At 70.2% G+C, this 54475-nt stretch carries 57 protein-coding genes (2 of these 57 running past the window's edge); 24 read left to right on the forward strand and 33 right to left on the reverse strand.

All coding sequences use genetic code 11. From position 1 onward, the window contains the following. The 4 genes in view from flgE to flgB are tightly spaced (at most 40 nt apart) and all read right to left on the reverse strand, a layout consistent with a single transcriptional unit that may run on beyond the window. On the reverse strand, positions 1–414 hold the 5' portion of the coding sequence (gene flgE, locus AC07RM_RS07475) for a flagellar hook protein FlgE (RefSeq protein ID WP_493208372.1). It extends 804 nt beyond the left edge of the window; 414 of the gene's 1218 nt are visible here — the first part of the coding sequence; it begins with the start codon at positions 412–414; its stop codon lies beyond the left edge, outside the window. Positions 415–452: 38 nt separating this feature from the next. Next, positions 453–1130 carry a flagellar hook assembly protein FlgD gene (locus AC07RM_RS07480; protein WP_093341644.1) on the reverse strand — a complete coding sequence of 226 codons (678 nt, stop codon included), beginning with the start codon at positions 1128–1130 and terminating at the stop codon, positions 453–455. 40 nt (positions 1131–1170) lie between these two features. Further along, positions 1171–1575, reverse strand: coding sequence for a flagellar basal body rod protein FlgC (gene flgC, locus AC07RM_RS07485; RefSeq protein ID WP_057595352.1), 405 nt, complete (start codon positions 1573–1575; stop codon positions 1171–1173). Between the two features lie 3 nt (positions 1576–1578). After that, positions 1579–2016: a flagellar basal body rod protein FlgB gene (flgB, locus tag AC07RM_RS07490; protein WP_495334063.1), complete on the reverse strand. Its 438-nt coding sequence runs from the start codon at positions 2014–2016 to the stop codon at positions 1579–1581. A 211-nt stretch (positions 2017–2227) separates the two neighbouring features. Here flgB and flgA point away from each other — a divergent pair, with 211 nt between their 5' ends. The 3 genes from flgA to AC07RM_RS07505 all read left to right on the forward strand — a co-directional run bounded on the left by flgA (position 2228) and on the right by AC07RM_RS07505 (position 3759). Further along, entirely contained in the window at positions 2228–2968 is a 741-nt protein-coding gene (gene flgA, locus AC07RM_RS07495) for a flagellar basal body P-ring formation chaperone FlgA (protein WP_495334064.1), read from the forward strand. Between the two features lie 97 nt (positions 2969–3065). Then, complete coding sequence (gene flgM / locus AC07RM_RS07500) at positions 3066–3374, forward strand: flagellar biosynthesis anti-sigma factor FlgM (RefSeq protein WP_093341650.1); 309 nt, start codon at positions 3066–3068, stop codon at positions 3372–3374. Positions 3375–3378: 4 nt separating this feature from the next. Then, on the forward strand, positions 3379–3759 hold the full coding sequence (locus AC07RM_RS07505; protein WP_495334065.1) for a hypothetical protein: 381 nt from the start codon (positions 3379–3381) through the stop codon (positions 3757–3759). Between the two features lie 9 nt (positions 3760–3768). Here AC07RM_RS07505 and AC07RM_RS07510 read toward each other — a convergent pair whose 3' ends face one another. After that, the gene (locus AC07RM_RS07510; RefSeq protein WP_093341654.1) at positions 3769–4689 is read right to left on the reverse strand and encodes an SdiA-regulated domain-containing protein; all 921 of its coding nucleotides are present in this window, start codon (positions 4687–4689) and stop codon (positions 3769–3771) included. A gap of 18 nt (positions 4690–4707) precedes the next feature. After that, a complete protein-coding gene (locus tag AC07RM_RS07515) occupies positions 4708–5628 on the reverse strand; it encodes a LysR family transcriptional regulator (protein WP_495334066.1) in 921 nt (306 codons plus the stop codon). Positions 5629–5697: 69 nt separating this feature from the next. On the opposite strand from AC07RM_RS07515, the gene pdxA reads away from it, so the two are divergent. Together pdxA and AC07RM_RS07525 are read left to right on the forward strand one after the other, a co-directional pair. Further along, positions 5698–6735 (forward strand): 4-hydroxythreonine-4-phosphate dehydrogenase PdxA, encoded by a 1038-nt coding sequence (gene pdxA, locus AC07RM_RS07520; protein ID WP_495334067.1) that lies wholly within the window; start codon positions 5698–5700, stop codon positions 6733–6735. Then, entirely contained in the window at positions 6732–7403 is a 672-nt protein-coding gene (locus tag AC07RM_RS07525) for a 4-hydroxythreonine-4-phosphate dehydrogenase (protein ID WP_495334068.1), read from the forward strand. The genes pdxA and AC07RM_RS07525 overlap by 4 nt, the downstream gene beginning before the upstream one ends. 44 nt (positions 7404–7447) lie before the next feature. Here the strand turns inward: AC07RM_RS07525 and AC07RM_RS07530 are convergent, their stop codons facing one another. The 8 genes from AC07RM_RS07530 to flhD all read right to left on the reverse strand — a co-directional run bounded on the left by AC07RM_RS07530 (position 7448) and on the right by flhD (position 15856). Continuing rightward, positions 7448–8170 (reverse strand): RNA polymerase sigma factor FliA, encoded by a 723-nt coding sequence (locus tag AC07RM_RS07530; protein WP_093341659.1) that lies wholly within the window; start codon positions 8168–8170, stop codon positions 7448–7450. 52 nt (positions 8171–8222) lie between these two features. After that, a complete protein-coding gene (flhF, locus tag AC07RM_RS07535) occupies positions 8223–9689 on the reverse strand; it encodes a flagellar biosynthesis GTPase FlhF (protein ID WP_495334069.1) in 1467 nt (488 codons plus the stop codon). Continuing rightward, positions 9686–11758 (reverse strand): flagellar biosynthesis protein FlhA, encoded by a 2073-nt coding sequence (flhA, locus tag AC07RM_RS07540; RefSeq protein ID WP_495334070.1) that lies wholly within the window; start codon positions 11756–11758, stop codon positions 9686–9688. The genes flhF and flhA overlap by 4 nt, the downstream gene beginning before the upstream one ends. Beyond that, positions 11755–12933, reverse strand: a complete 1179-nt coding sequence (locus tag AC07RM_RS07545; protein WP_495334071.1) for an EscU/YscU/HrcU family type III secretion system export apparatus switch protein — start codon at positions 12931–12933, stop codon at positions 11755–11757. Before AC07RM_RS07545 ends, flhA begins: the two co-directional genes overlap by 4 nt. Positions 12934–12948: 15 nt before the next feature. Then, positions 12949–13968 carry a flagellar motor protein MotB gene (gene motB / locus AC07RM_RS07550; protein WP_296787775.1) on the reverse strand — a complete coding sequence of 340 codons (1020 nt, stop codon included), beginning with the start codon at positions 13966–13968 and terminating at the stop codon, positions 12949–12951. 25 nt (positions 13969–13993) lie between these two features. Further along, a complete protein-coding gene (motA, locus tag AC07RM_RS07555; RefSeq protein WP_093341666.1) occupies positions 13994–14851 on the reverse strand; it encodes a flagellar motor stator protein MotA in 858 nt (285 codons plus the stop codon). 103 nt (positions 14852–14954) lie between these two features. Continuing rightward, positions 14955–15494 (reverse strand): flagellar transcriptional regulator FlhC, encoded by a 540-nt coding sequence (gene flhC / locus AC07RM_RS07560; RefSeq protein ID WP_093341667.1) that lies wholly within the window; start codon positions 15492–15494, stop codon positions 14955–14957. Between the two features lie 29 nt (positions 15495–15523). Next, on the reverse strand, positions 15524–15856 hold the full coding sequence (gene flhD, locus AC07RM_RS07565; protein ID WP_057591771.1) for a flagellar transcriptional regulator FlhD: 333 nt from the start codon (positions 15854–15856) through the stop codon (positions 15524–15526). Positions 15857–16478: 622 nt separating this feature from the next. On the opposite strand from flhD, the gene AC07RM_RS07570 reads away from it, so the two are divergent. From AC07RM_RS07570 to AC07RM_RS07585, 4 genes are all read left to right on the forward strand, one after another. Then, the gene (locus tag AC07RM_RS07570; protein WP_296787776.1) at positions 16479–17642 is read left to right on the forward strand and encodes a flagellin; all 1164 of its coding nucleotides are present in this window, start codon (positions 16479–16481) and stop codon (positions 17640–17642) included. 127 nt (positions 17643–17769) lie between these two features. Beyond that, positions 17770–19218, forward strand: coding sequence for a flagellar filament capping protein FliD (gene fliD / locus AC07RM_RS07575; RefSeq protein ID WP_495334072.1), 1449 nt, complete (start codon positions 17770–17772; stop codon positions 19216–19218). 98 nt (positions 19219–19316) lie between these two features. Continuing rightward, positions 19317–19733 (forward strand): flagellar export chaperone FliS, encoded by a 417-nt coding sequence (gene fliS / locus AC07RM_RS07580; protein WP_208509020.1) that lies wholly within the window; start codon positions 19317–19319, stop codon positions 19731–19733. A 19-nt stretch (positions 19734–19752) separates the two neighbouring features. Further along, the gene (locus tag AC07RM_RS07585; RefSeq protein WP_093341673.1) at positions 19753–20052 is read left to right on the forward strand and encodes a flagellar protein FliT; all 300 of its coding nucleotides are present in this window, start codon (positions 19753–19755) and stop codon (positions 20050–20052) included. 73 nt (positions 20053–20125) lie between these two features. Here the strand turns inward: AC07RM_RS07585 and fliE are convergent, their stop codons facing one another. Then, entirely contained in the window at positions 20126–20443 is a 318-nt protein-coding gene (gene fliE, locus AC07RM_RS07590) for a flagellar hook-basal body complex protein FliE (protein WP_495334073.1), read from the reverse strand. A gap of 158 nt (positions 20444–20601) precedes the next feature. On the opposite strand from fliE, the gene fliF reads away from it, so the two are divergent. The 13 genes from fliF (at position 20602) to fliR (ending at position 31302) form a co-directional block, all read left to right on the forward strand. Then, positions 20602–22344 (forward strand): flagellar basal-body MS-ring/collar protein FliF, encoded by a 1743-nt coding sequence (gene fliF, locus AC07RM_RS07595; RefSeq protein WP_495334074.1) that lies wholly within the window; start codon positions 20602–20604, stop codon positions 22342–22344. Positions 22345–22359: 15 nt separating this feature from the next. Further along, complete coding sequence (fliG, locus tag AC07RM_RS07600; protein ID WP_057591764.1) at positions 22360–23352, forward strand: flagellar motor switch protein FliG; 993 nt, start codon at positions 22360–22362, stop codon at positions 23350–23352. Between the two features lie 43 nt (positions 23353–23395). Further along, positions 23396–24073: a FliH/SctL family protein gene (locus AC07RM_RS07605; protein ID WP_398500447.1), complete on the forward strand. Its 678-nt coding sequence runs from the start codon at positions 23396–23398 to the stop codon at positions 24071–24073. Next, positions 24060–25466, forward strand: coding sequence for a flagellar protein export ATPase FliI (gene fliI, locus AC07RM_RS07610; protein ID WP_495334075.1), 1407 nt, complete (start codon positions 24060–24062; stop codon positions 25464–25466). The genes AC07RM_RS07605 and fliI overlap by 14 nt, the downstream gene beginning before the upstream one ends. Further along, positions 25463–25912: a flagellar export protein FliJ gene (locus AC07RM_RS07615; RefSeq protein ID WP_398500445.1), complete on the forward strand. Its 450-nt coding sequence runs from the start codon at positions 25463–25465 to the stop codon at positions 25910–25912. The genes fliI and AC07RM_RS07615 overlap by 4 nt, the downstream gene beginning before the upstream one ends. After that, on the forward strand, positions 25909–27162 hold the full coding sequence (locus AC07RM_RS07620) for a flagellar hook-length control protein FliK (protein WP_495334076.1): 1254 nt from the start codon (positions 25909–25911) through the stop codon (positions 27160–27162). The genes AC07RM_RS07615 and AC07RM_RS07620 overlap by 4 nt, the downstream gene beginning before the upstream one ends. A 107-nt stretch (positions 27163–27269) precedes the next feature. After that, the gene (locus AC07RM_RS07625) at positions 27270–27836 is read left to right on the forward strand and encodes a flagellar basal body-associated FliL family protein (RefSeq protein WP_296787787.1); all 567 of its coding nucleotides are present in this window, start codon (positions 27270–27272) and stop codon (positions 27834–27836) included. A gap of 13 nt (positions 27837–27849) precedes the next feature. After that, positions 27850–28839, forward strand: a complete 990-nt coding sequence (fliM, locus tag AC07RM_RS07630; protein WP_093341684.1) for a flagellar motor switch protein FliM — start codon at positions 27850–27852, stop codon at positions 28837–28839. Beyond that, positions 28829–29194, forward strand: a complete 366-nt coding sequence (fliN, locus tag AC07RM_RS07635; RefSeq protein ID WP_093341686.1) for a flagellar motor switch protein FliN — start codon at positions 28829–28831, stop codon at positions 29192–29194. Before fliM ends, fliN begins: the two co-directional genes overlap by 11 nt. A gap of 25 nt (positions 29195–29219) precedes the next feature. Beyond that, positions 29220–29516: a FliO/MopB family protein gene (locus AC07RM_RS07640; protein WP_093341687.1), complete on the forward strand. Its 297-nt coding sequence runs from the start codon at positions 29220–29222 to the stop codon at positions 29514–29516. Next, positions 29497–30246 carry a flagellar type III secretion system pore protein FliP gene (fliP, locus tag AC07RM_RS07645; RefSeq protein ID WP_495334077.1) on the forward strand — a complete coding sequence of 250 codons (750 nt, stop codon included), beginning with the start codon at positions 29497–29499 and terminating at the stop codon, positions 30244–30246. Before AC07RM_RS07640 ends, fliP begins: the two co-directional genes overlap by 20 nt. Beyond that, entirely contained in the window at positions 30243–30512 is a 270-nt protein-coding gene (gene fliQ / locus AC07RM_RS07650) for a flagellar biosynthesis protein FliQ (protein WP_057591754.1), read from the forward strand. Before fliP ends, fliQ begins: the two co-directional genes overlap by 4 nt. 19 nt (positions 30513–30531) lie before the next feature. Further along, positions 30532–31302, forward strand: coding sequence for a flagellar biosynthetic protein FliR (fliR, locus tag AC07RM_RS07655; RefSeq protein ID WP_057591753.1), 771 nt, complete (start codon positions 30532–30534; stop codon positions 31300–31302). A 1-nt stretch (position 31303) separates the two neighbouring features. On the opposite strand, the gene AC07RM_RS07660 is transcribed toward fliR, so the two are convergent. The 3 genes from AC07RM_RS07660 to AC07RM_RS07670 all read right to left on the reverse strand — a co-directional run bounded on the left by AC07RM_RS07660 (position 31304) and on the right by AC07RM_RS07670 (position 34448). Beyond that, entirely contained in the window at positions 31304–31831 is a 528-nt protein-coding gene (locus tag AC07RM_RS07660; RefSeq protein WP_495334078.1) for a nucleoside 2-deoxyribosyltransferase, read from the reverse strand. A 127-nt stretch (positions 31832–31958) separates the two neighbouring features. Then, complete coding sequence (locus AC07RM_RS07665; RefSeq protein ID WP_495334079.1) at positions 31959–33356, reverse strand: alkaline phosphatase PhoX; 1398 nt, start codon at positions 33354–33356, stop codon at positions 31959–31961. Positions 33357–33644: 288 nt separating this feature from the next. Then, complete coding sequence (locus AC07RM_RS07670) at positions 33645–34448, reverse strand: helix-turn-helix domain-containing protein (protein WP_296798459.1); 804 nt, start codon at positions 34446–34448, stop codon at positions 33645–33647. 66 nt (positions 34449–34514) lie between these two features. Here AC07RM_RS07670 and AC07RM_RS07675 point away from each other — a divergent pair, with 66 nt between their 5' ends. After that, the gene (locus AC07RM_RS07675; protein WP_296798461.1) at positions 34515–34916 is read left to right on the forward strand and encodes a helix-turn-helix domain-containing protein; all 402 of its coding nucleotides are present in this window, start codon (positions 34515–34517) and stop codon (positions 34914–34916) included. A 187-nt stretch (positions 34917–35103) separates the two neighbouring features. Here AC07RM_RS07675 and AC07RM_RS07680 read toward each other — a convergent pair whose 3' ends face one another. From AC07RM_RS07680 to AC07RM_RS07725, 10 genes are all read right to left on the reverse strand, one after another. Beyond that, positions 35104–35607, reverse strand: coding sequence for a hypothetical protein (locus AC07RM_RS07680; protein WP_093341697.1), 504 nt, complete (start codon positions 35605–35607; stop codon positions 35104–35106). A gap of 112 nt (positions 35608–35719) precedes the next feature. Continuing rightward, complete coding sequence (locus AC07RM_RS07685; protein ID WP_495334080.1) at positions 35720–37759, reverse strand: ABC-F family ATP-binding cassette domain-containing protein; 2040 nt, start codon at positions 37757–37759, stop codon at positions 35720–35722. A 168-nt stretch (positions 37760–37927) separates the two neighbouring features. Then, positions 37928–38806: a 50S ribosomal protein L3 N(5)-glutamine methyltransferase gene (gene prmB, locus AC07RM_RS07690; RefSeq protein WP_495334081.1), complete on the reverse strand. Its 879-nt coding sequence runs from the start codon at positions 38804–38806 to the stop codon at positions 37928–37930. Beyond that, a complete protein-coding gene (gene dapE, locus AC07RM_RS07695; RefSeq protein ID WP_495334082.1) occupies positions 38803–39981 on the reverse strand; it encodes a succinyl-diaminopimelate desuccinylase in 1179 nt (392 codons plus the stop codon). Before dapE ends, prmB begins: the two co-directional genes overlap by 4 nt. 14 nt (positions 39982–39995) lie before the next feature. Further along, positions 39996–41144, reverse strand: a complete 1149-nt coding sequence (locus tag AC07RM_RS07700) for a PilT/PilU family type 4a pilus ATPase (protein WP_093341704.1) — start codon at positions 41142–41144, stop codon at positions 39996–39998. Positions 41145–41236: 92 nt separating this feature from the next. Continuing rightward, positions 41237–42070, reverse strand: coding sequence for a 2,3,4,5-tetrahydropyridine-2,6-dicarboxylate N-succinyltransferase (gene dapD / locus AC07RM_RS07705; protein WP_495334083.1), 834 nt, complete (start codon positions 42068–42070; stop codon positions 41237–41239). A 50-nt stretch (positions 42071–42120) separates the two neighbouring features. Beyond that, positions 42121–43347 (reverse strand): succinyldiaminopimelate transaminase, encoded by a 1227-nt coding sequence (gene dapC, locus AC07RM_RS07710; RefSeq protein WP_495334084.1) that lies wholly within the window; start codon positions 43345–43347, stop codon positions 42121–42123. 53 nt (positions 43348–43400) lie between these two features. After that, complete coding sequence (locus AC07RM_RS07715; protein ID WP_296787808.1) at positions 43401–44036, reverse strand: LysE family translocator; 636 nt, start codon at positions 44034–44036, stop codon at positions 43401–43403. 31 nt (positions 44037–44067) lie between these two features. Beyond that, a complete protein-coding gene (gene argA, locus AC07RM_RS07720) occupies positions 44068–45414 on the reverse strand; it encodes an amino-acid N-acetyltransferase (protein ID WP_093341712.1) in 1347 nt (448 codons plus the stop codon). 43 nt (positions 45415–45457) lie between these two features. Beyond that, positions 45458–47473 carry an AAA family ATPase gene (locus AC07RM_RS07725; protein ID WP_495334085.1) on the reverse strand — a complete coding sequence of 672 codons (2016 nt, stop codon included), beginning with the start codon at positions 47471–47473 and terminating at the stop codon, positions 45458–45460. A 486-nt stretch (positions 47474–47959) separates the two neighbouring features. Between AC07RM_RS07725 and hrpA the strand changes: the two genes are divergently transcribed. Continuing rightward, entirely contained in the window at positions 47960–51745 is a 3786-nt protein-coding gene (gene hrpA, locus AC07RM_RS07730; protein WP_281077098.1) for an ATP-dependent RNA helicase HrpA, read from the forward strand. A 106-nt stretch (positions 51746–51851) separates the two neighbouring features. Here hrpA and AC07RM_RS07735 read toward each other — a convergent pair whose 3' ends face one another. The 5 genes from AC07RM_RS07735 to AC07RM_RS07755 all read right to left on the reverse strand — a co-directional run. Next, positions 51852–52010, reverse strand: a complete 159-nt coding sequence (locus tag AC07RM_RS07735) for a DUF3309 family protein (protein ID WP_082321553.1) — start codon at positions 52008–52010, stop codon at positions 51852–51854. A gap of 95 nt (positions 52011–52105) precedes the next feature. Further along, on the reverse strand, positions 52106–52573 hold the full coding sequence (locus AC07RM_RS07740) for a DUF3592 domain-containing protein (protein ID WP_495334086.1): 468 nt from the start codon (positions 52571–52573) through the stop codon (positions 52106–52108). 15 nt (positions 52574–52588) lie between these two features. Then, a complete protein-coding gene (locus AC07RM_RS07745; protein WP_208507897.1) occupies positions 52589–52975 on the reverse strand; it encodes a rard protein in 387 nt (128 codons plus the stop codon). A gap of 37 nt (positions 52976–53012) precedes the next feature. Then, positions 53013–54182: a pyridoxal phosphate-dependent aminotransferase gene (locus tag AC07RM_RS07750; RefSeq protein WP_495334087.1), complete on the reverse strand. Its 1170-nt coding sequence runs from the start codon at positions 54180–54182 to the stop codon at positions 53013–53015. A gap of 53 nt (positions 54183–54235) precedes the next feature. Continuing rightward, on the reverse strand, positions 54236–54475 hold the end of the coding sequence (locus tag AC07RM_RS07755; protein ID WP_093341723.1) for a CysB family HTH-type transcriptional regulator. The gene runs 702 nt beyond the window's last position; 240 of the gene's 942 nt are visible here — the last part of the coding sequence; its start codon lies beyond the right edge, outside the window; the stop codon is at positions 54236–54238.

Genomic DNA, 54475 nt, shown 5'->3' on the forward strand with positions numbered 1-54475 from the left:
GTCGTAGCTCTGGCGCACGCCGTTGGCGTCGGTGGCATAGCCCATCACCTGCGCGCCGCTGTTGGTGATGATGTTGCCCTGCTTGTCCTGCTTGAAGTTGCCGGCGCGGGTGTAGGCGGTGGAGCCGTCGGGCGCCTTCACCTGGAAGAAGCCGCCGCCGTTGATGGCCACGTCGAGGTCGTTGCCGGTGATCGACAGCGAGCCCTGCGAGAACTGCTGCGAGACGTCGGCCACGCCCACGCCCAGGCCCACGTTGGTGCCGCCGATGGCGCCGGCCGAGCTGGCGTAGATCTCGGCGAACTCGGCGCGCGAGGACTTCATGCCGGTGGTGCCCGCGTTGGCGATGTTGTGGCCGATCACGTCGAGGCTGCGGCTGGCGGCGTTGAGACCCGAGAGTGCCTGTTGAAAGCTCATGGAGTGGCTCCTGTGTGCTGGATGGGAAGGGGTGTCTGTCAGAGAACGGCGTGCACGTTGGCGTAGGGCGTCTTGCCCGCGGTCAGCAGCGTGAGCGTGAGGCCGCCGCTGGCGTCGCTGCCCACGGCCACCACCTTGTCGCGCATGAGCGCCACGGCATCGACCTTCTCGCTGCCGTTGGTGGCGATGACCTTGAACTGCAGCGGCGTGTCGGCCGGGTAGGTGGAGGAATCGAGCGTGAAGCCGTGCTGGCCCGCCTCGAGCTCGCCGAGCGAGACGGTGTCGATGACCTGGCCGCCGGCCGTGGTGACCTGGATCTTCACGTTGCTGGCCTTGGCCGGCAGCTCGATGGCGCCCACCGCGGTCTTGGCCGTGGTGTCGAAGGCCAGCTGGTTGCCTTCGGTCAGCACGCCATGGCCCACCAGGTTGCCGGCCTGCAGCACCTGCATGGCCGACATCTGGGTGTTCATGTTCTTCATCGTGTCGTTGAGCTGCTGGATGCCCGTGACCGTGTTGATCTGCGCGATCTGCGAGGTCATCTGCGCGTTGTCCATCGGATTCATCGGATCCTGGTTCGCGAGCTGGGCGACCAGCAGCTTGAGGAAGCGGTCCTGGGCCTCGGCGGTGCCGCTGGCGGAGATCGACTTGCTGTCCGCGCTCGAGCTCGGCACGTAGGTGGTGCCGGTGAGGTTGGAGGTGGCGGCGGTGGAGGTCATGCGCGGGCGTCCGGAAGAAGGGTGTGCGGTGGGGTGGCGGTCACTGGCCGATCTGCAGCGTCTTGAGCAGCAGGTTCTTGGCCGTGTTCATCACCTCGACGTTGTTCTGGTAGGAGCGCGAGGCCGAGATCATGTTGACCATCTCCTCCACCGCGTTCACGTTCGAATGGGTCACGTAGCCCTGGGCGTCGGCCATCGGGTTGGCGGGCTCGTGCACCTTGCGGCCGGGCGTCTGGTTCTCGGTCACCGAGTCCACGCGCACGCCGGCGCCGGTCTCGCCGTCGAGCGCCACGGTCTGGAACACCACCTGGCGCGCCTTGTAGGGCTGGCCGTCGGGGCCGGCCACCGCGTCGGCATTGGCCAGGTTGCTGGCCACCACGTTCAGGCGCTGCGACTGCGCGCTGACCGCGCTGCCGGAGATGCCGAAGATCGAGAACATCGACATGGCTTATTGCCCCTGGATGGCCGCGAGCAGCGTCTTGCCCTGGCCGTTGATGAAGCGCAGCGTGGCCTCGTAGCGCACCGCGTTGTCGGCGAAGGCCGCGCGCTCGCGGTCGAGGTCGACGCTATTGCCGTCGAGCGAGGGCTGGGTCTGGACCGCATAGCCGCCACTGGCGCCACTCGCGCCGCTGCCACCGGTTCCGCCGCCCGAAGTCAGCGGGATGTGGCGCGCGTCGGTGCGGCCGTCGGCGCTGGCACCCGAGGCGGCGCGCGGCGTGCCGCCGCCCGTGGCCTCGCGCATCGCGTCGGCGAAGCTGAAGTCGCGCGCCGCGTAGCCGGGCGTGTCGGCGTTGGCGATGTTGCTCGCGATGTCGCGCTGGCGGTCGGCACGCAGCACCAGCGCTTTCGCCTGGAAATCCAGTGAGTTCGTCAGTTTGTCGAGCATGGGCCAGGGTCCTCGCGAAGGGTGTGGGCGTGAGCGCCCGTGCGGAAATTGTGGGAGCCGCGCCGATTTCGGAAGCGCGGATGAAAGGCGGCTTTTTCGGCCTTATCGCGGCTTTGGGGTCGGGCCGGTCTGCCTACAGTGCGGGTCGCGGCGCGGTGGGCCGAGGCGCGCGCGTTCCGCATTTCCGTCCCTGCACATCCCGGAGGAGCCCATGGCCATCCCCGCATTCCATCTCGCCGCCGGCGCGCTGCTGCTCGCGGCCGGCACCGCCTTCAGCGCCTTCGCCCAGCAGGTGCCGTCCGAAGGCGCCGAGGCCGGCGAGGCCTTCGCCGCCAGCACCCGCCAGTGGCTCGACGACGCCGTGGCCCAGGCCCAGTCGGCCAATCCCGCGCCGCTGCGCATGGAGGTCGCCATCGGCGCGCTCGACAACCGGCTGCGCCTCGCGCCCTGCAGCCGCGTCGAGCCCTACATTCCCACCGGCCTGCGCCTGTGGGGCCGCACCCGGCTCGGCCTGCGCTGCGTCGAGGGCGGCGCGCGCTGGAACGTGTTCCTGCCGGTCACCATCAAGGCCTTCGGCCCGGCCTGGGTGCTGCGCGACAACGTGCTGCCCGGCACCGTGCTGAGCGCGGCCGACGCGGTCGAGGCCGAGGCCGACTGGGCCGCCGATCCCTCGCCGGTGATGGCCGAGGCCACCCAGTGGGTGGGGCAGGTCGCCTCGCGCTCGCTGCAGGCCGGCCAGCCGCTGCGCCAGTCGATGGTGAAGCCGGCCCAGGCTTTCGCCGCCGGCACCCAGGTGCGCGTGGTGGCCCAGGGCCAGGGCTTCGAGATCGCCACCGAGGCCCAGGCGCTGACGCCGGGCGTGGTCGGGCAGATGGTGCGCATCCGCATGGAGAATGGCCGCATCACCACCGGGGTGGTGCAGGATCCGCGCACCGTGCGCCTCTCGATGTGAGCGGCGCGGCGCAAAAAACTTCGAAAAAGTCCTCAAGTCCGTCGAACGGCGGCCGAAATCCTGGGGACGAAGCCCCCGCCCGGGGCCAGGAGCCGCCATGAAGATCAACCCGTTGCAAGATCCCGCCGTCGCGGCCGCCACTGGCGTGGCCGCGACCGCGAAGACCGGCCGGGGCGCCACGCCCGCGGTGGCCGATGCCGGCGACGCCACCGGCACGCCGGTCAGCGTGTCGGCCTCGGCCCGCACGCTCGAGGCCGCCGCCACGGCCGGCAACGGCATCGACGCGGCGAAGGTGGCCGCGGTGCGCGCCGCCATCGCCGACGGCAGCTTCAAGGTCGACTCCGGCGCCATCGCCGACAAGCTCCTGGCCAACGCCCAGGAATTCCTGAGCCGCGCAAGGAACTGATGCCATGCCCGATACCCGTGCTTCCGCCGAGATGCTGCTGAGCGAGGTCGAGGACCAGCTCGACCGGGTCGATGCCGGCCTGCGCTGCGACCAACCCTCGGACCTGCTGCAGGCCAGCAGCGAGCTGCGCCGCTGCGCCACCGGTTTCGCGCGCGCCCTCGAGGCCGCGCTGTCGGCCGAGGCGCTCGACGCCGAATTCCGCCGTCGCATCGAGGCCGTGGCCCAGCGGCTGTCGAACCAGCGCGACAGCGTGGCGCGCCGCACCGTCATCGTCGACCGCAGCCTGGCCTCGCTGCTGGGGCCGCGCCCCGACGCCACCTACACCATGCCCGGCGAGCGCAGGGTGTTCGCGGGCCTGCGCTCGGCCTCGATGCCGGCGCACTGACGACCAGGGCTACGAAGGCTTCGGCGCGCGCTCGAAGCGGTAGAACAGGTTGGGTTCCGACAGCAGGTAGAGCCGCCCGTCGGGCCCGACCGCCACGCCCTCAGGCTGCGGCACCTTGCGCTGCAGGCCACCGAAGCCGCGCCACAGCGGCAGCATGCTGATCGGGCGCCCGTCGGGTGCGTACTCCACCACCAGCGCCGACTCGTCGCTCAGCAGCAGCAGGTGGCCGGTCGCATCGTGCAGCGTGACCGACGACAGGTCGCTCATGAACAGCGAGGACGCGCGCGAGGACTGCCATTCGCTGATGTCGATGTTGAAGCCGCTGGAAGTCGTGTCGGGATCGAGCCCGGTGATCACCAGCACGCGCATCGGCAGCTTCTCGCGCACCACGTACAGGCGCTTGTGCACGCCGTCCCAGGAGATGCCCTCGAAGCTGCTGTTGTGCAGCCGGTCGATGCCGATGCCCAGGCTCGGTCGGCCGGCCACCGACACCTGCCGCGTGTCGCGCCCGATCTGCACCCAGTACATGCGGTGGCTGTCCTCGTCGGAGATCACGTAGCGCTCGCCCTGCACGTAGGTGATGCCCTCGGGATCCTTCACCCCCTCGAGCCCGATCACGCGCAGCAGCCGGCCCTCGGTGTCGAGCTCGGCGATCTGCGGCGGGCGGTTGATCACCGTGAACAGGGTGCCGGTCTCGGTGTTGAAGGTCAGGCCCGAGGCATTGCGCGTCAGGCCCTGGATCGGCAGGCCCTCGACCGCCACCCGGTAGTCCGGCAGCCACAGCGCGTTGTTCGCCCATTGCGCCGCGCCCAGCGTGGTGCTGAGCCAGTAGTAGCCGAGCGCGGGCACCTTGAAGTACCAGCCGAAGGCCACGCCGAATGCGAGCACGATGGCCAGGAACAGGGTCTTGCGGGATCTGGCTCGAGTCATGCGGGCGGAGTCTAGCGTTCAGACCACCGAGAGCAGCCAGTCGAGCAACTGGCGCTGCTGACCCGTCGTCGGCTTCTGCGGCGACAGCAGGAAATAGCCCGAACCGTCCGCGACGAAACCCAGCGGCGCGGCCAGCACGCCGCTCGCGAGGTCGTCGCAGACCAGGTGCCAGGGCCCGATCGCCACGCCGAGCCCGGCGACCGCCGCCTGCAGGCTGAAATAGAAATGCTCGAAGACCTGTTCCCTGCCGCCGGCGCCGGCCGATGCGCCTTGCAGCTGCATCCACGACGGCCAGGCCTGCGGCCGCGTGCGCGTGTGCAGCCGCACCGCGTCGCGGCGCAGCGACGCTCCCGCGCCGCTGGTGTCGAAGAAGGCGTCGACCCGGCCCGGGCTGCACACGGGGCCGACCTTCTCCTCGAACAGCGGCTGCGCCTGCACGCTCGCGGGCCACTCGAAATCGTTGCGCCGGATCGCGAGGTCGATGCAGCCGTCGAAGGCGAACGGCCCGCCGCCCGCCACCAGGTGCACGGCCGCCTCGGGATGGCGCGCCTGGAAACTCGGCCAGCGCGGGATCAGCCAGCGCATCAGCAGGGTCGGCTCGCACGAGAGCACCAGCGGCGCCTCGCGCGCCGAGTGCCGCAGCTCGCGCGTGGCTTCCTCGATCAGGCCGAAGCCCTCGTCCACCGCGCGCTGCAGCCGGCGCCCGGCCTCGGTGAGGAAGACGCCGCGGTTGCGCCGTTCGAACAGCGCCAGGCCCAGGTCGTCCTCGAGCATGCGCACGGCGCGGCTGACCGCGCCATGGGTCAGGTGCAGGCTGTCGGCGGCCTGGCTGAAGTTCTGGGTCCGGGCCGCGGCGGCGAAGCAGCGCAGCGCCATCAGCGAGGGCAGGCGCGAGGGGTTTTTCCGTGAGCCAGGCTCACCGTCGGTGTCAGCAATCATCGTTTGTCCTGAGGCGGGTATCTGCATAGATTAGAGCGTCCGGTCCCGCCGTTCCCCGATATCCCCACCATGCAAGAACTGTCAGCCCAGCTCACCCAGCCCGCGCCGCCCGAGCGGCTCGCGCTGACGATGGGCGATCCCTCGGGCATCGGCCCCGAGATCGCGGCCCGCACCTTGCTGAATGCCGAGTGGGCCCGGCGCTGCGTGCTGGTCGGCGATCCGCGCGTGATGCGCCAGGCCTTCGAGGCCCTGGGCGCCGGCGCGAGGCTGCGCGTGGCGGCGTCGATCGACGACATGGTGAACGCGCCCGGCACGGTGAACCTGCTGGCCGCGTCGCGGCTCGAGGCGCTGCCGCCCGTGGGCGTCGTGCATGCGGCCAGCGGCCGGGCCGCCTTCGAGGCGATCGCGGCGGCGATAGCCCTCGCGCAAGCGGGCCGGGTCGCGGGCATCGTCACCGCGCCGATCCACAAGGAGGCCTTGGCCGCCGCCGGCCTGCGCTATCCGGGCCATACCGAGATCCTGGCCGAGCGCACCGGCTGCAAGGTCGCGATGATGCTGGCCAACGACGAACTGCGCACCGTGCTCGTGACGGTACATTGCGCGCTGCGCGAGGCCATCGAGCGCGCGGACTTCGCGGCGCAGATGTCGGCGATCCGGCTCGCGCACCAGGGCGCCCGGACCTTCGGCATCGCCGCGCCGCGCATCGCGGTGGCCGGGCTCAATCCGCATGCGGGCGAGGGCGGTCTGTTCGGCGACGAGGAGCAACGCACCATCGCGCCCGCGATCGCCGCTGCGCGGCGCGAGGGCATCGACGCCAGCGGTCCCTGGCCCGGCGACACGGTGTTCATGCAGGCGCGCCAGGGCCGCTTCGACGTGGTGGTGGCGCAGTACCACGACCAGGGGCTGATCCCGGTCAAGTACCTCGGGCTCGACAAGGGCGTGAACATCACGCTCGGCCTGCCTTTCGTGCGCACCAGCCCCGACCACGGTACCGCCTTCGACATCGCGGGGCGCGGCATCGCCGACGCCGCCAGCCTCGAGGCCGCGCTCGACATGGCCGCGCGCCTGGCGGCCGCCCACCGAACCACGAGAAAGACCCGACCATGAGCGGCTTCGAATTCATCTTCATGCTCACGCGCCACGACCGCACCGTGACCGACGCGGCACGGCACCTGGCGACGGCGCTCGCGGCCGGCGTGCGCCACATCGGCTTCAAGGACATCGGGCTGCCGATGGCCGGGCTCGAGGGCCTGCATCGCACCCTCCGCGCACACGGCGCCTCGAGCTACCTCGAGGTGGTCTCGCTCGACCGCGACAGCGAGATCGCCTCGGTCGAGATGGCCTGCCGGCTCGGTGTCGACCACCTGCTCGGCGGCACGCATGTCGACGAGGTGCTGCCGCTGCTCGAGGGCACCGGCATCCGCTACTACCCGTTCGCGGGCCGGGTCTCGGGGCATCCGAGCGTGCTCGGCGGTTCCATCGAGGAGATCGTGGCCAGCGCCCGCGCCATCGTCAGCCGGCCTGGCGTGGCGGGGCTGGACCTGCTGGCCTACCGCGCCGCGCTCGACGTGCCGCGGCTGATGCGCGCGGTGTGCGAGGCCGCGGGCAAGCCGGTGATCGTGGCCGGGTCGATCGACACGCCGGAACGCATCGCGGCGGTCCGCGCCAGCGGTGCCGCGGGCTTCACGGTGGGCACGGCGGCGCTCGACGGGTGCTTTCCGGCGGCCGGTCGAAGCCTCGAGAGCCAGCTCGCCGCAATCCTCGGCGCGCGATGAAAAAAAGCACCGCGGCGCGGTGCTTCTGGGTCGGCGCTGGTGACTCAATGCGAGCGCATCTTCGCGCGCAACCGCGCGATCGACTGGCTGTGCAGCTGCGAGACGCGCGACTCGGTCACGCCGAGCACGGCCGCGATTTCCTTGAGGTTCATGTCCTGCTCGTAGTACATGCCCATGATGTGGCGCTCGCGCTCGGGCAGGCTGTCGATGGCGCCCACCAGCGCCTGGCGCAGCCGCTGGTCCTTGAGCAGGCTCATCGGGTCGGCGTCGGCATCGGCCAGGTGGCGGTCGAGGAAGCCCGACTCGCCCTCGGCGTCGGTGCCGCCGCCCATGTCCTCCAGGTACACGAGCTGGGTGCCGCGCACGCGGCCCAGCAGGCTCTGGTAGTCGGCCAGCGGCATCTCGAGCGCGTCGGCGATCTCGGACTCGGCCGGCGCGCGGCCCAGCTTCTGCTCGAGCGCGCGCACCGCCTGCTCGATCTGCTTCTGGCTCTTGCGCGAGCCGCGCGAGAGCCAGTCGCCGTCGCGCAGCTCGTCGAGCATGGCACCGCGGATGCGCTGGGTGGCGAAGGTCTCGAACTGCACGCCCTGGCTGGCCTCGTAGCGCGACAGCGCATCGGCCAGGCCGATCATGCCGACCTGGATCAGGTCGTCGAGCTCGACGTTGGGCGGCAGCTTGGCGATCATGTGATGCGCCAGCCGGCGCACCAGCGGCACGTGCTGGCGGATCAGCGCATCGCGGTCGAGCCGGCCCTTGGGCGTGTACATCTGGGAGAGCGGGGAAGCGGCCTGCATGTCGTGTCGTGGGGCGCAACGCTCCTCAGAGTTCGCCCGCGCCCGGCGAGAAGAACAGTTCGAGATCGGCCGGCTGCGGATCGAAGGGCGAGCGCTGTGCCGCGCGCATCGAGTCGCGCACCAGCTCGGCGGCCAGCGCCGGCTTCCAGTCCTGCGAGGTGCGCGGGCCATGGGCCACGCCGCGCAGCACCAACTGGTGGCGGATCAGCGTGTCGAGCGCCGGGCCCAGCTTCACGGCCTCGTCGGTCTTGCTCAGCACGGCCTGGCGCGCGCCGCCGATCTTGAAGCTGGCGGCCATCTCGTCGAGCGTGTCGCCGTGCGCGCCGGCGTTGAGCACCATCAGGCGCGAAATGCCGGGCAGGTCGAGCAGGTCCAGCAGGTCGCGCCGGCGCGGATCGCGCGGCGCCAAGCCGGCGGTGTCGATCAGCACCATGCGCTTGCCGTGGAACAGCGCGAGCAGCTCCTGCAGCGCGGCGCGGTCGTGCGCGAGATGCGCCACCACGCCCATGGCGCGGCCGTGGGCGCGCAACTGCTCGTGCGCGCCCGCGCGGTGCATGTCGAGCGTGATCAGGCCGACGCTGGCCGGGCCGTGCAGCCGCGCGCACTGGGCCGCGATCTTGGCGGCGGTGGTGGTCTTGCCGACACCGGTGGCGCCGACCAGCGCGTAGACGCCGCCTTCCTCGGCCAGCGTGGGCGCGGCGGGGTCGAGGCCGAGCATGCCTTCGAGCGCGCCCATCATGCGGCGCACCGCGCCGGCCGCGTCGTTGTCGAGCGCGATCGATTCGAGCACGCTGCGCGCGAGCGCGGGCGAGTAGCCGGCGCGCAGCAGCTTGAGCATCAGGTTCGAATGCACCGGGTTCTGCCGCGCCGGGCCGAGCCAGGCGAGGGCGTTGAAGCGGCTCTCCATCAGCGTGCGCATGGCCTGCAGCTCGGCCATCAGCGCCTGTTGCGTTTCGCTCGCGGTGTCGATCGCGGGAGCGGGCACGGCGATGGGGGCGGGGCGCGGCGTTTCGACGGTGGCGGGCGCGGCGGTGGGCGCGAAGGCCGCGCGGACCGGCGCGGCCGATGGCGCAGCGGGCGCGGGTGCCGGCGATGCGGCCTCCTGCTGGCGCCGCAGCATGCGTTCGCGTACGTAGTCCTGGAACGACAGCGTGCTCATGCCTAGCTCGGCCACGTCGGCCTCGACGATGGCGCGCGATTCGGCGCTCGCGAGCGGTGCCGGTGCCGGTGCGGCGGGTTGCGGTTGGGCGATGGCGGGCGCGGGCACTGGCTTCGGCGGCGTCCACGCGGGCGCCGACAGCGTGCCTTGCGTGCCCTGCAGGATCGCGCGGCCGGCCTCGAGCGCGCTGAGGCTGTCCTCGGCCGCGGCCACCACTTCCACGCCGTCGTCGAGCTGGCGGTTCGAGAGGATCAGCGTGCCGTCGCCGAAGACATTGCGCGCCAGCGCCATCGCTTCGCGGGCGGTCGGTGCGGTGAAACGTTGGATGTTCATGCGGAGGCTCCTCGCAGGATCGGGCCGATGCGGATCGTGTGGGTTTCAGGGATTTCGCTGTGGCCGAGCACCTGCATGCGCGGCGCGGCGCGGCGCACCATGCGCGCGATGGCGTTGCGGATGGCGTCGGGCACCAGCAGGCAGGCCGGCACGCCTTGCTCTTCCTGCTTGAGCGCCACCTCGGCGGCGGTGCGCGTGAAGATCTCGACCACGCCCGGATCGAGCGCGGGCGCCTGGGCATTGCCCAGCGCCTGCACCAGCAGGCGCTCGAAGGCAGGCTCGATGGCGATCACGTCGAGCTCCTTCACCGGGCCGTAGATCTGCTGCACGATGGCCGGCGCCAGCGCCACGCGCACGCGGCGCGCGAGCTCGGCCGGGTCGGTGGTGCTGCCGGCATGCTCGGCCAGCGTCTCGACAATGGTGCGGATGTCGCGGATGTGCACCGACTCTTCCAGCAGCAGTTGCAGCACCTTCTGGAACGTGGACAGCGGCACCAGCTTGGGCACGACTTCCTCGATCAGCTTGGGCGCCAGTTTGTTCACGTGTTCGACCAGTTGTTGGGTTTCGGTGCGGCTCAGCAGCCGCGCCGCCTGCACCTGCATCAAATGTGACAGGTGGGTGGCCATCACGGTCTCCGAATCAACGACGGTGAAACCGCTCATTTGCGCGGCTTCCCGCTGCCGCTCCTCGATCCAGTGCGCGGGCAGGCCGAAGGCCGGGTCGGTGGTGGGCGTGCCGATCAGCGGGGTGGTGATGCCGCCCGGGTTGATCGCCAGGTACATGCCCGGATGGGCCTCGCCCTCGGCCACCACCACGCCGCGCAGGGTGACGCGGTAGCTGCTGGGCTTGAGCTCGAGGTTGTCGCGCACGTGCACCGCGGGCGGCAGGAAGCCCACCTCCTGCGCGAACTTGCGGCGCACGCCCTTGATGCGCGTGAGCAGGTCGCCCTGGCGGCTCTTGTCGACCAGCGCGATCAGGCGGTAGCCGAGCTCGAGGCCCAGCAGGTCCACCGGCTGCAGGTCGTCCCAGCTGGCCTCGGCATCGGGTGCGGGCGGTGCCGGCGGCGCGGGCGCGGCCGGCGGCGGGCGGCGCGACAGCCGCCAGGCGCCCCAGGCCAGCAGCGACGCGATCGAGAGGAACACCACGTGCGGCATGCCCGGGATCACGCCCAGCAGGCCCAGGATGCCGGCCGTGAGGCCGAGTACGCGCGGCGAGGTCAGCAACTGGTCGACGATCTGGCGGCCCACGTCGTCCTCGCGGCCCACGCGTGAGATCACCATCGCCGCGGCGACCGAGATCAAGAGGCCCGGCACCTGCGCCACCAGCGCGTCGCCGACCGCCAGCAGCACGTAGGTGTCGGCCGCCTTGCCGGCCGACAGGCCGTGCTGCAGCACGCCGATGGCGAAGCCGCCGACGATGCTGATCACCAGGATCAGGATGCCGGCGATCGCATCGCCGCGCACGAACTTGGAGGCACCGTCCATCGAGCCGAAGAAGTTCGCTTCCTCCGACACCTCGGCGCGGCGGCGGCGGGCCTCCTTCTCGTCGATCACGCCGGCGTTGAGGTCGGCGTCGACCGCCATCTGCTTGCCGGGCATGGCGTCGAGCGTGAAGCGCGCCGACACCTCGGCGATGCGCTCGGCGCCCTTGGTCACCACCACGAAGTTGATCACCACCAGGATCGCGAACACGATCAGGCCGACCGCGAAGTTGCCGCCGATCAGGAAGTGGCCGAAGGATTCGATCACCGCGCCCGCGGCGCCGGGGCCGGTGTGGCCCTCGAGCAGCACCACGCGCGTGGAGGCCACGTTGAGCGACAGCCGCATCAGCGTGGTCAAGAGCAGCACCGAGGGAAAGGCCGCGAAGTCGAGCGGGCGCACCATGTAGGCCGCCACCATCATCACCATCAGCGCGACCGCGATGTTGAGCGTGAAGAAGCCGTCGAGCAGCCAGGGCGGGATCGGCAGCACCATCAGCGCGAGGATGGCCACCACCAGCAGCGGCGCGGCCGCGCGCTGGAACATGCCGCCGCGCTCGCCGAGCCACTGGCGCAGGGCGAGCGGGTTCATGGGCGCACTCCGGCGACGGGTTCGGCGGCGGTCGTCGCCGGCAACTTGCGGTGCGGGTCGAGCTCGGGCGCCACGTAGGGATCGGGCACGCCCTGCGGCATCGGGCCCTCGCCGCGCAGCGCGGCCTTCAGGCGGTAGACATAGGCCAGCACCTGGGCCACGGCGGTGAACAGGCTCGAGGGAATGGGCTGGTCGATCTCGGCATGGGCGAACAGCGCGCGCGCGAGCATCGGCGACTGCACCACCGGGATGCCGTTGGCGTTGGCGATCTCGCGGATCTTCATCGCGAGCAGGTCGGCGCCCTTGGCCACCACCTGCGGTGCGTTCATGGTGGCCTCGTCGTAGCGCAGCGCCACCGCGTAGTGGGTCGGGTTCATCAGCACGAAGTCGGCGCGCGGCACGGCCGTGATGCTGGCGCGCTGCGAGATCGCGCGCGCCGCGCTGCGCTGGCGGCCCTTGGTATGCGGGTCGCCGTCGGATTCCTTGTGCTCCTGCTTGAGCTCCTGGTGCGACATCTTGAGCTTCGACAGGTGGAAGAAGCGCTGCAGCGGCACGTCGATCACGGCAGTGGCGAACACCACCAGCAGCAGCAGGCCCACGCCGGTGGCGAGCCAGTCGCCGAGCGCGCGCAGCGCCGAAGGCGAGGGCTGCAGCACCACGCGCACCACCTCGCCGATCGAGCCGGCCACGTAGTACCAGCCGATGGCGCCGAGGATGGCCGACAGCAGCACCAGCTTGGTCACCTGCGCGACCTGCTGGCGGCTGAACAGGTTGCCCAGGCCCTTGAACGGGCTCAGGCGCGAGAGGTCGGGCGTGATCGCCTTGGTGCTCGAGACCCAGCCGCCGACCGCGAGGCTGCCCGCGACCGCCGCGCTCAGCACGATGGCCGCGAACACCACGCAGGCCACCAGGCCCAGGCCGGCGAAGGTCGACAGCCGCGACAGCATGTCGGCCGGGTCCTGCACGCTGGCCGCGTTGAAGACCAGCGCCTGCGCGAGCGTGCCGCGCAGCTGTTCGAAGGCGGTGGGCGCCAGCAGCAGCAGCGCGACCGCGCCGGTGCCCATCACCGCGAGGTGCGACAGGTCCTTCGAGCGCGGCACCTGGCCGTCGCGGCGCGCCTGGTCGATCTTGCGCTGCGAGGCGGGGAGCTGGCGGTCCTGGCTGTTCGATTCCATGGCGGTGGCGCTGGCTCAGGGCTGGGCGCGGCCCGGGGTGGCGGCGGGCGCCGCGCCGGCGGGAGCGGCCGGCGCATCGGCGCCCTCGGGCTTCTTCTGTTCCTTGGCGAGCTCGGTGGCGATGGCCTTCACCGCGTCGTTGCCCTCCAGGCGTGCGTTGCCGAACAGGCGCGACTCGGCATCGCGCGTGAGCACCACGATGCTGATGCGGCGGTTCAGCGGCGCCAGCGCGTTCTTCTTGTCGAGCAGGTCGCTGGCGGCCAGGCCGACCACGCGCACCAGCTTGTCGTCGGGCATGCCGGCGGCCACCAGCTCGCGCCGCGAGGCATTGGCGCGGTCGGCCGACAGCTCCCAGTTGCCGTAGCCGCGGTCGCCGTTGCCGTAGGGCGCGGCGTCGGTGTGGCCGGCCAGGCTCACGCGGTTCTCGATGTCGTTGAGCGCGCTGCCCACCGCGCGCAGGATGTCGTGCATGTAGGGCTTCACGATCGCGCTGCCGGTGTCGAACATCGGGCGGTTCTGCGCGTCGACGATCTGGATCTCGAGGCCGTCGGAGGTCACCTCGAGCTTGATCTGCGAGCGGAACTCGCGCAGCTTGGGGTTGGCGTTGATCATCTCCTCGATGCGCGCGCGCAGGGCGGCCATGCGGCGCGCGTCCTGGCGCGCCTGCTCGAGCTTGAGGCTGTTGTCCTGGCCGATCTTCTTCGGGTCCATGGTGCTGCCGTCGGTGCGGCGCACCTCGCCGGTGGTGCGCGTGAGGTCGCGCCCGCCGCCGGGCACCACGCTCGAGGCGCTGCCCGCGCCCGAGCCGCCGGCCATCTCGACCTTCATCGGCGAGTTGAAGTAGGAGGCGATGCCCTGCAGGTCGCCCTTGGCGGTCGAGCCCAGCAGCCACATCAGGAGGAAGAAGGCCATCATGGCCGTCACGAAGTCGGCGTAGGCGATCTTCCAGGCGCCGCCGTGGTGCGCATGCGTGGTCTTCTTGACCCGCTTGATGATGATCGGCTGGAGCTTGCGGGTCCCGGGCGTGGTGGCCATGGCGTTGCCTCTTGCGCTGGGCGCTCTACTTCTTCTTCACGTGGCTCTCGAGCTCGACGAAGCTCGGCCGGTCGGTCGAGAACAGCACCTTGCGGCCGAACTCGATCGCGGTCGTGGGGTTGTAGCCCTGCATGCTGGCCAGCAGGGTGGTCTTGATGCACTGCAGTTCCTTGGTGCCTTCCTCGGCCTTCTGCTCGAGCAGGCCGCCCAGCGGCTCGACGATGGCGTAGGCCAGCAGGATGCCCAGGAAGGTGCCGACCAGCGCCGAGCCGATCATGGCGCCGAGCACCGCCGGCGGCTGGCCGACCGAGCCCATGGTGTTCACCACGCCGAGCACCGCGGCCACGATGCCGAAGGCCGGCAGGCCGCCGGCCAGCCGCGCGATGGCGGCCACGGGCGCGTGCGATTCCTGGTGGTGGGTCTCGATCTCGCTGTCCATCAGCGACTCGATCTCGTGGCTGTTGAGGTTGCCCGAGGCCATCATGCGCAGGTAGTCGGTGGTGAACTCGACCACGTGGTGGTCCTTCGCCACGTTCGGGTGCTTCTGGAACAGCGGCGAATCCTGCGGCGCCTCGATGTCCTTCTCGATCGACATCAGGCCTTCCTTGCGCGCCTTCTGCAGGATGTCGTAGAGCAGCGCCATCAGCTCGAGGTAGCGCGCCTTGGTGTACTTGGAACCCTTGAGCGCGGTCGGCAGCGCCTTCAGCGTGGCCATCAGCACCTTGCGCTGGTTGTTCACCACGAAGGCGCCGAGCGCGCCGCCGCCGATCACCATCAGCTCGATCGGCAGCGCATGCAGCACCACCCCGATGTTGCCGCCATGGATGATGTAGCCGCCGAAGATGCAGCCCAGCGCGACGAGGTAACCGAGGATGACGGACATGGGGCGATACGAGTTCCTGGAGCCCCTATTGGGCCTCGGAGCCGCCGCCCGCATTCCATGAAAAAAGGGCCCTGCAGGGGCCCTTATCTTCTGTTTGCCGCGCTCACTGCAGCTGGATGCCGCCCGCGCCCGCGCCCTTGCCGGCGCGCGCCGGCGGTTCGCACAGGCCGCAGACGAAGTGCTGCGCGTTCTCGTAGGGCTCGGTCACGAAGTGGCCGCCGCAGCGCGAGCAGGGCGTCATGGCGAGCATCTGGTTCTCCATGAAGCGCACCAGCCGCCAGGCGCGCGTGATCGACAGCTGCGGCTCCAGGCCGCAGGCACCGGTCTGCTCGGTGTACAGGCCGTAGGCCTTGATCAGCGCGTCGACCGGTTCGAGCTCGCTGGTCTTGTGCAGGTAGGTGTAGATGTTGTGGAACAGCGAGGCGTGGATGTTCGGCTGCCAGGTCAGGAACCAGTCGGTCGAGAAGGGCAGCTGGCCCTTCGACGGCGACTTGCCCGCGACTTCCTTGTAGAGGCGCAGCAGCCGCTCGTACGACAGCTCGGTCTCGCTCTCCAGCACCTGCAGGCGGGCGCCCATCTCGATCAGATGGACCGCGCGCTCGATCTGCCGGGACTCGCCCAGCACGCTCTTCGGATTGGCCATGCCTTGTCAGCTCGCGAACGCGCGGCGCCTCAGTACGAGGTTTCCGCGAAGCGGCTCGACATGACGATGTTGGCGTGCAGCTTCAGCGTCTCGTCGTTGGCCGTGCGGGTGCGCACGTTGTGGTTGGTGAGCAGTCCCCAGACCATGTCGTCGGTGGCGCGGAAGCGGCACAGCAGCATGTTGCTGGAGGCCAGCTTCATGATCTGCGCCGGCGACAGCGTGTCGATGAGGTCCGCGGATTCCTCGGAAATGCCCAGCCGGAACAGGGCCTGTGCCTTGTCTTCCCGGATGAGGCTCTGGGCCAGCATCAGGTAGGTGAGGTTGGCTTCCTTGATCTCGGCGAGCAACTGTTCATTGGTCATGAGTGCCTCCTCCTAGGCGGGCAAAAGTGCCCTTGTCGACCGTGTACTTTCAGTTTAATCACAAATGTCAGCTTCAGTAAACATTTGTTAAAAATGTACCTGAGTAGGCGGGTTCCTACAAAAAAACTTCGACCCGAACGCATCCGATGGTAAGCGCTTGCAACCATCGCGCCCCAAGAATGTGATTTTGTTGGCTGAAATGAATACTAAGGGATGCGCGATGAAAGACTTATTTCGACACTACTAGATAAATCTATCGAAAGTCGGACATCCATGGCTTTCGCACTGCGCTTTACAAGCTGTTAACGAGTGTGACCTGTCGTGGTGCACAGACCACGAAATCCCGTGGGGGCGAAGTTGTCTTGCGTGGTGGGGAAGCTACGTGTTTCCGTGGGGGTAACACGCGGAACATGGTGGCCCCGGCAGCGCAATCGCGTGGCACCCGTCTGCATCCGCTCGGAAATCTTGAGGGTGCGATCGCAAAAATAAATCGCTAAAGAGCCGGCCGGGACCCACCGAAAACCAGTGCAACGGGCCTTGCACCAGGGTTCGTCAGGCAGCCAGCGCTTCGCTGGCGCGACTTTGGCAGCGATGCCCGACTTATCAGTTTGAAGGAGCTCTCATGGCCTCGATCATCAACACCAACATCAGTTCGCTCACCGCGCAGCGCAACCTCTCGGGCAGCCAATCCTCGCTGGCCACCTCGATGCAGCGCCTGTCCTCGGGCCTGCGCATCAACAGCGCCAAGGACGACGCCGCCGGCCTCGCGATCTCCGAGCGCATGACGGCCCAGATCCGCGGCCTGACGCAAGCCGGCCGCAACGCCAACGACGGCATCTCGCTGGCGCAGACGGCCGAAGGCGCGCTGAGCACCATCGGCAACAACCTGCAGCGCATCCGCGAACTGGCCGTGCAGTCGCGCAACGCCACCAACTCGACCGAGGATCGCGCCTCGCTGCAGAAGGAAGTCACGCAGCTCAAGAGCGAAATCGACCGCGTCGCCAAGCAGACCTCGTTCAACGGCACCAAGCTGCTCGACGGCAGCTTCAACGCCCAGTCGTTCCAGGTCGGCGCCAACCAGGGCGAGACGATCTCGATCGACTCGATCGCCAACGCCAGCATCAACTCGCTGGGCAGCTGGAACAGCGTGGACACCTACTCGGCCACGGTGGCCGGCACGGCGCCCGCGGGCTTCGGCGGCATCACCGCCAACGCCTTCACGATCAACGGCGTGGGCATCGGCGCGGTCAATGCCGGCACCGACGCGGCCACGCAGGGCGCCAACGTGGCGGCCGCCATCAACAAGAAGTCCAGCGAGACCGGCGTGGTCGCGACGGCCGCCGCCAGCGGCGCCATCACGCTGACCTCGAGCGGCAGCAACGCCATCAACATCGGCGGCACGCTGACCAACACCGGCCTGACCGCCGGCCAGACGGCCGCGACCGTCACCGCCGCGGGCAGCGCGCAGACCGGCTTCAACAACCTGACGGTCGACACGGTGGACGGCGCCGACAACGCGATCCTCGCGATGGACGCCGCGCTGAAGGCGGTGAACTCCTCGCGCGCCGACCTCGGCGCGATCCAGAACCGCTTCGAATCGGTGGTCTCGAACCTCTCGACCTCGGCCGAGAACCTGACCGCTTCGCGCAGCCGCATCCAGGACGCCGACTTCGCGGCCGAAACCGCCAACCTGTCGCGCGCCCAGGTGCTGCAGCAGGCCGGCACGGCGATGGTGGCCCAGGCCAACCAGCTGCCGCAGACGGTGCTGTCGCTGCTGCGCGGCTAAGGCTGGAACAGGGGGCCGAAGGCCGGCCTCCTGCACGCTTCATCGCGGGGCGGCGAACGGACAATTCCGTTAGCCGCCCCGCGCTTTTTTCCGTGGGCGCAGGCGATTCCAGCATCGGAGAAACGACATGGCCACCATCACATCGACCGGCATCGGCAGCCAGCTCGACGTCGAATCCATCATCACGCAGCTGATGGCGATCGAGAAGAAGCCGCTGACCGCGCTGCAGGGCACGGCGTCCACGCTCGACAACAAGATCTCGGCCTTCGGCACGCTGAAGTCGCAACTCTCGGCGCTGTCCGACGCGGCCACCAAGCTGGCGGCCGCCGCGACCTGGAACGCGAAGACCGCCTCGAGCTCGAACGCCACCGCGCTGAGCGCGAGCGTGACCAAGGCCGGCGACGCCGTGGCCAGCAGCTTCACCATGCAGGTGTCGCAGCTCGCGCGCGCCCAGGCCGTGTCCTCGGGCGCGGTGGCCACGGGCACCGGCTTCGGCCTCGGCACGCTGAGCATCCAGCTCGGCGACTGGAACGACACCGACGCGGGCGGCCCGAACTTCGCGGCCGGCGACAAGCCGGCGATCGACATCAGCGTGAACGAGGGCGACAGCCTCTCGGCCATCGCGGCCAAGATCAACGCCGCCGGCGCGGGCGTCAGCGCCACCGTGCTCAAGGACCTCTCGGGCGAGCGGCTGATGCTGCGCTCGGGCGCCACCGGCGAGGCCGCGGGCTTTCGCGTCACCGCGGCGCCCGTGGGCTCGGGCGACGGCGCCGACCTCGGCCTGCTGGCCTTCGACGGCACGGGGCAGGGCATGGGGGCGAACCCGGTGCAGTACGCGCGCAATGCCGAGGCCACCATCAACGGCGTGGCGATCCGCTCGGACAGCAACGTGCTGGCCGACACCGTGCCGGGCCTGAGCCTCACGCTGTCGCAGGTGACGACGGCGCCGGTCGAGGTCGCCGTGACCACCGACACCTCGGGCCTGCGCAGCACGATCCAGGCCTTCGTGACGGCCTACAACACGATGAACCAGACGCTGAACTCGGCCACCGCCTACGACGCGGCGAGCAAGACGGCGGCGCTGCTGCAGGGCGACTCCACCGCCGTGAGCCTGCAGAACGCGCTGCGCAGCTTGGTCGGTTCGCCCTCGGGCGGCGGCACGATCCAGCGCCTGAGCGACCTCGGCATCACGGTCGCCAAGGACGGCGCGGGCAACCTCGCGCTCGACACCGCCAAGCTCGACACGGCGCTGAAGAACCCGGCCGCCGTGCAGCAGTTCTTCGCCGCGCCGCAGAACACCGTGGACTCCAGCGCCACCGGCTTCGCCACGCGGCTGTCGGCCTTCACCCAGGCGGCCGTGGCCACCGACGGCACGCTCGACACCCGCACCCAGTCGCTCAAGGCCCAGCGCAAGGACAACGACAAGAGCCAGGACAACCTCAACGACCGGCTGACCCTGACCGAGAAGCGGCTGCGCGCGCAGTACACGGCGCTGGACACCAAGATGGCCTCGCTGACCGCACTTAACACCTACATCTCCCAGCAGGTGGCGCAGTGGAACAAGTCCACCAGCTGAGGCGCGCAATCGGGCGCGCGCGCCGGGCCCGCGGGCCTCAACTTCCGCACCGGAATGCCGATAAAGAAGGCATAGACACCGGAACAGGAAGCCGCACCATGTACACCTCGCCCGCAGCCCGCGCCGCCAAGGCCTACTCCAGAGTGGGCGCCGAATCGGGCGTGGACGCCTCGACCTCCCCGCACCGGCTCATCGAACTGCTGTTCGACGGCCTGCTGCAGTCGATCCACGCCGCCAGCGGAGCGCTCGCGCGCGGCGACATCGCGCTCAAGGGCCAGCAGATCATGCGGGCGGTGCGATTCCTCGAGGAGGGCCTCAAGGGTGGGCTCGACGAGGCCCGGGGTGGAGAACTCGCGGTTACACTCCGCGCGTTGTACGACTATTGCATCAACCGCCTGACGGTCGCCAACCTCCGCAACGACGGGGCGGCCCTGGCGGAAGTGGCCTCGCTGATCGCACCGGTCGCACAGAGCTGGAAACAGATCGGGCCCTCCCAGCCCGCGCAGGCCGCCTGAGGCGTCCTTGGAGTCCTTCATGCAAGAGCGACTGCTCGACTACTACAAAGCGATCGAAGCCGCGAGCAAGCAGATGCTCGAGGCCGCCCGCATGGAAGACTGGGAAGGCGTGGTGCGCTGCGAAGGCGCCTGCGCCGTGCTGATCGAGCAGTTGCGCTTCAAGGCCACCACCCTCGAGCTGCCGCGCACCGACCGCGCCGAGAAGACCCGCGTGATGCAGCGCATCCTGCGCAACGACGCCGAGATCCGGCTCCTGGCCGAGCCGTGGATCGCCGACCTCGACCACCTGTTCGATTCGCGGCTGCAGCTGATCCACTGAAGAAGAAGGACCGACACCGCCGGCAAGGCGGCGGCACGGTCCGGCAAGACGGACGGGCAGGGCGCCCGTCGCCTCACACCTGCATGTTCATGATGTCGCTGTAGGCCTGCACCATGCGGTTGCGCACGTGCATCGTGGCCTGGAAGCCGATCTGCGCCTTCTGGATCGCGACCATGGTCTGCTCCAGGCTGACGTTCGGGTTCTCGAGCTGAACCTCGCGCTGCAGCGCGCCGGCCTGGTTCTGGGCCGCGCTCACCGACTGCAGCGCACCCGAGAGCGCCCCGGCGAAGCCGCCGCCGCTGCCCTCGGCGGCCGAGGGCGCGGCGCGCGCCGTGCGCGCGAAAGCCTGCGCCGGGGTGGGCGAAGTCAGCGGTGCGAGTCGGAGGTCCATGGGCACCGATGCTACGGGCGCTCGGCCGAGCGCGATCGCGGGGAAATGGGCAGGAAAGCAGCCCTTTATCGGGCTTATGTGGGACGGGGCCGGCCCGAATAATCGCAGCGAGCACGAAGCGCCTTCCGCGCCGTGCGAACACCCGCACCGCCGAGCCCATGTCCACCGCCGTCGCCGAACTTCCCGCCGCCCAGCCCGCGTCCCTTGCCGCCCCGGCCTGGCAGGGCCGCCTCGCGTCGCTCGACCGGCGCCAGCGCCTGCGGCTGGCGATCGGTGCCGCGCTGCTGGTGGCACTGGCCGCGGCCGCCATCGTGATGGGCCGCCAGGCCGACTGGCGCGTGCTCTACGCCAACCTCGGCGACAAGGACGGCGGCGCGATCGTCGCCCAGCTCGCCCAGATGAACGTGCCCTACAAGTACACCGAGGGCGGCGGCGCCGTGATGGTGCCGGCCGACAAGGTGCACGACGTGCGCCTGCGCCTGGCCTCGCTGGGCCTGCCCAAGGGCTCGGTGGCCGGCTTCGAGCTGATGGAGAACAACCGCTTCGGCATGACCCAGTTCCAGGAGAAGCTGAGCTTCCAGCGCGGCCTCGAGGGCGAGCTCACGCGCTCGATCCAGGGCCTGGCCTCGGTGCAGAGCGCGCGCGTGCACCTGGCGCTGCCGAACCAGAACGGCTTCTTCCGCGAGCAGCAGAAGCCCTCGGCCTCGGTGCTGCTGACCTTGCACCCGGGCCGCACGCTCGAGCGCAATCAGATCGCGGGCATCGTGCACCTGGTGGCCTCCAGCGTGCCCGAGCTCGCGCCCTCGGCCGTGAGCGTGGTCGACGACAGCGGCAAGCTGCTGTCGCAGACCGGCGATGGCGCCACCGGCGGCGCGGGCGCCGGCGAGGGCCAGCAGCTGCAGTACGTGCAGCAGATCGAGCAGCAGTACATGCGCCGCATCCTCGACATCCTCGAGCCGGTGGTGGGGCGCCAGAACGTGAAGGCGCAGGTCACGGCCGACGTGGACTTCTCGCAGAGCGAGGCGACCATGGAGGAGCACCGCCCGAACCAGGCGGCCGAGGCCGGTGCCGTGCGCAGCCAGCAGACGGTGGAGACCACCGGCCCCGGCGCGGCCGGCGCCACGCCGCCCGCGGGCGTGCCGGGCGCGACCTCGAACCAGCCGCCCGGCGCCTCGTCGGCCCCGGTCAACGGCCCGGCCGCGGCGCTCGCGCCCACCGGCGCCGCAGCGGGGGCCGCGGCCCAGCGCCCGCCGGGCAAGCGCGAGTCCACCATCAACTACGAGGTCGACAAGACCGTGAAGACCGTGCGCAGCGCCAGCGGCCAGATCCGCCGGCTCAGCGCGGCGGTGGTCGTCAACTACCAGGGCGTGGCCGATGCCGCGGGCAAGGTGGTGCCGACCGCGCTGTCGGCGCAGCAGGTCGAGCAGATGACGGCGCTGGTGCGCGAGAGCATCGGCTTCAACAAGGAGCGCGGCGACTCGGTGAACCTGATGAACACGCCGTTCCTGGTCGACGCGCCGGTGCAGGTCGAGCTGCCGCTGTGGAAGCGCCCCGAAACGCTCGAGCTGGCGCGCAGCTTCGCCTGGCCCGTGGGGCTGGTGCTGATCGGCGCGATCGTGCTCCTGGGCATGGTGCGCCCCGGCCTCAAGGCCATGGCCGCGGCCAAGCCGCTGCCCGGCAGCACCACGCCGGCGCTCGGCGGCCCCGCCGCCGGCAGCCAGCTCAACGCGATGGTGGCCGACACGCCCGAGCGTCCCGCGCTCGGCGCGCCCGAGGCGGTGGCCGTGCCCTCGCCGCAGGAGCAGGTGCCCGAGCAGATGCGGCTGGAGGGCGCGCGCCAGATGGCGCGGCAGAACCCGGTGGCGGTGGCGAACATCGTCAAGACCTGGGTCCACGGCTGACCGGAACGAACGCGCATGGACGAACAGGGACTCAACGACGCGGCGATCCTCCTGATGTCGCTCGGCGAACAGGAAGCCGGCGAGGTGCTGCGGCACCTGTCGCCGCGCGAGGTGCAGAAGATCGGCGAGACCATCGCCAAGACCCGCGCGGTGTCGCGCGAGCGGCTCGGCGAGGTGGCGGACCGCTTCATCACCGCCACCGCGGGCCAGAGCCTGTTCGCGGCCGACACCGGCGACTACGTGCGCTCGGTGATGCGCCATGCGCTCGGCGAGGAGAAGGCCTCGATCCTGGTCGACCGCATCCTGCAGACCGCCGACCTCAGCGGCATCGAGAACCTCAAGTGGATGGACGCGCCGTCGGTGGCCGAGGTGCTCAAGCTCGAGCATCCGCAGATCGTGGCCGCGATCCTGGTGCACCTGGAGCCCGAGCATGCCTCGGCGATCCTGCTGCAGCTGCCCGACCTGCAGCGCGCCGAGGTGCTGCTGCGCGTCGCCACGCTCGAGGGCATCCAGCCGGCCGCGCTGGAAGACCTCAACGAGGTGATGTTCCGCGTGCTCTCGGGCGGCGCCAAGGTGCGCAAGCCCTCGCTGGGCGGCCCGCGCACCGCGGCCGGCATGATCAACCTGCTGGGCAGCGGCGCCGATGCGCAGGCCATCGCGGCGATCCGCAACCACGATGCCGAGCTGGCGCAGCAGATCGCCGACCTGACCTTCGTCTTCGACGACGTGATGAAGCTCGACGACAAGTCGCTGCAGCTGGTGATGAAGGAGATCGCGTCGGAGACGCTGATCGTCGCGCTCAAGGGCGCGGCGCCGCCGCTGCGCGACAAGTTCCTCTCGAACATGTCCTCGCGCGCGGCCGAGGCGCTGCGCGAGGACCTCGAGGCGCGCGGTCCGCTGCGGCTGTCGGAGGTCGAGGCGCAGCAGAAGGAAATCCTCAAGGCGCTGCGCCGGCTCGCCGACGAAGGCCAGATCATGCTGGGCGGCGGCGATGGCGGGTTCGTCTGATGGGCGCACGCATGACGCTGGCTGAAACGACGGAGGTCCGGGCGTGAGCCGCGGCGCCTTCATCCGCGGCGAGGACGTCGCGCGCTTCGCGCGCTGGCAGTTCGCCGCCGTCGGCGCCGAGGGCAACGTGCTCGGCGGCGTGGTCGATCCCGAGGCGATCGAGGAGGCGCGCCAGCAGGGCCGCGACGAAGGCTATGCGGCCGGCCGCGCGGCCGCGCAGGCCGAGGCGCGCGAACAGATGGAGGCCTACCAGGCCAACGAGGGCCTGGAGGCCGCGCAGCGCGTGGCCGCCTTGCTCGCAAGCGCGGAAGCGCAGCTGGCCGAGGTGCAGCAGGAGCTCGCGCGCGGCACGCTCGAGATCGCCTGCGCGCTCGCGCGCCAGGTGCTGCGCCAGGAGATCGCGACCCGGCCGGCCGTGCTCGAGCCGGTGGTGCGCGAGGCGCTCGCGATGCTCGCGGTCGATGGCAAGGCCAGCGCCGTGCGGCTGTCGCCGGCCGATTTCGAGAGGCTGGGCGTCGCGCTGCGCGCCGAGTTCGAGGGCCAGCCCGTGAGCGTGGTGGCCGACGCGGGCATCGCGCCCGGCGACTGCCTGGTCGAGTCGGCCGGCACCGTCATCGACGGCGGCGTGGCCACGCGCTGGTCGCGCGCGGTCGCGGCGCTGGGGCTGGCGATGCCGTGGCAGGACGACGCGGCCCCGAAGGACCCGGATGCGGCTGGCTGACCCGCTCGACTGGCGCCAGTTCATGGCCGATGCGCAGGCGCGGCTGGCGCACGACGCCGGCCTCGAGGCGCGCGGCACGCTGACCCGGCTCACCGGCCTGGTGCTCGAGGCCTCGGGCATCCGCGCGCCCGTGGGCTCGCAGTGCCTGGTGCGCATGGGCAGCCAGCCCGCGGTGCTGGCCGAGGTGGTGGGCTTCTCGAACGACCGCGCCTTCCTGATGCCGGCCGGCGAGGTGCAGGGCCTGTCGAGCGGCGCCAGCGTGGTGCCAGCCGCGCCCTATGTGCCGGTGCCTCGGCTCGGCGAGGCCGATCCCGGCATCGCGCCGCGCGTGGGTGCGCTGCGCCTGCCGTTGGGCGACGGCCTGCTCGGTCGCGTGGTCGATCCGCAGGGCCATGTGCTCGACGACCTGGGCCCGCTGACCGAGGTCAGCGCCGAGCCGCTGGACCGCGCGCCGATCAACGCGATGGACCGCGACCCGGTGCGCGAGCCGCTCGATACCGGCGTGCGCGCGATCAATGCCTTGCTGACCGTCGGGCGCGGGCAGCGCATCGGCCTGTTCGCCGGCTCGGGCGTGGGCAAGAGCGTGCTGCTCGGGATGATGGCGCGCTACACCGCGGCCGACGTGATCGTGGTCGGCCTGATCGGCGAGCGCGGCCGCGAGGTGAAGGAATTCATCGAGGACATCCTCGGCCCCGAGGGCCGCGCGCGCTCGGTGGTGGTGGCCGCGCCGGCCGACTCGCCGCCGCTGCTGCGCATGCAGGGCGCGAGCTATGCCACCGCGGTGGCCGAGCATTTCCGCGACCAGGGGCTGCACGTGCTGCTGCTGATGGATTCGCTCACGCGCTATGCGATGGCGCAGCGCGAGATCGCGCTGGCGATCGGCGAGGCGCCGGCCACCAAGGGTTATCCGCCCTCGTGCTTCGCCAAGCTGCCGCGGCTGGTGGAGCGCAGCGGCAACGGCCTCAACGGCGTGGGCTCGATCACCGCCTTCTACACCGTGCTGTCGGAGGGCGACGACCAGCAGGACCCGATCGCCGACGCGGCGCGCGCCATCCTCGACGGCCACATCGTGCTGTCGCGCGCGCTGGCCGAGGAGGCGCATTTCCCGGCCATCGACATCGAACAGTCGGCCTCGCGCGTGATGCACAACGTGGCCTCGGCCGGCCACCTCGAGTGCGCGCGCCACTTCCGCGCCATCTACTCGCGCTACCGCAAGAGCCGCGACCTGGTGCGCGTGGGCGCCTATGCCGCGGGCAGCGACCCGGCGCTCGACCAGGCGATCCGGCTGCAGCCCGCGATGACCGCGTTCCTGCAGCAGCGCATGCACGAGAGCGCGCCCTTCGATGTCAGCCTCGACGGCATGGCCGACGTGCTCGAGGGCCGGCAACCATGAGCGGTCTCGAGATCGCCGCCGACATGGCGCGCGACCGGCGCGACGCCGCGGTGCAGGTGCTCGCGCAGGCGCGGCAGAAGTGGCTCGCGGGCCAGGTGCAGCTCGACCAGCTCGAGAGCTATGCGCAGGAATGCACCGCGCGCTGGGCCACGCGCTCGCTCAACTGCACGCCCGAGCTGATGCGCCACCACTACCAGTTCATGGAGCGGCTCGATCACGCGATCGCGTTGCAGACCGGCATCGTGCGCGAGCTCGGCCAGGGCGTGGAGCGCGCGGCCGTGCCGGTGCGCGAGGCCGAGGCGCGGCTCGAGAGCCTGCGTCAGCTGGTGCAGGCGCGCGAGCGCGAGCTGCAGCTGCAGGCCGACCGGCGCGCGCAGAAGCAGACGGACGAACAGGCGGCGCTGCAGCACCGCCGGCACCAGGAACGCACGGAGGAATGGCGATGAGCGTCGAAGTCGCGCGCACGGGCGTCGATCCCTTGCTGCCCGCGCGTGCGCCGGCCGCGCGCGAGCAAGGCGGCGCGGCCGATGCCTTCGACCGGGCGCTCGAGGGCGCGAATGAATCCCAGGCCTCGGAGGCGGCGGAAGCTGCCGGCGAGGAGGGCGCTTCGAGGCCCGCGAAGACACCCACCGCGGGTGCCGCCAAAGAGGACGAGAAGGCCGACGAGGCGCTTGCCGGCGCGCCCGTGCCGGCAACCACGCAGCCGGCCGTCGAGCCCTGGATGCTGCTGGCGCAGGGCGCCTTCGTGAGCCGCGAGGGCAAGGCGGAGGACGCGCCCGTCGCCACGGCCGAGGCCGCCGTCGATGCCGTGAACGGCGCCGGAGCGGGACCGAAGCCCGCCAAGGGCATGCCCGCGTTGCCGACGACGCCTGGCACCACGCATGACGCCGCTGTCGATGTGCCCGCCGCGCCCGCCGCCAGGCCGAATGCCACGGCGACCGCGCGCAGCACGGCGCAGCGCCTGGCGAACCTGGCGGCGGCCGATGCCGCGGCCGCGCCGCCGCGCACCGCGCCGTCGCAGGCCCTGCCGCCGAAGGAAGAACTCGCCGCCGCCTCGCTGTCCGCGCAGGCGCGAACGATCCAAGCCGCGGTGACGGAAACCGTCGCCACCGTGGCCGCGCCGCGCCGCGCCGAGCGAAGCACCGAGCGCGGCAGCGCCACCGGCACGCTCGCCGATCCCGGCAGCGCGACGGCGGGCACGTCCTCCTCCGCCTCGGCATCCTCGGCCTGGATGGCGCCCGTGGATGCCGCGTCCGCCGCCGCCTCGGCCGGTGGCGCCGTGCTCGCCGACCGCATGACCGAGCAGGTCAGCTGGTGGCTGGCGCAGAAGTCGCAGGGCGCCGATGTCTCGCTCGAGCTCGCGCCGGGCCAGACCGTGTCGTTCAGCGTGCAGGTGCAGGGCAACGAGGCGCAGATCGCGTTCCGCAGCGACCAGCCCGAGGTGCGCCAGATGCTGGGCCAGGCCGCGGCGCAGCTCAAGGACCTGTTCGGGCAGGAGGGGCTGCTGCTGTCGGGCGTGACCGTGGATGCGCAGTCCGCCGGCATGCAGCAGCGCGGCGAGGGCGAAGGGCGGCCCGATGCGCGCGGCGTGGTGCGCGGCGTCGCGCGGCTGGGTGCGGCCTCCGCCTCGGCGCCCGCGCCGGCCGTTGCGCGGGCGCCGCTGCCGGCGGGGCGCGCGCTCGATCTGTACGTCTGAGCGGTTTTCCCCCCTTTTTTCCGGCCCTTCCCGCGGCCCTCGCGATCGAATAATCGACCGCACGAGGACGGCGATGGCCGCCGTCCGTGCCCCCAAGGAAATCCACCGTGTCCGCCAAAGCCGCCGACTCCGCCACGGCCACCGCCGCGCCGCCGCCCAAGGGCCGGATGAAGCTCGTCCTGGGCATCGTCGTCGCCGTGCTGCTGGCCGGCGGCGCGGCCGCGGGCGGTACCTGGTTCTTCCTCAACAAGACCGGCGCCGCGGCACCGGCCGCTGCCGCCGATGCGGAACCCGAGCCCGATGCCAAGCATGCGGACGCCACCTACCTGGCGCTCGAGAACCTGATCGTGAACCTGGCCGACCCGGGCGGCGAGCGCGTCGCCCAGATCGGCATGACGCTCGACGTGCGGGACGAGAAGACCGCCGCGCGGCTGAAGACGCTGATGCCCGTGGTGCGCAGCCGGATGCTGATGCTGGTGTCGCAGCGCACCTCCGAGGAACTGCTCAAGCGCGACGGCAAGGAGAAGCTGGCCGAGGACGTGATGATCGAGGTGACGCGCGTGCTCAACCCCGACGCGGCGCGCGCCGTCGACGACGAGGCGCCGCGTGCGCGCAAGCCGCGCGCGAACGGCCCGGTGCGCGGCGTGCTGTTCTCCAGCTTCATCGTGCAGTGAGCCCCAAGCGCCCATGAGCAGCAGCGAACAGGACACCGAGGCCGCGCCCGAGGCGGCGGCCCCCACCGACACCGCCGAGCGCATGGCCGACGCGGCCGCGCGCGACTACGACATCACCGCCGGCGAGGAGCGGCTGGTGCGCCGCCCCATGCCCACGCTCGACGTGGTGCACGACCGCTTCGCGCGCAACCTGCGCCAGGGCCTGTTCCAGCTCGTGAGCCGCAGCGCCGACATCGCGATCGAACCGGTGCAGCTGCTGCGCTTCTCCGATTTCCTCGGCGCCTTGCCGCTGCCGTCCAACTTCAACATCGTGGCCATGCCGCCGCTGCGCGGCCGCGCGCTGGTGGTCTGCGAGGCCACGCTGATCTCGGCGCTGGTCGATGCGCTGTACGGCGGCTCGGGCACGGTGCATGCGCCGATCGAGGGCCGCGACTTCTCGCCGACCGAGCAGCGCGTGATCCAGCGCGCGCTCGGCGCGATCTGCCATGCCTACAACAGCGCCTGGCAGGACGTGTACCCGCTCAAGCTGGTGCCCGACCGTTCCGAGACCCACGTGCAGTTCGTCGACGTGGCCGCGCCCGGCGACACGGTGCTGGTCAACCTGATCAAGGTCAGCGTGGCGGGCGTCACGGGCCACATCCACGTCTGCCTGCCGTACGCCTCGCTCGAGCCGATCCGCTCGGTGCTCTACGGCGCGCAGCAGGCGCGCGAGATGGCCGAGGACCGGCGCTGGGTGACCATGCTCACGCGCGAGATCCAGGCCGCCGAGGTCACGCTGGTGGCCGAGCTGGCCCATCCCGAGGTCACGGTGGCGCAGCTCATGAGCATGAAGCCCGGCGACTTCATCCAGTTCGACCGCCTGCCGCAGCTGGTGGCCTCGGTCGAGGGCGCCCCCGTCTTCATCTGCCACTACGGCACCCACAACGCGCGCTACGCCTTGCGCATCGACGAATGCCTGCGCGGCGACGACCCGCACTGGCTTGGAGGTTCACATGTCCACTGATCAAGCCACCCCAGACAACGCGGCCGGCGGCTGGGCCGAGGCACTCGAGGAAGTGCCCGCGGGCGCCGCCGCTTCGGGCGCGGCGCCGCTGCAGGACATCCAGCGCGTGCTCGACATCCCGGTGCAGCTCTCGGTGGAGCTGGGCCGCAAGAAGGTGCCGATCAAGCAGATCCTGCAGCTCGGCCAGGGCTCGATCGTGGAGCTCGACACGCTCGCGAGCGAGCCGATGGACGTGCTGGTCAACGGCTACCTGGTCGCCCAGGGCGAGGTGGTGGTGGTCAACAACAAGTTCGGCATCCGGCTGACCGACGTGGTCGCGCCGGCCGAGCGGCTGCGCCGGCTCAACCGGGTCTGAGGCGGCTTTTCCTCCGTTTGCCTTCATGACGCAGAGCCTGCTCACCATCGTCGTCTTCATCGGCCTGATCTGCGCCGTGCCCTTCGTGCTGCGCCGCCTGCAGCAGCGCCGCGGGCTCGGTCCGGCCGGCGCGGGCGGTTCCGCCTCGCGCCTGCTGTCGGCGGTGGCGGTCGGGCCGCAGCAGCGCGTGGTGACGGTCGAGGTCGGCCCCGAGGGCGCGCGGACCTGGCTGGTGCTGGGCGTGACCGGCCAGTCGATCACCTGCCTGCACACGCTGCCGGCCGCGTCTTCCGAGGTGCCGCATGCGCAATTGCCGCGCTAAGGCTCTCGCGGCCCTCGCGCTGCTCATGCCCGCGTTCGCCTTCGCGCAGGAGGCCGGCGGCCAGCTGCCGCTGCTGGTGGGCTCGGGCAGCGGCGGCACCAGCTTCTCGGTGCCGGTGCAGACCTTGCTGTTCTTCACCGCGCTGTCGTTCCTGCCGGCGATCGTGCTGATGATGACCGGCTTCACGCGCATCGTGATCGTGCTGTCGCTGCTGCGCCAGGCGCTGGGCACGCAGTCGGCGCCGCCCAACCAGGTGATCATCGGCCTGTCGCTGTTCCTCACGGTGTTCGTGATGGGCCCCACGCTGGACCGCGTCTACGACGAGGCCTACAAGCCCTACAGCACCAATGCGATCGGCTTCGAGGAGGCGCTCAAGCGCGCCGAGACGCCGATGCGCCAGTTCATGCTCAAGCAGACGCGCCAGAGCGACTTCGCGCTGTTCGCGCGGCTGGCCAAGCTGCCGGCCGACGTCAAGGCCGAGACCGCGCCGATGCGCGTGCTGATCCCGGCCTTCGCCACCAGCGAGCTCAAGTCGGCGTTCCAGATCGGCTTCATGATCTTCATCCCGTTCCTGGTGATCGACATCGTGGTCTCGAGCGTGCTGATGTCGCTCGGCATGATGATGCTGTCGCCGGTGCTGGTCGCGCTGCCGTTCAAGCTCATGCTGTTCGTGCTCGCGGACGGCTGGAACCTGTTGATCGGCTCGCTCGCCGCGAGCTTCGCCACATGAACGCGCAGATGGTCCTGACGATGGGGCAGGAGGCGCTGGTCATGCTCCTGACCGTGTCGCTGCCCGTGCTGCTGGTGGTGCTGGTCGTGGGGCTGGTCGTGAGCATCTTCCAGGCCATCACGCAGATCAACGAGGCCACGCTGGCCTTCGTGCCCAAGCTGGTGGCGGCCGTGGCGGTGTTCGCGCTGGCCGGGCCGTGGATGCTCGCCACGCTGGTCGACTACATCCGCCGCGTGATCGAGTCGATTCCGCAGATGGTGCTGTAGCGCGCCTTCCTCTCCTGCCGTGCTGACCTTCACCGAAGCCCAGCTCATGGCCTGGGTCACGCCCGTGCTGTGGCCCTTCCTGCGCGTGCTGGGCGTGTTCACCACCGCGCCGGTCTTCTCCTCGCGCGCCTTTCCGGTGCGCGCGCGCATCGGGCTGGCCTTCATGGTCGCGCTGTGCGCGCAGGCCACGCTGGACACGCCGCCGATGATCGGCCTCAACGACGCCGCGATGCTCGGCACGCTGGTGCAGCAGGTGGGCATCGGCATGGCGATCGGCTTCTCGGTGCGCATGGTGTTCGCGGCGGTGGAGTTCGCGGGCGAGCTGGTCGGGCTGCAGATGGGGCTGAACTTCGCCTCCTTCTTCGACCCCGTGAGCAGCGGCCAGACCAGCGCCGTGTCGCGCTTCTTCGGCAACATCGCGGTGCTGTTCTTTGTGGTGATCAACGGCCACCTCACGGTGCTGATGGCGGTGATCCGCAGCTTCGAGGCCTTCCCGGTCGGCGGCAGCCTGCTGCAGGCGCTGGCGCGCACGCGCATGCACGAGCTGGGCACCGACCTGTTCGCGAGCGCGATGTGGATCGCGCTGCCGATGATCGGGCTCCTGCTGTTCGTCAACTTCACGCTGGGCATCGTCTCGCGCGTGGCGCCGCAGATGAACATCTACGCCATCGGCTTCCCGGTCACGCTGACCGCGGGCCTGGCCGGCATCGCGCTGGTGCTGCCGATGATGGAGCAGCCGTTGCTCGCGCTGATGGAACGCATGATCACGACCGCCGCGGGCGGCCGCTGAGTCAGCCCAGTCGCTGCTGCAACAGGTCGAGCGCTTCCTCGGCCGTGCGCGCGATGCGGATCGAGCAGGCCAGCATCAGGTTGAGCGGCAGCTCGAAGCCCTCGACCGCCATGCCGTTCGCGTCGCGCAACGTGCCGTCGGCATCGCGCCGCGCGGGCAGCGCCGTTTCGACACGCGCCGCATAGCTGCCCTCGGGAATGCCGTAGCCCACCACCGGCAGGCCCAGTGCGATCGCCACCCCGACCTCGAACACCGTGCCCGAATCGGGCTCGGTGCCGCGGAAGGGCGACAGGTCGGCGATCACGCCCGAGGCGCGGCGCAGCAACGCCATGTTGGTGTCGTAGATCGCCTGCGCCACCTCGGCCGGCGGCGTGGCCGGACCGCTCGCGTCCTCGGCGGGCGGCAGCGCCTCGAGACCGCGCGCCTCGCAGGCCTCGACCAGGCGCTGCAGGCGCGCCGTGGCATCGGCGCTGAAGACATCGGGGCCGGCGAGGTAGACGCGCCGCACGCGGTCGGAAGGGGCGTTCATGAGCGAAGTATGCGGCGGCATGGCGCGCGTGTGCGTAGGGCGATGCGCCCTGGCATATCGCCGCGGACGAAAAAAAGCCCGGACGAACCGGGCCAAGACTGCTCGCAGGAATGCGCGCCGTGCCGCTTTACTTCGCGGGCGAAGGCAGCGTGATCTCGAAGGTGATGCCGCCGTTGCTCGAGCCGCTGGTGCCGCGCTGCGAGCTGAAGTACAGGCGCGTGCCGTCGGGCGAGAGGGCGGGGCCGGTGACTTCGCTGTCGTCGTGGCCCACGAGGCGCATCAGCGGCTGGGAGGTGCCGGCTTCGATGCGCAGCACGCCGATCTCGAGGTTGCCCGCGTCCTCGGCCACGAGGATGTCGCCGAGCGCCGAGATCGTCAGGTTGTCGGGCTCGTCGATCGAGTGCGTGGCCGGGTCCTTGTCCTTGCCGTCGTAGATCACCTCGAGCGTCTGGTTCAGCGTGTCGTAGGCCCAGATGCGGGCATTGAACGAGGTCACGAAATAGACGATGCCGTTGAAGAACCAGATGCCCTCGGCCTTGGTGAAGATGGCGCCGGGCGGCGTGAGGCCGCCGGTGCGCATGGCGCTGCGCACGCCGGCCTGCGCCTTCTCGGGATTGATCACGTCGAGCCATTCCACGGGCTGGGGCGTGCCGTAGTCCTTGAGCTTGGCGTAGTCGGGCGCGGCGAGGTCCACGTCGTTCACGATGCCCTTGACCTTGAGCACTTCGAGCCGGCCGCTCTTCATCGCGGGACGCGCCGCGCCTTCGGGCCAGTCGCTGGCGTCGCAGACGAAGCGGTAGACGCGGCCGCCCGATGCGTCCTCGGTCAGGTAGAGCGTCTTGTGGACCGGGTCCACGCAGACGGCTTCGTGCGCATAGAGGCCGAGCGCGGGCAGGCTGGGCGCGCTGCTGGCATCGACCCAGGGTTTGGCGGGATCGCACTCCCACACCATGCCGCTCGAGTGCTCCTCGCACGAGAGCCAGGTGCCCCAGGGCGTGGGGCCGCCGGCGCAGTTGGTGGAGGTGTTCTTGAGCACGGCGTACGAATCGACGACCACGCCGTTCTTGTCGAAGCGCAGCGCGCCGACGCCGCCGTTCTTGCTGCCGACTTCCGAATTGCTCAGGTAGATCCAGCCGCCGTCGGGGCCCGGATAGACCGCGCCGCCATCGGGCGCGCCGTGCCATGCATAGCTGCCCGCGGCCGCGGTGCCCGAGCGCGCGACGATGCGCGAGCTGAAGCCCTTGGGCAGCATCACGCCGTTGGCGTCGGCGGCCTGCAGCGCGGAGAACTCGGCGAACGGGCTCTTCTTCACGGGCGGCGCCGGCGGCGGCGCGGGCTGCTCGCCCGCGGGCGGCGGGCTCGGCGGCAGGGCGCCGATCGGCGGGAAGGCCACGCCGTCGCCGCCACCGCCGCAGGCGGCGAGGAAGGCGGGCAGCGTGACGGCACCGGCGGTGGCGAAGCTCTGGCGCAGGAAGGCGCGGCGCTGGGGCAGGTCGAGGGGAATCGCGGGGAAGGCTTTTGTCATGTTCTTTGCATCGTGAAGTCAGGTCGCGGTCAGGGAAGACCGGGCGCGATTCTTCGGGGGTGCGATGGCAGAACGATGACGCTGGACTCAAGGCGTCGCGGAAAAAAAACAGCCCGCACGAGGCGGGCTGGAAGGTGACCTGCGGAGGAGGGAGGATCAGAGGTACAGGTCACAGGGAGAGCCCTTAATGTGCTCTGCGAACCTGCATGCAACCTGACCGCGGGCGCCGTTTCGCATTCCTGGAGGGATGCTCATCCTGCGCTCATTCTTCTCGCCGCGGCGCTCGACTCAGTCCTCGTCTTCCCACTTGCCGATGACCGTGCCCAGCACGGTGAACGCGAGCCGGATCGGTTCGTGCGCGGGATTGAGCGGCTGCAGCCAGCGCCGGCCGTCCTCCTGCTTGAAGGCCTTGAAGGTGACCTCGCCGCTGGCGTCGAGCCTCGCGATGATGCGTTCGCCGTCCATCGGCTGCACGCGCTGCGGGTCGACGAAGATGATCGCGTCGACGGGATAGCTCTTCAGGTGGCCGCTGGGCGCGGTCATGCTGTCGCCGCGCACGCGCAGCGCATAGGCCAGCTCGCTGTGGCGGCTCACGCAGGGAATCCACATCTCGGCCGGAACCGGTTGTGGCGGCGGCGCGGGCGGCAGCTTGCCCTTGCGTATCTCGCGCACGTTCAGTGGCAACGGGGGCGGAGGCGGCGGTGGCGGTTCGGGGATGGTGGGGCCGGTCCAGGTGGCGGCCTGCTCCCAGCTGATCAGCGGCACGGTGCCGGGCGTGCCTGGGCGGTAGAAGGGAATCGGCGGCGGCACGCGGGTCACGCGATAGGGGCCGTCAGGTTCGCCCGTGATGTTGGCCGAGCGCGGCAGGGCGGCTTCTTCCCAGGGGGCGCGCCCCTCGCCGGTGGCCAGCCACATCGGATCGCAGCGATAGGCGAGCGCGAGCTGCAACAGGCCCGAAGGGCGCAGGGTCTCACCGCGCTCGATCTTCGAAATGTCCGATTGCCGGACCCCCGATTTCTCCTCGGCTGCCCTTTGCTTCAGCTTGGCGTAGGTACGGGCCGCCAGTGCTCGTGCGGCTAGGGAGTCTTCCATGGCCGCAGATTTAATCCCGAAGGAATATTCTAAATCGACTCTAAAATGAGCGAAAGGGAGTCAGCCATGAAGCCACAAGAGCTCGTACTGGCGCTGCGCGCCATGGGACTTACGCAGAAGCAGATCCAGAAACGGACCGGCATTCCGCAACCCACCATCAGCAAGATCGGACGCTACGGCGAGCGCGACGTGATGCTGCGCACCTACGACGCGCTGCTCGCCGCCTACGAACAGCAGCTCAAGGAAGGACCGGTGGCGCCAGGGCCGGGCCGGGGCCGGCCATTGTCGCGCAGCGCGCCAGCCGAGACCGCGGTGTCCGAATCGGCACCCGTGACTCCGGCCCCCGCGCCCGCACCGGCGCCGGCCAGGGCCGGCAGCTCGTCGCGCCGCCGGCCCGCGCCGGCCTCGGTGGTGCTGCGGCCCTTTCCGCGCGGCCCGCTGCCCTGGCCCGCGATGCACCGCGATTGAGCCATGCGCCGCGAAGCCGCGCCGGGCCTCGAGTTCGAGGGCGCGTTGCGCGGGCTGCTGATGTTGGTGTCGGTTGCGGTGATCTGCGTGGGCTCGCAGGCCGGCGACATGCTGGCGCTGGGCCTCGGCGGCTTCGGCCTGGCGGTCGGCGTAGCCCTGGCGCTGGCCACGCCCGACCGCGAATCGCTCAGGCGGACGCGGGCGCTTCGGCGGGCGGCAGCGCGAGCGCGGTGCGCACGCGCACGCAATCCTTGATGTGCTGTTCGCCCAGCGCGCGCAGCGCGGCATAGCCGAGGGCGGCCGACACCACCTGTCCGGCGATCGGCACGTACTTGGTGGCCTGCTTGGCCGTGAGCCGCATGCCCGCATGGCGCGCGAGCTTGAGCAGCAGCTCGCGCGTGACCAGCCGGCCGACCAGCAGCGCGCCGACGGTGGTGGCGGCCTTCTGCACGCGCTCGCGCTGGTGCGTGCCGAGGCGGTCGATCTGGGTCACCGAGAGCCCGAACTCGGCGCTGATCTGCGGCACCAGCCGCGAGAGCAGGGCGGCGTCGGCCATCCAGTCGACACCAGGCAGCGGCACGGCGCTGGCGGCCGCGGCCATCAGCGCCTTGCGTCCGAGCAGGCGCCGGCTGCGCAGGATGGCGGCGATCAGCTTCTCGTCGCCCTGGGCCAGTTCGATGGCGGATGGCATGCGGTGCACCTCCCGGGTGGTCGGATGGATGGGGATCTTCCGATAGATGGTCCGCCCGGGCGGTGGTTCAAGGCCCGAAGGCGTTACTGGCGTTACAGGCGTCTCAGGCCCGTCACGCGCTCAGGGCTTCCAACTGGTCCGACAGCGCGAGCCAGCGCTCCTCGAGCTGGCCGATCTCGTCGTTGAGCGCCTTGAGCCGCTTGCCGGCGTCGGCGATCTCGGCCGGCGGCAGCGGCTCGGCCAGCCGGGCCTCGAGCGCGCTGCGCTCGCTGCCGGCCGCGGCCATGCGCTCGTCGATCTTCGTGAGCTCGCGCTTCAACGGCTTGGCCTGCTCGCTGCGCTGCTGGCGCTCCTGGGCATCCTGCTTGCGCTGCTGCGGGTTGCGCGACGCGGCCGCGGGCGACGAGGCGGACGACACGGGCGCCGGTGCCGGCGTTGGAGCCGCCACCGGTGCCGGGGCAGGGGCCGCGGCCGATGCCGCCGCCGCGTTCGCCACCTTGGCCTCCTCGCGCAGCCGCTTGGCCTCGTCGAGCAGGTAGCGCTGGTAGTCGTCGAGGTCGCCGTCGAAGTCGCCGACCACGCCGCGGCCCACGAGCCAGAACTCGTCGCAGACCGAGCGCAGCAGCGCGCGGTCATGGCTCACGAGCATCAGCGTGCCCTCGAACTCGTTGAGCGCCACGGCCAGGGCCTCGCGCGTGGCGAGGTCCAGGTGGTTGGTGGGCTCGTCGAGCAGCAGCAGGTTGGGCCGCTGCCAGACCATCATCGCGAGCACCAGGCGCGCCTTCTCGCCGCCGCTCATGGTGCCCACGGGCTGCTTCACCATGTCGCCGCTGAAGTTGAAGCTGCCGAGGTAGCCGCGCAGCGCCTGTTCGCCGGTGGCTTCCTTCACGCTGCTGCCGAGTTCGCGCGCCATCCGCACCATGTGCTCGAGCGGGTTGCTCTCGGGGTGCAGCACGTCGAGTTCCTGCTGCGCGAAGTAGCCGATGTTCAGGCCCTTGCCCTCGGTGACCTGGCCGGCCAGCGCGCCCATCTCGCGCGCGATGGTCTTCACCAGCGTCGACTTGCCCTGGCCGTTGGCGCCCAGGATGCCGATGCGCTGGCCCGCGAGCACCGAGCGGTTGACGCCGCGCAGGATGGTCTTGGGCTCCTCGTTCTCGATCTCGTAGCCGAAGCTCGCGTTGCTGATCGACAGCATCGGGTTCGGGATGTTGCCCGGCTCCTTGAACTCGAAGCTGAAGTCGGCCTCGGCCAGCAGCGGCGCCACGCGCTCCATGCGCTCGAGCGCCTTCACGCGGCTCTGGGCCTGCTTGGCCTTGCTGGCCTTGGCCTTGAAGCGGTCGATGAACTTCTGCAGGTGGGCGATCTTGTCCTGCTGCTTGGTGAAGGCCTGCTGCTGCTGCTCCATCTGCAGCGCGCGCATGTCCTCGAACTTGCTGTAGTTGCCGCCGTAGCGCGTGAGCTGGGCATTGGCGATGTGCAGGGTCACGTCGGTCACGGCGTCGAGGAACTCGCGGTCGTGGCTGATGACGATCATGGTGCCCGTGTAGCGCTGCAGCCAGGCTTCGAGCCAGACCAGGGCGTCGAGGTCCAGGTGGTTGGTGGGTTCGTCGAGCAGCAGCAGGTCGCTCGGGCACATGAGCGCGCGCGCGAGCTGCAGCCGCATGCGCCAGCCGCCCGAGAAGCTGTTGACCGGCGCGTCGAGCTCGTGCGCCTTGAAGCCCAGGCCCAGGATCAGCGCCTGCGCGCGCGGCACGGCGTCGTGCTCGCCGGCATCGGCCAGGTCGGTGTAGGCATGCGCGAGCGCCATGCCCGCGTCGGCGTCGTCGGGATCGGCCTCGTGCGCGGTCTCGGCCAGCGCGAGCGCTTCGCGCAACTCGACCAGGCGGGTGTCGCCGCCGACCACGAAGTCGGTGGCCGACTCCTCGGTCTCGGGCATGTTCTGCGCGACCTGCGCCATGCGCCACTGCCTGGGCACGGAGAAATCGCCGCCGTCCTCGTGCAGGGTGCCGTTGAGCAGCGCGAACAGGGTGGACTTGCCAGCGCCGTTGCGTCCCACCAGGCCGACCTTCTCGCCGGGGTTGAGGGTGACGGTGGCGCCGTCGAGCAGGACCTTGGCGCTGCGGCGAAGAATGACGTTCTTGAGAGTGATCATGAGAGAGGAACCGTGGGGGCGATTATCCCGCCCGGCCCTTGCGTCTTGGCGACAAGGGACAAAGGCGCGGAAAACCAGCCCGAAAACCGGGATTCGCGGCCGATGGCCGCGAGAAGAAGGTGGAAGGGGTTGCGGTCGAGCGCAGCTAACGCACGCCGGCGCCGGCCCTCATGGCGGCGTGAGCGCCGCCAGCGCGGCGCGGGTGGCGAGCAGCACCTGGTCGTCGCCGGCCGAGGTTTCGAGCCACACCACCTCGAGCTGCGGAAACGCCGCCTCGAAGTGCTCGCGCTCGTTGCCGATCTCCAGCACCAGCACCGCGTGCTCGCTCATGCGCGCGGGCGCGTCGGCGAACAGCCGGCGCACGAAATCCATGCCGTCGGCACCGCCGGCCAGCGCCAGCTCGGGCTCGGCGCGGTATTCGGCGGGCAGGGCGGCCATGCTTTGGCTGTTGACGTAGGGCGGGTTGCACAGCACCAGGTCGTAGGGGCCGGGCGTGGCCGCGAGGCCGTCGGACTCGATCAGCGTCACGCGCGCATCGAGCGCGTGGCGCGTGACGTTGATCGCGGCCACCTCGAGCGCCGCCACCGACAGGTCGGCCGCGTCCACCCTCACCTCGGGATAGGTCAGCGCGGCGAGCACCGCGAGGCTGCCGTTGCCGGTGCACAGGTCGAGCACGCGCTGCGTGTGCTCGCCGAGCCAGTAGTCGATGGAGCCGTCGGCGATCAGCTCGGCGATGAAGCTGCGCGGCACGATGGCGCGCTCGTCGACATAGAAGGACACGCCCTGCAGCCAGGCTTCCTTCGTGAGGTAGGCGGCGGGCTTGCGGCTCGCGATGCGCTCGGCGATCAGGGCCTCGACCTTGGCCGCGTCGGCCGGCGACACCGGCGTGTCGGCCACGGCATCGAGTTCGTCGAGCGGCAGCTTCAGGCGCCACAGCACCAGCCAGGCCGCTTCGTCGAAGGCGTTGGCCGTGCCATGGCCGAAGGCCACGCCGGCCTGTTCCAGTTGCTCGGCGCCGGCTTCGATCAGCGCGATGACGGTCTTCATGCCGCGAGCGCAGCGTCGAGCTGCTTCAGGGTGCGCAGGTAGATGTTCTTCAGCGTCTCGATCTCGGCCACCTCGATGTGCTCGTCGATCTTGTGGATGCTGGCATTCACCGGGCCGAGCTCGACCACCTGCGGGCAGACCTTGGCGATGAAGCGCGCGTCGCTGGTGCCGCCGCTGGTCGACAGCTCGGTCTCGATGCCGGTCTCGTCGCGGATCGCACCCTGCACGGCCGCGACCAGTTCGCCCGGCGTGGTCAGGAAGGGCAGGCCGCCGACGGTCCAGGCCAGGGTGCAGTCGACGCCATGCGCGTCGAGCACGGCCTGCACGCGCTGCTGCAGCGCCTGCGGCGTGGACTCGGTCGAGAAGCGGAAGTTGAAGTCGATCACCGCGCTGCCCGGGATCACGTTGCTCGCGCCGGTGCCCGCGTGGAAGTTGCTGATCTGCCAGCTCGTGGGCTGGAACCAGGCATTGCCGGCGTCCCAGCCGCCGGCCGCGTTGATCGCGACCAGCTCGGCCAGCGCGGGCGCCACCGCATGCACCGGGTTCTTCGCGAGGTGCGGGTAGGCGATGTGGCCCTGCACGCCCTTGACCGTGAGCTTGCCGCTCATGGTGCCGCGGCGGCCGTTCTTGATCATGTCGCCGCAGCGCTCGACGGCCGTGGGCTCGCCGACGATGCAGTAGTCGAGTTTCTCGCCGCGCGCGGCCAGCGCATTGCACACGACCACGGTGCCGTCAACGCCCGGGCCTTCCTCGTCGCTGGTGAGCAGCAGCGCCAGCGTCAGGCGCGGATCGGGCACGGCCTGCAGGAACTCCTCGATCGAGACCACGAAGGCGGCGACCGAGGTCTTCATGTCGCAGGCGCCGCGGCCATAGAGCTTGCCGTCGCGGTGCGTGGGCGTGAACGGGTGGCTGGTCCACTGCTCGACGGGGCCGGTGGGCACCACGTCGGTGTGGCCCGCGAACACCAGCGTCCTGGTGGCGGCCGAGGCGTCGGCCGGGCGGCGCACTGCCCACAGGTTGGTGACCCGGAAGTCCGCCGGACCGCTCTCGATGGTCTCGAGCGCGAAGCCCAGCCGCGCGAGCCGCTCGCCCAGGATCTGTTGGCAGCCCGCGTCGTCGGGGGTGACGGAAGGGCGCGAGATCAGTTGTTCGGCGAGCTGGAGCGTGCGGGACATCGGGGGGGCGGTTCTCAGAATTTCACGTCGAGCGTGATGTCGGTGAAGGTGGGCTCGTCGAGCTGGTCGGTCAGGTGCCGCTCGTCGGCCTGGGGCTTGGGCGCCTGGCGGTTCTGCAGGCGCCACATGAGGTTGGTGGGCGAATCGGCATGCGCCAGCCCTTCCTCGCGGGTGATGCGCTCCTCGATCACGAGGCGCGCGATGTCTTCCTCGAAGGTCTGCGAGCCTTCGGCCATGGATTTCTCCATCGCTTCCTTGACGCCCGAGAAGTCGCCTTTCTCGATCAGCTCGGCCACCAGCGCGGTGTTGAGCATGACCTCGAGCGCCGGCACGCGCGCGCCCTGGGGCGTGCGCAGCAGCCGCTGCGAGACGACGGCGCGCAGCGCCGAGCCCAGGTCGCCCAGCAGCGTGGGGCGCACCTCGACCGGGAAGAAGCTCAGCACGCGGTTGAGCGCGCGGTAGCTGTTGTTGGCATGCAGCGTGGCCACGCACAGGTGGCCCGACTGCGCATAGGCGATGGCCGCGGTCATGGTCTCGCGGTCGCGGATCTCGCCGATCTGGATCACGTCGGGCGCCTGGCGCAGCGCGTTCTTCAGCGCCGTCTGCAGCGACTGCGTGTCGCTGCCCACCTCGCGCTGGTTCACCAGCGAGCGCTTGTTGGTGTAGGTGAACTCGATCGGTTCCTCGACCGTGAGGATGTGGCCGCTGGCGTGCTCGTTGCGGTAGTCGAGCATCGAGGCCAGCGTGGTCGTCTTGCCAGCGCCGGTGGCGCCCACCATCAGGATCAGCCCGCGCTTCTCCATGATGAGCGTCTTCAGGATGTCGGGCAGGTTGAGCTCGTCGAAGCCCGGAATGACCGAGGCGATGTGCCGCACCACCACCGCGTAGGTGCCGCGCTGGCGCATCGCGCTGATGCGGAAGTTGCCCGCGCCCTCGATGCCCACCGCCATGTTGAGCTCGCCGTTGGCCTCGAGTTCCTGGATGCGCGCGGGCGGCACCACCTCGGCCAGCAGCGCGAGCGGCGCGGCCGGCGGCAGCACCTGCGCATTGATCGGCACGCAGACGCCGTTGATGCGGATCTGCACCGGGGAGTGCGCCGACAGGTAGATGTCGGAGGCCTTGCGCTCGGCCATCAGCCGAAGAATCCGCTCCATCATGTTCATCGTCGCTCTCCTTCTCCTCGGTCGTTCGGCGGTGCCGTCGTGGCACTCTTGGTGGGACAGGAAAAAGGCGGCCCCCTTCGGCCGCCGTTCGATCAGTCGCGCAGCAGGTCGTTGAGGCTGGTCTTCGAGCGCGTCTGCGCGTCGACCGTCTTCACGATGATCGCGGCGTAGGTGCTGTAGTCCTGGCCGCTCTTGGTCTTCTTGGGCAGGTTGCCGCTGATCACCACGCTGCCGCTGGGCACGCGGCCGTACGAGATCTCGCCGGTGTCGCGGTTGAAGATCGGGGTGCTCTGGCCGATGTAGACGCCCATGCCGAGCACCGAGTTCTCTTCCACGATCACGCCTTCGACCACTTCGGAGCGCGCGCCGATGAAGCAGTTGTCCTCGATGATGGTCGGGTTGGCCTGCAGGGGTTCGAGCACGCCGCCCAGGCCCACGCCGCCTGACAGGTGCACGTTGGCGCCGACCTGCGCGCACGAGCCCACGGTGGCCCAGGTGTCGACCATCGAGCCTTCGCCCACGTAGGCGCCGATGTTCACGTACGAGGGCATCAGGATCGCGCCCTTGGCGATGAAGCTGCCGCGGCGGGCCACGGCCGGCGGCACGATGCGCACGCCCGAGTCCTTGAGCTCGCTGGCCGACAGGTGCGAGAACTTGGTCGGCACCTTGTCGTAGAAGCCGAGCGAACCGGCCTGGATCTGCTCGTTGTCCTTGAGGCGGAACGACAGCAGCACGGCCTTCTTGATCCACTGGTGCACCGTCCACTGGCCCACGCCCTGGCGCGTGGCCACGCGCAGCTTGCCGTTGTTGAGTTCGGTGATCACGTGCTCGACGGCATCGCGCACCTCGGCCGAAGCGGCGGTGGCGGAGATGTTGGCGCGGTCTTCCCACGCGGCGTCGATGATTTGTTGCAGTTGCTGGGTCATGAGGACTCTCGGATGAAGAAGCGAAAAATCGGGGGCGGGGAGAGGCAGGATCAGCGGCCGCCCTGCACGAAGCGCACGATGCGCTCGGCCGCCTCGACGCACTCGGCGGTCTCGGCCACCAGCGCCATGCGGATGCGGCCCTTGCCCGGGTTGACGGGGGCGCCGCCCTGCGGGCCATGCGTGTCGCGTGCCAGATAGCTCCCCGGCAAAATCGTGACATTGTATTGAGCGTGGAGCGCGCGGGCGAAGCCTTCGTCGTCGCCGGCCCACACTTCGGGCACGCCGGCCCAGAGGTAGAAGCTGGCGTCGGGCAGGCGCACGTCGAGCACCGGCTCGAGCAGCGGCGTGACGGCCGCGAACTTGGCGCGGTACATCGCGCGGTTGTGTACCACGTGTTCCTCGTCGCCCCAGGCGGCGATGCTGGCCGCGGCCACGATGCCGCTCATGGCGCTGCCGTGGTAGGTGCGGTAGAGCAGGAATTTCTTGAGGATGTCCGCATCGCCCGCGACGAAGCCGCTGCGCAGACCCGGCACGTTGCTGCGCTTGGACAGCGAGGTCAGCGCGACCAGGTTCTTGAAGTCGCCGCGGCCGAGTTTGGCCGCCGCTTCCAGCCCGCCGAGCGGCGGCTCGTCGCGGAAGTAGATCTCGCTGTAGCACTCGTCGGAGGCGATCACGAAGCCATGGCGCTCCGACAGCTCGAACAGCTTGCGCCATTCGTCCAGCGGCATCACGGCGCCCGTGGGGTTACCGGGCGAGCAGACGAACACCAGCTGGGTGCGTTGCCAGATCGCCTCGGGCACGCTGTCCCAGTCGACCGCGAAGTTGCGCGCGGGCACGCTGGGCGCGTAGTAGGGCTCGGCGCCCGAGAGGAAGGCCGCGCCCTCGTAGATTTGATAGAACGGGTTGGGCGAGATCACGACCGGCGGATGGTCGCGGTCGCTGGGGTCGATCACGGTCTGGGCCAGCGAGAACAGCGCCTCGCGCGAGCCGTTGACCGGCAGCACCTGGGTCGAGGGGTCGAGTGCGAGGCCGTAGCGCTTCTGCAGCCAGTCGGTGAAGGCGGTACGCAGCTTCGGCTCACCGGCGGTGGCGGGGTAGGCGGCGAGTGCGCCGAGGCCGGCGCTCAGGGCCTGCTTGATGAATTCGGGCGTCGCGTGCTTGGGTTCGCCGATGCCGAGGCTGATGGGCTTCAGGTCGGGGTTCGGCGTGACGCCGGCGAACAGCTGCTTCAGCCGTTCGAAGGGATAGGGCTGGAGCCTGGAAAGCAGGGGATTCATGGGGCGCGATTATCGGCGACACGGGCCGCAACCGCCCCGGCCGGGCCCGGCGTTCAGGGCGTGGCGCGGCGGTAGAAGGCCAGCGAGCCGGCCAGCGCCAGCAGCATCGCGCCGCAGGTGCGGTCGATCCAGCGCGCGGCGCGCGCGGTCAGCAGCTGCATCGCCTTGGCGCCGACGAAGGCGTAGACCAGCATCACGGCCATGTCGAGGCCCGCGAACAGCACCGCGATGATCGCGTACTGCATGCCCTGCGGCGAGGCGGGATCGATGAACTGCGGCAGCAGCGCCGAGCAGAACAGGTAGCCCTTGGGATTGGTCACGGCCACCAGGAAGGACTTGAAGAAGACCTGGCGGCCGCTGCCCGGCGCGGCGGCCGCGCCCTCGGCGGGCCGCTCGAAGCTGCCGCCCTTCGAGCGCAGCATGCGGATGCCGAGCCAGGCGAGGTAGGCCGCGCCCACCCACTTGAGCATCGAGAACCAGAATTCCGAGGCCGCGAGCAGCGCGCCCAGGCCCAGCGCTACCGCGCCCACCAGCACGAAGTCCGACAGCATCGCGCCGAACATGCCCGGCAGCGCGCCGCGCACGCCGCGGCGCGAACCGTTGCTCAGCGCCAGCAGCACGGTGGGGCCGGGCGTGGCGATGGCGGCCAGGGCCACGATGCAGAACAGCAGGGCGGTGGTGAGCGTCATGGTTTCTTGCGGGCGGAATCGATGGAAGGGTTCAGATCTTCTTCACCAGCACCTGGCTCTTGCGGTCCCAGTTGTACTTGCGCTTGCGCGCCTCGGGCAGCCAGTCGGGGTTGACCTGCTGGAAGCCGCGCTTGAGGAACCAGTGCATGGTGCGGGTGGTGAGCACGAACAGGCTCTCGATGCCCATGGCCTTGGCGCGGTGCTCGATGTGCTTGAGGATGCGTTCGCCATCACCCTGGGCCTGCGACTGCGGTGAGACGGTGAGCGCGGCCATCTCGGCGGTCTTGGCCTCGGGATAGGGATAGAGCGCGGCGCAGCCGAAGATCACGCCGTCGTGCTCGACCACCGTGTACTGGTGGATGTCGCGCTCGATCTCGGTGCGGTCGCGCTTGACCAGCGTGCCGTCGCGCTCGAAGGGCTCGATCAGCTGCAGGATGCCGCCGATGTCGTCCACCGAGGCCTCGCGCAGGCTCTCGAGCTTCTCGTCGATCACCATGGTGCCCACGCCGTCGTGCACGTAGATCTCGAGCAGCAGCGAGCCGTCGAGCGCGAACGGCAGGATGTGGTTGCGCTCCACGCCGGCCTTGCAGGCCTTCACGCAGTGCTGCAGGTAGAAGGCGGTGTCGGTCGGTTTCTGCGCCGGCGGCAGCGCGGCCAGAAGCTTCTCGGCGGCGTCCAGCGGCAGCTCGGTGTCGATCGGGTTGTCCTCGCTCTCGGGCAGCTCGCTGTGGATGCGGATGCCCGGGGTCTCGGTCAGGAAGATCAGCTTGTCGGCCTGGATCGAGATCGCCACGCTGGTCGCGACTTCCTCCATCGTGAGGTTGAAGGCCTCGCCGGTGGGCGAGAAACCGAACGGCGACATCAGCACCATCGCGCCGAAGTCGAGCGTGCGGCGGATGCCGGCCGAGTCGACCTTGCGCACCAGCCCCGAATGCTTGAAGTCCACGCCGTCGACCACGCCCACGGGGCGCGCGGTGATGAAGTTGCCCGAGATCACGCGCACCGTCGAGCCCGCCATCGGCGTGTTCGGCAGGCCCTGGCTGAACGCGGCCTCGATCTCGTAGCGCAGCTGGCCCGCGGCTTCCTGGGCCGAATCGAGCGCCACCGCGTCGGTGATGCGGATGCCGTGCGAGTACTTGGCCTCGTGGCCCTTGGCGGCGAGCTGCTCGTTGACCTGCGGGCGGAAGCCGTGCACCAGCACGATCTTCACGCCCATGCTCTGGATCAGGGCCAGGTCCTGCGCGATGCTCTGGAGCTTGCCGGCCGCGATCGCCTCGCCCGCGAGCCCGACCACGAAGGTCTTGCCACGGTGCGTGTGGATGTAGGGCGCGACGGAGCGGAACCAGGGCACGAAGGTGAAATTGAAGACGGTCGACATGGGGCGTGATTGTGCATTCTTGGGCGCGTTTTGGTGCAGCGCATCAGGCCAGGGCGCGCAGCAGCCGCGCGGCACCCCCGGCCGGCGGCGTGCCGCGGGCCTTGAACGACGCGAGCTGCGTGGCGTAGGCGTCCAGCGGTTCGGCCTCCGGCGCGGCCGGCGGGCCCGCCGTGGCGAGCGGCAGGCCGAGCAGCGCCGCGAGTTCGGCCGGCGCGATCGAGCCCTGCGCCATCAGCGCATCGACCACGGCCAGGAAGGCCGTCGCGTGCGACTCGATCAGCTCGAGCGCGCGGATGTGCTCGCGCGCCAGGATCTGCTCGATCTCCCGGTTGGTGGCGGCCACGTCGGTGTTGAGGTTGTCGTTGGCGTCGGTCGTCACGTCGGTGCGGCTCCAGCGGCTGCCGAAGGCGTGGTGCCGCACGTGGCGCGCCGCGGTCTCGGTGGCCTGCGCCAGGTCCTGCTCGGCGCCGGTGGTGGCGCCGGCATCGCCGAACACCAGCCGCTCGGCCGCGCGGCCGGCCAGGCTCACGCAGATGCTGTCGAGCGTGTTCTGCTTCGACCAGGCCTTGCGCTTCACGTAGCTGTTGTAGCCGCCCTCGAACGAGGCCACGTTGATGCGGATCTCCTGCGGCGCGCGGCCGAACAGCAGCGCATAGACCAGCCCGTGGCCGGCCTCGTGCACCGCCAGCAGCGCGCGGAAGTCGGCGTTGGCGCGCTGCTTGAGCCGGTTGAGCTCGAGCACCACCGGGAACTCGCGCCGCGCGAGGCGAAAGCGCGCCACCATCTTCGCCTGGCCCTGCGCACCCTGCGATCCGTCGCCCGCGTCCAGCATCAGCCACACCGGCTCGGCGCCGTTGGCGCCCTGTTCGAGCGCCCAGAGCGCCGCGTTGACCAGCGTTGCACTGAGGATCGCGTGGATCGACGAGAACAGCGGCCGCGTGCCCTGCGCGGGGAACACCGCGTTGGCGTAGATCTGCTCGTAGACGCTGGCGTCGAGCACGAAGCGCACGCCCGAGCTCTCCTGGATCTCGCTCACGTAGCGGTCGCAGATCGAGAGGATCAGGCGCACGTAGGTCGCGCGGTCGAACGAGGGATAGATCACGTGGTTGTTGCCCAGCCGCGCGATCTGCTCGGGCTTGAAGCGCTCGGCCAGCGCCTTCTTGACGTCGATCAGCGAGAGCTTCTTCGTCAGCGCGTGGAAGATGTCGGCGTCGGTGTCGCAGTCCTCGACCCGTTTCGCGGTCTCGGCGTACATCTCGTCGAGGTTGCCCGAGACGAAGACCAGCAGCTTCGAGTAGTCGGTCTCCCAGCTCTCCTGCGAGGCGCGGAAGGCGCGCAGCCGCTCCTGAATCTCGGCCGGCTTCCAGGTCATGATGTCGAGCAGCGATTCGCGCAGCTTGAGGCAGCGCTTGAACTCCTGCGCTTCCCACGGCGAGAGCTGCAGCCGGCGCTTGCGGCGCGGCTTGCCGTCCTTCTCGTCGTCTTCGTCGTCGTCTTCGTCCGCGCTCTTGCGGTCCTGGTCGTACTCGGCCCAGGCCAGCGAGGACTCGATCTCGCCGAGCACCGACAGCGAGGGCGGCAGGCGGCCGTCGGACAGCAGCGCCCAGACGTCCTGGTAGCGCTCGACCTTGGCTTCCTTGCCGTGCTTGTCGACGGTGCGAAAGCGCTGGAACTCGTCGAGCACCAGGATGCCGCGCTCGCCCTCGGCAATGCCCGACTCGGCCAGCATGGCCGAGATCGAGCCGGCGCTGCGGTGGCCCGAGCCGTGGCTGAAGCCGTCCATCTGCACTTCGATGAAGCGGTCGTAGAAGCCCAGGTGCTGGGCCAGGCGGCGCACCAGCTGCGTCTTGCCGGTGCCCGTGAGGCCCCAGAGGCAGATCACGACCGGGCGGCCGATGAGCTGCGGCAGCACGTACCAGGCGCGCAGGGAATCGATCACGCGATCGATGATGTCGTCGATGCCGAAGAGCTCGGTCTTCAGCGAATGGGCCACGGCCTGCAGGTGGCGCGAGCGCTCGGCGAGCGTCGCATGCAGGTCGGAATGGATGTCGTTGGACATGGCGGTGTTTTTCTTCTTCGGATGATTTTTCGGGAGACGGGAACGCGGCCGCTTCCCCGCGAACGGGGAGGGGCTGCATGCGATGCGCTGGTCGGGATCAGGGCGGCGCGCTTCGGACTGCTGCCGAAGCGCGCGGGCGGCGTTCCGTGAAGGAGAACGCGGCGCGCGCGGGCTTCGTCAGGCCGGGCGGGTCGACTTGACCCCGCCACGTGCACTCACGTGGCCTGCGCGCAAACGCAGCGAGGGGGGGACAAGGATGGTGGTCATGGCCGCGATCGTAGCGGCGCGGGCTCGTGGCGTAAAGAATATTTACGCCGCGGTGTGGATGTGCTGCAACATCCACGGTGCGCGCCGATAATCGACGGTTTGCCCGAAGAGAACGGGCGCCTGCGCTTGCGACCCCCTCCCTTGACGACCACGACGACTTCCTCCCTTCGCATCGACTTTCCCGAATCGCTGCCGGTCTCGGCCCGGCGCGACGAGATCATGGCTGCCATCCAGGCGCACCAGGTGGTGATCGTCTGCGGCGAGACCGGCTCGGGCAAGACCACGCAGCTGCCGAAGATCGCGCTGGCGCTGGGCCGCGGCAAGCTCAATGCCGAGCCCGGCAAGGGCCGCCTCATCGGCCACACGCAGCCGCGCCGCATCGCCGCGAGCTCGGTGGCCAAGCGCATCGCGGAAGAACTCAAGACACCGCTGGGCGACGTGGTCGGCTTCAAGGTGCGCTTCCAGGACCGCCTGTCGCGCGATGCCTCGGTCAAGCTGATGACCGACGGCATCCTGCTGGCCGAGACGCAGACCGATCCGCTGCTCAAGGCCTACGACACCATCATCATCGACGAGGCCCACGAGCGCTCGCTGAACATCGACTTCCTGCTCGGCTACCTGCGCGAGATCCTGCCGCGCCGGCCCGACCTCAAGGTGATCGTGACCTCGGCGACCATCGACGCCGACCGCTTCGCGCAGCACTTCGCCTCGGCCAAGGGACCGGCGCCCACGGTGTTCGTGTCGGGCCGCACCTTCCCCGTGGAGCAGCGCTACCGGCCCTTCGAGGAATCGCGCGACCACGACCTCAACGACGCCATCGCCGACGGCGTCGACGAGCTCTGGCGCGATCCGCACCATGCGGGCGACATCCTGGTGTTCCTGCCCGGCGAGCGCGAGATCCGCGAGGCCGCCGACCATCTGCGCCGGCACCTCACGCACCAGCCGCTGTACCGCAATGCCGAGGTGCTGCCGCTGTTCGCGCGGCTCTCGCAGGCCGAGCAGGACCGCATCTTCGACGGCCACACCGGCCGGCGCATCGTGCTGGCCACCAACGTGGCCGAGACCTCGCTCACCGTGCCGGGCATCCGCTACGTGATCGACGCGGGCACGGCGCGCGTGAAGCGCTACAGCTTCCGCAGCAAGGTCGAGCAGCTGCTGGTCGAGCCGATCAGCCAGGCCGCCGCCAACCAGCGCGCGGGCCGCTGCGGCCGCGTGGCCAACGGCATCTGCATCCGCCTCTACGACGAGAAGGACTTCGAGGGCCGGCCGCGCTTCACCGATCCCGAGATCCTGCGCTCGTCGCTCGCGGGCGTGATCCTGCGCATGAAGTCGCTGCGGCTGGGCGACGTGTCGCGCTTTCCCTTCCTCGAGGCGCCGTCGCCGCGCGCCATCGCCGACGGCTACCAGCTGCTCAACGAACTCGGCGCGGTCGACGATGCCAACGAGCTGACCGCCACCGGCGCCGAGCTCGCGAAGCTGCCGCTCGACCCGCGCGTGGGCCGCATGATCCTCGAGGCCCGTTCGCGCGGCGCGCTCGAGGAGGTGCTGGTGATCGCCTCGGCGCTCAGCGTGCAGGACGTGCGCGACCGCCCGATGGAAGCGCAGCAGCAGGCCGACCAGGCGCATTCGAAGTTCGATGACGAGAAGAGCGAGTTCAGCGGCTACCTGCGGCTGTGGAAGTGGATCGCCGACGCGCGCGGCGGCCATGGCGACAGCCACAAGCTCAGCAACCGCCAGTACGAGCAGCTGCTGCGCCAGAACTTCGTCAACGTGCGCCGCGTGCGCGAATGGCGCGACATCCATTCGCAGCTGCTCACGGTGGTCACCGAGCACAAGTGGCGCATCAACGCCGAGCCCGCGGGCTACGAGCCGCTGCACCTGTCGATGCTGGCGGGCCTGCTCGGCAACGTCGGCTGGAAGCTCGAGGACGACGAGGCCTACCTCGGCGCGCGCGGCATCAAGTTCTACAAGCATCCCGGTGCGCACCTGAAGAAGAAGCCGGGCCGCTGGATCGTGGCGGCCGAACTGGTCGAGACCACGCGGCTGTTCGGCCGCGGCATCGCCAACATCGAGCCGCAGTGGCTCGAGGAAGTGGGCGGGCATCTGCTGAAGAAACAGCTGCTCGATCCGCACTGGGAGAAGAAGAGCGCGCAGGTCGCCGCGCTCGAGCGCGCCACGCTCTACGGCCTGGTGGTCTACAGCGGCCGGCGCGTCGACTTCACGCGCGTCGACCCGGTCGCCGCGCGCGAGATCTTCATCCGCGAGGCGCTGGTCGGCGGGCAGTGGGACAGCCGCTTTCCGTTCCTCGCGGCCAACCGCAAGCTGGTGCGCGAGGTCGAGGGCCTCGAGCACAAGTCGCGCCGGCAGGACGTGCTGGTCGACGACGAGCTGATCTTCGCCTTCTACGACGCGCAGCTGCCGGCCGACGTGGCCAGCGGCACGACCTTCGAGAACTGGTACCGGCAGGCCTCGAAGGAGCAGCCGCGGCTGCTGTTCCTCTCGCGCGACGAACTGATGCGCCACCAGGCGGCCGGCATCACCACCCAGTCGTTCCCGCCCACCTTGCGGCTCGGCGGCGTGGATTGCGCCGCGACCTATCTGCACGAGCCCGGCGATGCCAAGGACGGCCTCACGGTCAGCGTGCCGCTGTTCGTGCTCAACCAGGTCAGCGAGGAACGCTGCGAATGGCTGGTGACGGGCATGCTCAAGGACAAGATCCAGGCGCTGCTCAAGAGCCTGCCGCAGCGTCCGCGCTCGCGGCTGGTGCCGCTGCCCGAGTCGGCGGCGAAGCTGGCCGAGGCGCTGTCGGAGCCCGAGCTGTTCGGCACGGGCTCGCTGACCGACGTGCTGCTCAAGCGCGTGCGCGACATGACCAGCATCGACGTGAAGCGCGCCGACTTCAAGCTCGACATGCTCGCGCCGCACCTGTTCATGAACCTGCGCGTGGTCGACGAGCACGGTCGCCAGCTCGGCATGGGGCGCAACCTCGGCGCGCTCAAGGCCGAGCTCGGCGCGAAGGCACGCGGTGCGTTCCAGGCGCTGGCCGGACTCAACGTGAAGGCCTCGGCCGAACCCGCCAAGACCGCGGCGCCCGCCGACGCGCGCCGGGCCCAGGAGGCCGCGCCGGCCGCGCCCGCCACGCCGGCGCTGCCGGCCGGCCAGCGCTACACCGCCTGGAGCTTCGGCGAACTGCCCGAGCTGATGGAGGTGCGCCGCGGTGCCCAGTCGCTGGTGGGCTTCCCGGCGCTGCGCGACGAGGGCGATGCCGTCACGATCGAGGTCTTCGACGAGCCCGCGGTCGCGGCCGCGAAGCACCGCGCCGGCCTGCGCCGGCTGTTCGCGCTGCAGCTGAAGGACGCGCTCAAGTACCTCGAGAAGAACATCCCCGACCTGCAGAAGATGGCCGTGGCCTACATGCCGCTGGGCACCGCCGACGAGCTGCGCGCGCAGATCGTCGAAGTCGCGATCGACCGTGCCTTCCTGCAGGAGCCGCTGCCGGCGGACGAGTTCGCCTTCAAGCGGCGGCTTGACGAGGGGCGCGGCCGGCTGACCCTGATCGCCAACGAGGTGGCACGGCTGGCCGCGACGATCCTGGCCGAATACGCCGCGGCCGCGCGCAAGATCAAGGACACGAAGATCCAGCCCGAGTCGGTGCAGGACGCCGCGCAGCAGCTGCAGAAGCTGGTCGGCAAGCGCTTCATCGCCGATGCGCCGTGGACGCAGCTGCAGCATTTCGCGCGCTACCTCAAGGCCATCGTGCTGCGGCTCGACAAGCTGCGCGGCGACCCGGCGCGCGACACCGCCAAGCTGGCCGAGCTGCGCCCGCAGGAGCAGCGCTACTGGCGGCTGGTGGCCGAGCGCAAGGGCGTGGTGGACGACCGCATGCTCGAGTTCCGCTGGCTGCTCGAGGAGCTGCGCGTGAGCTTCTTCGCGCAGGAGCTGCGCACGCCGCAGCCGGTGAGCGTGAAGCGGCTCGACAAGGCCTGGGCGCAGTTGCAGGCCTGACGGTCCGTTCGACGTTCCAAAGAAAAAGCCCGCTGTCGCGGGCTTCGTCCGAAGAGGCCTTCGCCTCGTCATGAAGGGCGAGGCAGCGCGCCGCCTCGCCCGCGCGTCATATCCTGCCCATCAGCACCAGGATGATCACGATCACGAGCACGAGGCCAAGACCGCCGCTGGGACCATAGCCCCAGGTACGGCTGTGTCCCCAGCTCGGCAGCGCGCCGATCAGCAGAAGGATCAGGACGATCAGCAGAATGAACGAGAGCGACATGTTTTCTCCAGGGACGTTGTTATCGAGCCTCGATGCTCGTGACCCCGGGGTGCGCGCAGCGCAAGAGAGCCGCGCCTTCGCCGGTCAGGACTGTCCTACCGTGGGCGTCGGCGCCCGCGCCGGGTGGGCTGCGCCGGTGTAGCCGCCGCGGCGATGGCGAGCACCAGCACGACCACCAGGAAGGCCGTGCCGATGGCACCGAAAACGATCGACATGCCCCAGAGCGAGAAGAAGCTGTCGATGCGCGCGTTGCGCGGATTGCCGGGCGCATGCAGCACCCGCACCGCCTCGCCGACTTCGTAGGAGGGCGGGTTGCTGCTGGTCGAGGATTCGAAATCGATCGTCTCGCCCGCGGCCGTGCGAAAGCGCACGCGCGGCTTCCAGGTGCCGTCGCCGTCGTCGTCCGACTCCACGTGCAGCAGGTCGATCACCTCGCCCTGCGCGTGCACCGCGGACCGGAGGAAGTAGACGGTGTGGGCCGCCACGAGCAGCGCCACCACGAACAGGGTCGCGCCGACGCCGCCGAAGACCTTCTGCAGGGTGCGAAGCTGGGGATTCGCCATGGCCTCGTGCCTCCTTCAGCCGCCGCGGTGCGATGCGCCCGCGGCGAAGTCGCCGAGCAGGCCGCCGAGGCTCGCGAGCAGCAGGCAGAAGGCGAGGAAGCCCACGGTGCGCAGCAGGCCGAGCAGCGCCTGCCGCCAGGGCCGCGTGCGCAGGAAGAACACCGGCACGCCCAGCAACGGGAACACGCCCGCGAACAGCGCGATGCGCCCGCGCGGCACCTGGCCGCGCGCGAGCAGGTCGGCGCGGCACCAGGCGTAGCACAGCGCGGTGATCAGCGGCATGTGCAGCATGTCGACGGCCGAGTACTGCCGGCCCGGCAGCAGCGGCACGAAGGCATCGGCCACGCCGGCGGCGAAGAAGGACAGCGCCAGCGCGCCGAGGATGAGCCGTGGCGCCTTCATCGCGTGCGGTCCCGTGGCCCGGCGCCGGTCGATGGGCTCAGAGCTTGGCGAGCCGGTCGAGCGCGGCGACCAGCGTCTCGTCCTTCTTGGCGAAGCAGAAGCGCACCACGCGCTGGTCGAAGCCGTCGCCGTAGAAGGCCGACAGCGGGATCGCCGCCACGCCGATCTCGCGCGTGAGCCAGAGGCAGAAGTCGGCTTCGGAGAGATCGCTGACCGCCGAGATGTCGACGCACTGGAAGTAGCTGCCTTCGCTGCGCAGCAGCTTGAAGCGGGTCTTGGCGAGGCCGGCGGCGAACAGGTCGCGCTTGCGCTGGTAGAAGGCCGGCAGCTCGAGGTAGGGCGCGGGGTTGGCCATGTAGCGCGCCAGCGCATGCTGCATCGGCGTGTTGACGGTGAACACGTTGAACTGGTGCACCTTGCGGAACTCGGCCATCAGCGGCGCGGGCGCGGCCACGAAGCCGACCTTCCAGCCGGTGACGTGGTAGGTCTTGCCGAAGCTGCTGACGATGAAGCTGCGCGCCGCCAGGCCCGGGAAGCGCGCCACGCTCTCGTGGCGCGCGCCGTCGTAGACCATGTGCTCGTAGACCTCGTCGGCGATCACGAACACCTCGGTGGGCGCGAGCAGCTCCTCGAGCCGGCGCATCTCGGCCTCGGTCCACACGGTGGCGCTCGGGTTGTGCGGCGTGTTGACGATGATCGCGCGCGTGCGCGGGCTCAGCGCGGCCGCGATGCGGTCGAAATCGGGGCGGAAGCTGCCCGGCACCAGCGGCACGCGCACCACGCTGCCGCCCGCGAGCTCGATGTTGGGCACGTAGCTGTCGTAGCAGGGCTCAAGCACGATCACCTCGTCGCCCGCGCGCACCACGGCGAGGATGGCCGTGATGATCGCCTGCGTGGCGCCCGCGGTCACCGTGATCTCGGCCGCGGCGCTGTAGCGGTGGCCGTAGAGCGCCTCGATCTTGGCCGCGATCGCATCGCGCAGCGCGGGGATGCCGGGCATCGGCGGGTACTGGTTGTGGCCCGCGGCCATGGCGGCCGTCACGTCCTCGAGCAGCTGCGGATCGCAGTGGAAATCGGGGAAGCCCTGGCCCAGGTTGACCGCGTTCTTCTCGGCCGCGAGCGCGGACATCACGGTGAAGATGGTGGTGCCGACGGCAGGCAGCTTGGTCGCGATCTCGGGCGTGCGGGGGGAAAGGGCGGTGCTCATGGTGGGATGCGTGGGAGGAAAGTCGGGACGAGCGCGTGAACCTCGGCGGGCGCTCAGAGTTCGTAGTCCTGCTGGTGGCCGCTCAGGGCCTTGGCGATCAGGTTGCGGTCGAGCCGGTCGGACAGCAGCTCGGCGAACTTGAACACGAAGTTGCGCAGGTAGGCGCTGCGCTTGAAGGCCACGCGCGCGATGTTCTGGCCGAACACCTGGCCCATCGGGCGCACCACGAGGTCGGCGTTCGATTCGTCGCGCACCGCCATCTCGGCCACGATGCCCACGCCGAGCCCGAGGCG

Source organism: Variovorax sp. GW821-FHT09B05 (assembly GCF_059418265.1).

Bases quoted from the DNA above. Each gene is read 5' to 3' on its own strand.
- fliP (WP_495334077.1), top strand. From the start codon at position 29,497: ATGCGCAATTGCCGCGCTAAGGCTCTCGCGGCCCTCGCGCTGCTCATG.
- hrpA (WP_281077098.1), top strand. From the start codon at position 47,960: ATGGCTGCCATCCAGGCGCACCAGGTGGTGATCGTCTGCGGCGAGACC.
- AC07RM_RS07505 (WP_495334065.1), top strand. From the start codon at position 3,379: ATGCCCGATACCCGTGCTTCCGCCGAGATGCTGCTGAGCGAGGTCGAG.
- AC07RM_RS07480 (WP_093341644.1), bottom strand. From the start codon at position 1,130: ATGACCTCCACCGCCGCCACCTCCAACCTCACCGGCACCACCTACGTG.
- flgM (WP_093341650.1), top strand. From the start codon at position 3,066: ATGAAGATCAACCCGTTGCAAGATCCCGCCGTCGCGGCCGCCACTGGC.
- fliF (WP_495334074.1), top strand. From the start codon at position 20,602: ATGTCCACCGCCGTCGCCGAACTTCCCGCCGCCCAGCCCGCGTCCCTT.
- AC07RM_RS07530 (WP_093341659.1), bottom strand. From the start codon at position 8,170: ATGTACACGCCCAAGGGCCGGCTCGACCGCGATGCGCTGATCCGCCAG.
- AC07RM_RS07640 (WP_093341687.1), top strand. From the start codon at position 29,220: ATGACGCAGAGCCTGCTCACCATCGTCGTCTTCATCGGCCTGATCTGC.
- AC07RM_RS07700 (WP_093341704.1), bottom strand. From the start codon at position 41,144: ATGAACATGATGGAGCGGATTCTTCGGCTGATGGCCGAGCGCAAGGCC.
- fliQ (WP_057591754.1), top strand. From the start codon at position 30,243: ATGAACGCGCAGATGGTCCTGACGATGGGGCAGGAGGCGCTGGTCATG.
- AC07RM_RS07740 (WP_495334086.1), bottom strand. From the start codon at position 52,573: ATGGCGAATCCCCAGCTTCGCACCCTGCAGAAGGTCTTCGGCGGCGTC.
- dapD (WP_495334083.1), bottom strand. From the start codon at position 42,070: ATGACCCAGCAACTGCAACAAATCATCGACGCCGCGTGGGAAGACCGC.
- AC07RM_RS07510 (WP_093341654.1), bottom strand. From the start codon at position 4,689: ATGACTCGAGCCAGATCCCGCAAGACCCTGTTCCTGGCCATCGTGCTC.
- pdxA (WP_495334067.1), top strand. From the start codon at position 5,698: ATGCAAGAACTGTCAGCCCAGCTCACCCAGCCCGCGCCGCCCGAGCGG.
- dapE (WP_495334082.1), bottom strand. From the start codon at position 39,981: ATGTCCCGCACGCTCCAGCTCGCCGAACAACTGATCTCGCGCCCTTCC.
- flhF (WP_495334069.1), bottom strand. From the start codon at position 9,689: ATGAACATCCAACGTTTCACCGCACCGACCGCCCGCGAAGCGATGGCG.
- fliE (WP_495334073.1), bottom strand. From the start codon at position 20,443: ATGGACCTCCGACTCGCACCGCTGACTTCGCCCACCCCGGCGCAGGCT.
- AC07RM_RS07680 (WP_093341697.1), bottom strand. From the start codon at position 35,607: ATGCCATCCGCCATCGAACTGGCCCAGGGCGACGAGAAGCTGATCGCC.
- fliM (WP_093341684.1), top strand. From the start codon at position 27,850: ATGAGCAGCAGCGAACAGGACACCGAGGCCGCGCCCGAGGCGGCGGCC.
- flhC (WP_093341667.1), bottom strand. From the start codon at position 15,494: ATGGCCAATCCGAAGAGCGTGCTGGGCGAGTCCCGGCAGATCGAGCGC.
- fliD (WP_495334072.1), top strand. From the start codon at position 17,770: ATGGCCACCATCACATCGACCGGCATCGGCAGCCAGCTCGACGTCGAA.
- AC07RM_RS07745 (WP_208507897.1), bottom strand. From the start codon at position 52,975: ATGAAGGCGCCACGGCTCATCCTCGGCGCGCTGGCGCTGTCCTTCTTC.
- flhD (WP_057591771.1), bottom strand. From the start codon at position 15,856: ATGACCAATGAACAGTTGCTCGCCGAGATCAAGGAAGCCAACCTCACC.
- fliI (WP_495334075.1), top strand. From the start codon at position 24,060: ATGCGGCTGGCTGACCCGCTCGACTGGCGCCAGTTCATGGCCGATGCG.
- AC07RM_RS07735 (WP_082321553.1), bottom strand. From the start codon at position 52,010: ATGTCGCTCTCGTTCATTCTGCTGATCGTCCTGATCCTTCTGCTGATC.
- AC07RM_RS07615 (WP_398500445.1), top strand. From the start codon at position 25,463: ATGAGCGGTCTCGAGATCGCCGCCGACATGGCGCGCGACCGGCGCGAC.
- AC07RM_RS07725 (WP_495334085.1), bottom strand. From the start codon at position 47,473: ATGTCCAACGACATCCATTCCGACCTGCATGCGACGCTCGCCGAGCGC.
- AC07RM_RS07670 (WP_296798459.1), bottom strand. From the start codon at position 34,448: ATGGAAGACTCCCTAGCCGCACGAGCACTGGCGGCCCGTACCTACGCC.
- AC07RM_RS07525 (WP_495334068.1), top strand. From the start codon at position 6,732: ATGAGCGGCTTCGAATTCATCTTCATGCTCACGCGCCACGACCGCACC.
- AC07RM_RS07570 (WP_296787776.1), top strand. From the start codon at position 16,479: ATGGCCTCGATCATCAACACCAACATCAGTTCGCTCACCGCGCAGCGC.
- argA (WP_093341712.1), bottom strand. From the start codon at position 45,414: ATGTCGACCGTCTTCAATTTCACCTTCGTGCCCTGGTTCCGCTCCGTC.
- motB (WP_296787775.1), bottom strand. From the start codon at position 13,968: ATGGCCACCACGCCCGGGACCCGCAAGCTCCAGCCGATCATCATCAAG.
- AC07RM_RS07750 (WP_495334087.1), bottom strand. From the start codon at position 54,182: ATGAGCACCGCCCTTTCCCCCCGCACGCCCGAGATCGCGACCAAGCTG.
- flgB (WP_495334063.1), bottom strand. From the start codon at position 2,016: ATGCTCGACAAACTGACGAACTCACTGGATTTCCAGGCGAAAGCGCTG.
- fliS (WP_208509020.1), top strand. From the start codon at position 19,317: ATGTACACCTCGCCCGCAGCCCGCGCCGCCAAGGCCTACTCCAGAGTG.
- AC07RM_RS07715 (WP_296787808.1), bottom strand. From the start codon at position 44,036: ATGACGCTCACCACCGCCCTGCTGTTCTGCATCGTGGCCCTGGCCGCC.
- fliN (WP_093341686.1), top strand. From the start codon at position 28,829: ATGTCCACTGATCAAGCCACCCCAGACAACGCGGCCGGCGGCTGGGCC.
- flgC (WP_057595352.1), bottom strand. From the start codon at position 1,575: ATGTCGATGTTCTCGATCTTCGGCATCTCCGGCAGCGCGGTCAGCGCG.
- fliG (WP_057591764.1), top strand. From the start codon at position 22,360: ATGGACGAACAGGGACTCAACGACGCGGCGATCCTCCTGATGTCGCTC.
- AC07RM_RS07620 (WP_495334076.1), top strand. From the start codon at position 25,909: ATGAGCGTCGAAGTCGCGCGCACGGGCGTCGATCCCTTGCTGCCCGCG.
- AC07RM_RS07660 (WP_495334078.1), bottom strand. From the start codon at position 31,831: ATGAACGCCCCTTCCGACCGCGTGCGGCGCGTCTACCTCGCCGGCCCC.
- prmB (WP_495334081.1), bottom strand. From the start codon at position 38,806: ATGAAGACCGTCATCGCGCTGATCGAAGCCGGCGCCGAGCAACTGGAA.
- AC07RM_RS07665 (WP_495334079.1), bottom strand. From the start codon at position 33,356: ATGACAAAAGCCTTCCCCGCGATTCCCCTCGACCTGCCCCAGCGCCGC.
- flgA (WP_495334064.1), top strand. From the start codon at position 2,228: ATGGCCATCCCCGCATTCCATCTCGCCGCCGGCGCGCTGCTGCTCGCG.
- AC07RM_RS07585 (WP_093341673.1), top strand. From the start codon at position 19,753: ATGCAAGAGCGACTGCTCGACTACTACAAAGCGATCGAAGCCGCGAGC.
- flhA (WP_495334070.1), bottom strand. From the start codon at position 11,758: ATGAACCCGCTCGCCCTGCGCCAGTGGCTCGGCGAGCGCGGCGGCATG.
- AC07RM_RS07515 (WP_495334066.1), bottom strand. From the start codon at position 5,628: ATGATTGCTGACACCGACGGTGAGCCTGGCTCACGGAAAAACCCCTCG.
- AC07RM_RS07685 (WP_495334080.1), bottom strand. From the start codon at position 37,759: ATGATCACTCTCAAGAACGTCATTCTTCGCCGCAGCGCCAAGGTCCTG.
- dapC (WP_495334084.1), bottom strand. From the start codon at position 43,347: ATGAATCCCCTGCTTTCCAGGCTCCAGCCCTATCCCTTCGAACGGCTG.
- AC07RM_RS07675 (WP_296798461.1), top strand. From the start codon at position 34,515: ATGAAGCCACAAGAGCTCGTACTGGCGCTGCGCGCCATGGGACTTACG.
- motA (WP_093341666.1), bottom strand. From the start codon at position 14,851: ATGTCCGTCATCCTCGGTTACCTCGTCGCGCTGGGCTGCATCTTCGGC.
- AC07RM_RS07545 (WP_495334071.1), bottom strand. From the start codon at position 12,933: ATGGAATCGAACAGCCAGGACCGCCAGCTCCCCGCCTCGCAGCGCAAG.